Source organism: Konateibacter massiliensis (assembly GCF_900184995.1).
Taxonomy (GTDB): domain Bacteria; phylum Bacillota; class Clostridia; order Lachnospirales; family Lachnospiraceae; genus Lachnotalea; species Lachnotalea massiliensis.
On sequence record NZ_LT860099.1, the window covers coordinates 689,844 to 747,514 of the forward strand.

At 41.3% G+C, this 57,671-nt stretch carries 52 protein-coding genes, 1 pseudogene and 1 riboswitch (1 of these 54 only partly in view); of the genes and pseudogenes, 6 read left to right on the forward strand and 47 right to left on the reverse strand.

The genetic code is table 11. The features are described 5' to 3' along the window. Nucleotides 1-2 precede the first annotated feature (2 nt). The 13 genes from CTY48_RS19865 to CTY48_RS09045 form a co-directional block, all read right to left on the reverse strand. On the reverse strand, nt 3-833 hold the full coding sequence (locus tag CTY48_RS19865) for a GNAT family N-acetyltransferase (protein WP_236354844.1): 831 nt from the start codon (nt 831-833) through the stop codon (nt 3-5). Beyond that, nucleotides 830-1,603 (reverse strand): nucleotidyltransferase domain-containing protein, encoded by a 774-nt coding sequence (locus CTY48_RS08995; RefSeq protein ID WP_099468165.1) that lies wholly within the window; start codon nt 1,601-1,603, stop codon nt 830-832. Before CTY48_RS08995 ends, CTY48_RS19865 begins: the two co-directional genes overlap by 4 nt. Next, nucleotides 1,603-2,625: a nucleotidyltransferase domain-containing protein gene (locus CTY48_RS09000; RefSeq protein ID WP_099468166.1), complete on the reverse strand. Its 1,023-nt coding sequence runs from the start codon at nt 2,623-2,625 to the stop codon at nt 1,603-1,605. The genes CTY48_RS08995 and CTY48_RS09000 overlap by 1 nt, the downstream gene beginning before the upstream one ends. Nucleotides 2,626-2,629: 4 nt before the next feature. Then, on the reverse strand, nt 2,630-3,151 hold the full coding sequence (locus CTY48_RS09005; RefSeq protein ID WP_180272689.1) for a helix-turn-helix domain-containing protein: 522 nt from the start codon (nt 3,149-3,151) through the stop codon (nt 2,630-2,632). 128 nt (nt 3,152-3,279) lie between these two features. Beyond that, complete coding sequence (gene thiD / locus CTY48_RS19870) at nt 3,280-4,062, reverse strand: bifunctional hydroxymethylpyrimidine kinase/phosphomethylpyrimidine kinase (RefSeq protein WP_236354848.1); 783 nt, start codon at nt 4,060-4,062, stop codon at nt 3,280-3,282. A gap of 9 nt (nt 4,063-4,071) precedes the next feature. Continuing rightward, nucleotides 4,072-4,722 carry an HAD family hydrolase gene (locus tag CTY48_RS19875; protein ID WP_236354851.1) on the reverse strand — a complete coding sequence of 217 codons (651 nt, stop codon included), beginning with the start codon at nt 4,720-4,722 and terminating at the stop codon, nt 4,072-4,074. Further along, a complete protein-coding gene (gene thiE / locus CTY48_RS09015) occupies nt 4,715-5,356 on the reverse strand; it encodes a thiamine phosphate synthase (RefSeq protein ID WP_099468168.1) in 642 nt (213 codons plus the stop codon). The genes CTY48_RS19875 and thiE overlap by 8 nt, the downstream gene beginning before the upstream one ends. Next, nucleotides 5,343-6,167, reverse strand: a complete 825-nt coding sequence (gene thiM / locus CTY48_RS09020) for a hydroxyethylthiazole kinase (RefSeq protein WP_099468169.1) — start codon at nt 6,165-6,167, stop codon at nt 5,343-5,345. Before thiM ends, thiE begins: the two co-directional genes overlap by 14 nt. Nucleotides 6,168-6,257: 90 nt before the next feature. Beyond that, nucleotides 6,258-6,362: riboswitch (TPP riboswitch) on the reverse strand. Between the two features lie 49 nt (nt 6,363-6,411). After that, the gene (locus CTY48_RS09025) at nt 6,412-7,269 is read right to left on the reverse strand and encodes an aldo/keto reductase (RefSeq protein WP_099468170.1); all 858 of its coding nucleotides are present in this window, start codon (nt 7,267-7,269) and stop codon (nt 6,412-6,414) included. A 26-nt stretch (nt 7,270-7,295) separates the two neighbouring features. Then, a complete protein-coding gene (locus CTY48_RS09030; RefSeq protein WP_099468171.1) occupies nt 7,296-8,258 on the reverse strand; it encodes an aldo/keto reductase in 963 nt (320 codons plus the stop codon). A 28-nt stretch (nt 8,259-8,286) separates the two neighbouring features. After that, nucleotides 8,287-9,129: an aldo/keto reductase gene (locus tag CTY48_RS09035; RefSeq protein ID WP_099468172.1), complete on the reverse strand. Its 843-nt coding sequence runs from the start codon at nt 9,127-9,129 to the stop codon at nt 8,287-8,289. Between the two features lie 19 nt (nt 9,130-9,148). Further along, nucleotides 9,149-9,469 carry a carboxymuconolactone decarboxylase family protein gene (locus CTY48_RS09040; RefSeq protein WP_099468173.1) on the reverse strand — a complete coding sequence of 107 codons (321 nt, stop codon included), beginning with the start codon at nt 9,467-9,469 and terminating at the stop codon, nt 9,149-9,151. Nucleotides 9,470-9,486: 17 nt separating this feature from the next. Continuing rightward, complete coding sequence (locus tag CTY48_RS09045; RefSeq protein WP_099468174.1) at nt 9,487-9,984, reverse strand: flavodoxin; 498 nt, start codon at nt 9,982-9,984, stop codon at nt 9,487-9,489. A 128-nt stretch (nt 9,985-10,112) separates the two neighbouring features. On the opposite strand from CTY48_RS09045, the gene CTY48_RS09050 reads away from it, so the two are divergent. Continuing rightward, on the forward strand, nt 10,113-10,562 hold the full coding sequence (locus CTY48_RS09050) for a MerR family transcriptional regulator (protein ID WP_099468175.1): 450 nt from the start codon (nt 10,113-10,115) through the stop codon (nt 10,560-10,562). A gap of 400 nt (nt 10,563-10,962) precedes the next feature. Here the strand turns inward: CTY48_RS09050 and CTY48_RS09055 are convergent, their stop codons facing one another. From CTY48_RS09055 to ylxM, 8 genes are all read right to left on the reverse strand, one after another. Continuing rightward, nucleotides 10,963-11,325 carry a hypothetical protein gene (locus CTY48_RS09055; RefSeq protein WP_143452718.1) on the reverse strand — a complete coding sequence of 121 codons (363 nt, stop codon included), beginning with the start codon at nt 11,323-11,325 and terminating at the stop codon, nt 10,963-10,965. A 135-nt stretch (nt 11,326-11,460) separates the two neighbouring features. After that, entirely contained in the window at nt 11,461-12,039 is a 579-nt protein-coding gene (locus CTY48_RS09060) for a nitroreductase family protein (RefSeq protein ID WP_099468177.1), read from the reverse strand. Nucleotides 12,040-12,121: 82 nt separating this feature from the next. After that, entirely contained in the window at nt 12,122-12,841 is a 720-nt protein-coding gene (gene trmD, locus CTY48_RS09065; protein WP_099468178.1) for a tRNA (guanosine(37)-N1)-methyltransferase TrmD, read from the reverse strand. Further along, entirely contained in the window at nt 12,838-13,350 is a 513-nt protein-coding gene (gene rimM, locus CTY48_RS09070) for a ribosome maturation factor RimM (RefSeq protein WP_099468179.1), read from the reverse strand. The genes trmD and rimM overlap by 4 nt, the downstream gene beginning before the upstream one ends. Before the next feature lie 55 nt (nt 13,351-13,405). Next, on the reverse strand, nt 13,406-13,636 hold the full coding sequence (locus CTY48_RS09075) for a KH domain-containing protein (RefSeq protein ID WP_099468180.1): 231 nt from the start codon (nt 13,634-13,636) through the stop codon (nt 13,406-13,408). A gap of 79 nt (nt 13,637-13,715) precedes the next feature. Further along, nucleotides 13,716-13,961: a 30S ribosomal protein S16 gene (gene rpsP, locus CTY48_RS09080; RefSeq protein WP_099468181.1), complete on the reverse strand. Its 246-nt coding sequence runs from the start codon at nt 13,959-13,961 to the stop codon at nt 13,716-13,718. 37 nt (nt 13,962-13,998) lie between these two features. Continuing rightward, a complete protein-coding gene (ffh, locus tag CTY48_RS09085; protein ID WP_099468182.1) occupies nt 13,999-15,354 on the reverse strand; it encodes a signal recognition particle protein in 1,356 nt (451 codons plus the stop codon). Nucleotides 15,355-15,357: 3 nt separating this feature from the next. Then, the gene (gene ylxM / locus CTY48_RS09090) at nt 15,358-15,702 is read right to left on the reverse strand and encodes a YlxM family DNA-binding protein (RefSeq protein WP_099468183.1); all 345 of its coding nucleotides are present in this window, start codon (nt 15,700-15,702) and stop codon (nt 15,358-15,360) included. 183 nt (nt 15,703-15,885) lie between these two features. On the opposite strand from ylxM, the gene CTY48_RS09095 reads away from it, so the two are divergent. Together CTY48_RS09095 and CTY48_RS09100 are read left to right on the forward strand one after the other, a co-directional pair. Beyond that, the gene (locus CTY48_RS09095) at nt 15,886-17,622 is read left to right on the forward strand and encodes an ABC transporter ATP-binding protein (protein WP_099468184.1); all 1,737 of its coding nucleotides are present in this window, start codon (nt 15,886-15,888) and stop codon (nt 17,620-17,622) included. Then, on the forward strand, nt 17,622-19,361 hold the full coding sequence (locus tag CTY48_RS09100) for an ABC transporter ATP-binding protein (protein ID WP_099468185.1): 1,740 nt from the start codon (nt 17,622-17,624) through the stop codon (nt 19,359-19,361). Before CTY48_RS09095 ends, CTY48_RS09100 begins: the two co-directional genes overlap by 1 nt. A 128-nt stretch (nt 19,362-19,489) precedes the next feature. Here CTY48_RS09100 and CTY48_RS09105 read toward each other — a convergent pair whose 3' ends face one another. Beyond that, nucleotides 19,490-22,063, reverse strand: coding sequence for a glycoside hydrolase (locus CTY48_RS09105; protein ID WP_099468186.1), 2,574 nt, complete (start codon nt 22,061-22,063; stop codon nt 19,490-19,492). Between the two features lie 68 nt (nt 22,064-22,131). Further along, nucleotides 22,132-23,520, reverse strand: coding sequence for a PTS transporter subunit EIIC (locus CTY48_RS09110; RefSeq protein WP_099468187.1), 1,389 nt, complete (start codon nt 23,518-23,520; stop codon nt 22,132-22,134). Nucleotides 23,521-23,694: 174 nt separating this feature from the next. Between CTY48_RS09110 and CTY48_RS09115 the strand changes: the two genes are divergently transcribed. Continuing rightward, nucleotides 23,695-24,741: an AraC family transcriptional regulator gene (locus CTY48_RS09115; RefSeq protein WP_099468188.1), complete on the forward strand. Its 1,047-nt coding sequence runs from the start codon at nt 23,695-23,697 to the stop codon at nt 24,739-24,741. A 52-nt stretch (nt 24,742-24,793) separates the two neighbouring features. Here CTY48_RS09115 and CTY48_RS09120 read toward each other — a convergent pair whose 3' ends face one another. From CTY48_RS09120 to treP, 8 genes and pseudogenes are all read right to left on the reverse strand, one after another. Continuing rightward, complete coding sequence (locus CTY48_RS09120) at nt 24,794-25,510, reverse strand: hypothetical protein (protein ID WP_099468189.1); 717 nt, start codon at nt 25,508-25,510, stop codon at nt 24,794-24,796. A 64-nt stretch (nt 25,511-25,574) separates the two neighbouring features. Next, nucleotides 25,575-26,912: an MATE family efflux transporter gene (locus CTY48_RS09125; RefSeq protein ID WP_099468190.1), complete on the reverse strand. Its 1,338-nt coding sequence runs from the start codon at nt 26,910-26,912 to the stop codon at nt 25,575-25,577. 68 nt (nt 26,913-26,980) lie between these two features. Beyond that, nucleotides 26,981-28,189, reverse strand: coding sequence for an NADP-dependent isocitrate dehydrogenase (locus CTY48_RS09130; RefSeq protein WP_099468191.1), 1,209 nt, complete (start codon nt 28,187-28,189; stop codon nt 26,981-26,983). Between the two features lie 71 nt (nt 28,190-28,260). Next, nucleotides 28,261-29,655: a beta/alpha barrel domain-containing protein gene (locus tag CTY48_RS09135; RefSeq protein ID WP_099468192.1), complete on the reverse strand. Its 1,395-nt coding sequence runs from the start codon at nt 29,653-29,655 to the stop codon at nt 28,261-28,263. A 135-nt stretch (nt 29,656-29,790) separates the two neighbouring features. Next, nucleotides 29,791-32,676, reverse strand: coding sequence for an ATP-binding protein (locus CTY48_RS09140; protein ID WP_099468193.1), 2,886 nt, complete (start codon nt 32,674-32,676; stop codon nt 29,791-29,793). Nucleotides 32,677-32,941: 265 nt separating this feature from the next. Next, nucleotides 32,942-33,523, reverse strand: a complete 582-nt coding sequence (locus tag CTY48_RS09145; protein WP_099468194.1) for a manganese efflux pump MntP — start codon at nt 33,521-33,523, stop codon at nt 32,942-32,944. Nucleotides 33,524-33,801: 278 nt separating this feature from the next. Continuing rightward, the gene (gene treC, locus CTY48_RS09150; protein ID WP_099468195.1) at nt 33,802-35,445 is read right to left on the reverse strand and encodes an alpha,alpha-phosphotrehalase; all 1,644 of its coding nucleotides are present in this window, start codon (nt 35,443-35,445) and stop codon (nt 33,802-33,804) included. Between the two features lie 25 nt (nt 35,446-35,470). Beyond that, nucleotides 35,471-36,874, reverse strand: a pseudogene (treP, locus tag CTY48_RS09155) (PTS system trehalose-specific EIIBC component); the annotation flags it as partial. A gap of 191 nt (nt 36,875-37,065) precedes the next feature. Here treP and treR point away from each other — a divergent pair. Then, a complete protein-coding gene (gene treR, locus CTY48_RS09160) occupies nt 37,066-37,797 on the forward strand; it encodes a trehalose operon repressor (protein WP_099468197.1) in 732 nt (243 codons plus the stop codon). Nucleotides 37,798-37,846: 49 nt separating this feature from the next. Here the strand turns inward: treR and CTY48_RS09165 are convergent, their stop codons facing one another. Beyond that, nucleotides 37,847-38,182: a winged helix-turn-helix transcriptional regulator gene (locus tag CTY48_RS09165; RefSeq protein WP_099468198.1), complete on the reverse strand. Its 336-nt coding sequence runs from the start codon at nt 38,180-38,182 to the stop codon at nt 37,847-37,849. A 197-nt stretch (nt 38,183-38,379) separates the two neighbouring features. Between CTY48_RS09165 and CTY48_RS09170 the strand changes: the two genes are divergently transcribed. Beyond that, nucleotides 38,380-39,315, forward strand: coding sequence for an AEC family transporter (locus tag CTY48_RS09170; RefSeq protein ID WP_099468199.1), 936 nt, complete (start codon nt 38,380-38,382; stop codon nt 39,313-39,315). A gap of 65 nt (nt 39,316-39,380) precedes the next feature. On the opposite strand, the gene CTY48_RS09175 is transcribed toward CTY48_RS09170, so the two are convergent. The 15 genes from CTY48_RS09175 to CTY48_RS09245 form a co-directional block, all read right to left on the reverse strand. Beyond that, nucleotides 39,381-40,364 carry a zinc-binding dehydrogenase gene (locus tag CTY48_RS09175; protein ID WP_099468200.1) on the reverse strand — a complete coding sequence of 328 codons (984 nt, stop codon included), beginning with the start codon at nt 40,362-40,364 and terminating at the stop codon, nt 39,381-39,383. Between the two features lies 1 nt (nt 40,365). Then, on the reverse strand, nt 40,366-41,394 hold the full coding sequence (gene acgM, locus CTY48_RS09180) for a radical SAM/SPASM domain protein, ACGX system (RefSeq protein ID WP_099468201.1): 1,029 nt from the start codon (nt 41,392-41,394) through the stop codon (nt 40,366-40,368). Between the two features lie 104 nt (nt 41,395-41,498). Next, on the reverse strand, nt 41,499-41,714 hold the full coding sequence (acgA, locus tag CTY48_RS09185; protein WP_099468202.1) for an ACGX-repeat peptide: 216 nt from the start codon (nt 41,712-41,714) through the stop codon (nt 41,499-41,501). A gap of 275 nt (nt 41,715-41,989) precedes the next feature. After that, nucleotides 41,990-42,694, reverse strand: coding sequence for a DUF5710 domain-containing protein (locus tag CTY48_RS09190; protein WP_099468203.1), 705 nt, complete (start codon nt 42,692-42,694; stop codon nt 41,990-41,992). Between the two features lie 17 nt (nt 42,695-42,711). Then, entirely contained in the window at nt 42,712-43,146 is a 435-nt protein-coding gene (locus CTY48_RS09195) for a hypothetical protein (RefSeq protein ID WP_099468204.1), read from the reverse strand. Between the two features lie 13 nt (nt 43,147-43,159). Continuing rightward, a complete protein-coding gene (locus tag CTY48_RS09200; protein WP_099468205.1) occupies nt 43,160-43,999 on the reverse strand; it encodes an endonuclease/exonuclease/phosphatase family protein in 840 nt (279 codons plus the stop codon). A 188-nt stretch (nt 44,000-44,187) separates the two neighbouring features. Beyond that, nucleotides 44,188-45,966, reverse strand: coding sequence for an ABC transporter ATP-binding protein (locus CTY48_RS09205; RefSeq protein ID WP_099468206.1), 1,779 nt, complete (start codon nt 45,964-45,966; stop codon nt 44,188-44,190). A gap of 12 nt (nt 45,967-45,978) precedes the next feature. Next, nucleotides 45,979-47,700: an ABC transporter ATP-binding protein gene (locus tag CTY48_RS09210; RefSeq protein ID WP_099468207.1), complete on the reverse strand. Its 1,722-nt coding sequence runs from the start codon at nt 47,698-47,700 to the stop codon at nt 45,979-45,981. Nucleotides 47,701-47,973: 273 nt separating this feature from the next. Beyond that, nucleotides 47,974-49,473, reverse strand: a complete 1,500-nt coding sequence (locus CTY48_RS09215) for an alpha-N-arabinofuranosidase (RefSeq protein ID WP_099468208.1) — start codon at nt 49,471-49,473, stop codon at nt 47,974-47,976. A gap of 31 nt (nt 49,474-49,504) precedes the next feature. Next, nucleotides 49,505-50,458 (reverse strand): glycoside hydrolase family 43 protein, encoded by a 954-nt coding sequence (locus CTY48_RS09220; RefSeq protein WP_099468209.1) that lies wholly within the window; start codon nt 50,456-50,458, stop codon nt 49,505-49,507. Between the two features lie 290 nt (nt 50,459-50,748). Next, nucleotides 50,749-52,542, reverse strand: coding sequence for a methyl-accepting chemotaxis protein (locus CTY48_RS09225; protein WP_099468210.1), 1,794 nt, complete (start codon nt 52,540-52,542; stop codon nt 50,749-50,751). A gap of 127 nt (nt 52,543-52,669) precedes the next feature. Then, a complete protein-coding gene (locus CTY48_RS09230) occupies nt 52,670-54,955 on the reverse strand; it encodes a family 78 glycoside hydrolase catalytic domain (protein ID WP_099468211.1) in 2,286 nt (761 codons plus the stop codon). A gap of 112 nt (nt 54,956-55,067) precedes the next feature. Next, a complete protein-coding gene (locus CTY48_RS09235) occupies nt 55,068-56,072 on the reverse strand; it encodes an ABC transporter permease (protein WP_099468212.1) in 1,005 nt (334 codons plus the stop codon). A gap of 67 nt (nt 56,073-56,139) precedes the next feature. After that, the gene (locus CTY48_RS09240) at nt 56,140-57,372 is read right to left on the reverse strand and encodes a type 1 periplasmic-binding domain-containing protein (RefSeq protein WP_099468213.1); all 1,233 of its coding nucleotides are present in this window, start codon (nt 57,370-57,372) and stop codon (nt 56,140-56,142) included. A 36-nt stretch (nt 57,373-57,408) separates the two neighbouring features. Continuing rightward, nucleotides 57,409-57,671, reverse strand: the 3' portion of a protein-coding gene (locus CTY48_RS09245) for an ABC transporter permease (RefSeq protein WP_099468214.1). It continues 742 nt past the right edge of the window; only the last 263 of its 1,005 coding nucleotides appear in the window; the start codon falls outside the window, past its right edge; its stop codon occupies nt 57,409-57,411.

Sequence of the window (57,671 nt, forward strand, 5' to 3'; positions counted from 1 at the left end):
GATTAAAGCTTTTTCTGCATACAGAGTGACTCCGGTATATCTGCATATTGCCCATAGTTTGGAATCGCTTTGTAGCCCATTTTCTGATACAATCTTATCGCATCCTTAAGCACATTTCCTGTCTCCAGTATTCCATAACGAAAGCCTTGTATTCTTGCATCCGCTTCGAGGCGAAGCAGCAATTCCTTCCCAAGTCCCAACGCACGGTATTCCTTTCGCAAAAAAATACGCTTTAGCTCAACGGTTTCTTCGTCATAGAACTTATAGGCACCTCCGCCCACAATCTCCTCGCCCTTATAAATCAGAATGACATCGTGTATAGATTGAAGCTGGTTATACTTCACAAATTTCTCTCTGTCGAATCTGCCTGCCACCTGCTCGTCTATGCTTTCATCCAATTCCTCACAGAGCATCACAAAATCAGAATTCGTTCCGTCAGTCTTTACAAAACGGTAATCAGCGCGAAGCGGCAGCCTTTTCTGTTCCTTCTTCGTCAAATGTCCAACCACCTCATCATACGCCTCATCTATCATTTGGCATAGTGTATCAAAAGAGAATTCATTCAATTCAATGGTATTCCAATATGGCTGCTGCACCGGCGGGCAATGATAACCCCGCACGACCACACCCGGATACAAACTCCTGTAAAAATCAGCTGAATCAGGATTCGTCTTTAAGGTAATTTTAAACCAGTCCTCCCGCGGGGTAAGCTGGGCAAATATTTTGCCTGATACGCGGTAGCAGATGGGATATTCGCCAAATGGTCTTGATTCATAGGTACATGGTTTTTTCATACAATATTCGTGAATTTTGTTCCAGTCGTTAATTTTCATTCGCTATCGCTCCCAATCGTGTTTAAAAAGATTTCATTTAGTATATTCCAATCCTTATTTCTATCATCTTTCATTGCATTAACTAATTCCTTCTGTCTTTCTAATTCAGAGGAGATAAAATCAATCACAACCGGTATCTGAGGATTTAAATCTTTTTCATCGGTAACTTTCTTTTTTTCCAATAATTCCTCTATCCCGCTTCTCAGTTCATCCGGCATATCCAGCCTCATCAAATCATCAAACAATATCGGAGGCGGACACTTATATTCTTCAATGTATCTGCACGCTAATAACGGTCTTAACGCGTAAAAATACTTTTTATACTTTACCTGTTCGTCCTGCAGATATTGAGAATATGTACTCTGTGCCGTTCCGTAATAGTGATAAATTCCAGCCTTCATAGAAAAATAGCTCTTTGCAGCCTCATAAATTCGTTCCCACTCAGCCGTTTTCTTATATACAATGGTGGAATTGCTCCACTCAAACAGTGTCACATTTCCTTTCCTAAACTGTATCAGTGCCTTTTTTAAATCCCAGCCGTTTATGTCAAGCACGTCATCAAGCTGCCATTCAATCATATCCTTTTTCTCATCGAGTCTCAGATAATCTTCCGGTTTTCTTACATAAATGAATCTAACATCATAATCACTATCCGGTGAAGCGAAGCCCCATGCCCTGCTTCCCGACTCGATTGCCAGCAAAATTTTTACATTTTCTTTTTCTTCTATTTCTTTGAGCTTTTCTTTGATTTCTTTTAATACATCCCTCATCAATAGTCCCCCTCGATTGCCTTTCGATTTACATATTCCACAAACGCTTCTACCCTTTCCATATCAGGATTATCCGGTAAAACGCTCTCCTTTGTCACCTTTTCCAGCTTTGATTCATAGTCTGCAATCATATCATAAAACTCTCTGTCGAAGGTTCTATTTTCCTTTAAAAAACCTCCGCCTCTGATTTTAAGCAATAATTCCAAATCTTCTCTTCTATTTGTTCTAATTTGCCCCTTTTCCAGAATATCGATTGCCATCATAAACAGACGAATCAAATGCATTGCATGTTTATTAAGATGATTGTCATCTTTTTTCTTGTTTCGTTTGCCTATCTTGTCATACTCTTTTACAACGGTGTGCATTACTGACCACATATTTTCATAGTCTCTGAGCGGAAGATGCTTATAATCGGCGTCTACAAATATTTCTGTCTCTAATTCCGTATTCACCGCCTTATCAATATACAGCCGGATACTTCCGTTATCAAAAGAATTATATCTTCTCTGAAAATCCTCCAACGCATTTCTAACTGAGTTTAAAATATGCTGTTCCTTTTCTGTCTGGACTACTGCATCTCTTGCTATGGCATTTTGCAGCCTCCTAAGCTGCGCTCCTGCATAGCCGCCGAAAGATTTTGCGGCCCGCTTCGAAAGAAATAAACTGCTATTATCCAGCAGCTCCTGACCAAGAGCAGTCTTTATCAAATATTGTTCTTCGTCCAAGCCCAGTATTTCGCAAGTATTCGGGTTACATTCCAGCAGCAGCTTGATAATTTTATTAAACGAATAAATTACTGTATCTGTTTTGGTATCTTCATATTGCTCAAACTCTGTCAGCCCCAATAAATCAGACGGCATATTTAAGGTGACACCTCTGAAATCTATGTCGCTGCTGTCATTATTCGTTCCGTAGGCATGACTGCCTCCTAATCCCAGCAGTATGATTCTCTTTCCCAATCTCTCATTTGTACGCAAGAAATCATACTGCTCTGTTTTCATCAATTCCCTGAAATCTATCATTTTCTCACTCCTCGCATGGTGACGATATAAAGGTGATTCTTCTGACCTTTCGCTCCTCGTTCTTTTTGTTATTGATTACCTTTTGAATGGCAGCTGACATTTCCTCTGTAAATTCCATGAATTCCTCATCAGATAATAAAAGCGTCGAGGTAGTAAGAAACAATAAGTCCTTTCTCATGTCATTTTCCTCGTTGTCCAAATATCTTGCAAACTCGCTCATAATGCTTAAAAGCCCCGACTGCACAATCTGATTGATTGCCTTATTCGAGGTATCACCGTTCAAGGGACTTTCTTTGTTGAGCTGATATACTTTCTCCATCGTCCCTCTCACCTTGTTCTCTTTCACCACATGAATCAGCTTCGCTTCCTCCAGCATCTTGATATGACGGTAAAGGCTTGCAGGCGGAATATCTGTCAGCTCCTCCTTTATCTGCCCTGCGGTTGCAGTTTCGTGCAAGGTAAGATACTGAATAATTCTAAGTCGTGTGGCATTCATAACAACTCTCATCATATTTTGATTACTCATGTCACTTTCCTCTCTTAGTGTTCTTACTTTTAATAATATTCTTATTTTTGATAATAATAGGATACAAAGCATTTGTCAAGGGAATAAGGGAATAAAATACACCAAATGTGTAATTTATTCCCTTATTCCTAGCCCATCCGAAAACAATGATTGAGGGGTCCGTTTCCTTTTCCGACTTGAAGTCCCGCCCCCAATGCTCCCGAGATATATTCCTTTGCCTCTCTCACACTTTTTTCCAGTGAATACCCCTTTGCCAGTCCGCAGGCAATCGCGGAGGACAAGGTGCAGCCGGTTCCGTGGGTATTTTTCGTGTCAATTTTCTTTCCCTCAAACCACGCTATCTCACCCTGCATGTAAAGCAGATCATTGGCATCTTGTTGCCCATGACCTCCCTTAATCAAAATTGCACCTTGATAAGCTTTTGCAATTTCTTTTGCAGCATTTATCATATCGGCGGCAGAACGAATGCTTAAGCCGCTTAGTACCTCCGCTTCCGGAATATTCGGTGTAATCATATAAGCACATGGGATAAGCTTCTTCATAAGAGCTTGTGCCGCTTCCTCCTCTAAAAGGCGGCTCCCGCTTGTAGACACCATCACAGGATCAAGCACGATAAATTTCGCCTCATATTCCGTAAGCTTATCTGCAATTACTTCAACAAGCTCCTTGCCAGATACCATTCCTATTTTCACAGCATCCGGTATAATATCTGTAAAAATACAGTCTATTTGCTTTGCCACAAATTCTTTCGGCGTCTCTGCAATACCGTAAACCCCTGTTGTATTTTGAGCCGTCAGCGCGGTAATCACGCTCATCCCATATACATTCATTGCCGTCATCGTTTTTAAATCCGCCTGAATACCGGCTCCTCCACTGCAATCAGAGCCAGCAATTGACAATACCTTCTTCATTTTATCCTCCTATAATAGCTCGGCCATTGTTGTAATATAAAAATCCGACCTTTGTCTTATTCTCTCTTCCTCATCTCCGGAGGCCTCATCATATACTCCTACTACCTTAAATCCCGCATTTTTTGCCGTCTCCAAAGCATGAAGGGAATCTTCAAATACATAAGTGTTTTCCTTTTGCGTCCCAAGCTCACGAAGTGCATGCTCAAAAATTGCCGGTTCATCTTTTCCTGCCCCGATATGGTCACAGGTATAAACTCCCTTTAAATAGTTGAAAACTCCAATCCGCTCCAAGCAAAGTTTTGCAACTTCATAATCGGAGGCCGTTGCAACACACATGGCAACCTTTTTCTCAGCAAGCCGTCTGATAAGCTCCACAACTCCCTCCTTTGCCGGAAGCTCCTTTTCATATTTCTCTATCACAAGTTTATTGATGCCCTCTATAATTTTCTCTGTCGTTTCCTTGATACAATACGTGTCAATCACATATTCCGTTCCCTGCCTGAGACTCATCTTTTTTAATATTGCTCCTAAATTCTCTTCCGGCGTAAATCCCTTTATCTTCAAATACTCGGACGCAATATTTTCCCACATCGGCATCGAATCGATAAGTGTTCCATCCATATCAAATATGATGCCCTGTACATTTTTCAATTTATTCATTTACAATATCCTTAACCTTTTTCACTAATTCTTTTGTAGCTCCTGCGATGTCCTTCTCTGCAAAAATTGCAGAGATTACCGCTATGCCTTGTATTCCTGTATCTTTCAGTTTTACTATGTTCTCTGCCTGAATGCCGCCGATGGCAATAACCGGGATGGTGACAGATTCACATATTTCTTTTAATGTTTCCAATGTAACTTCCTGCGCATCTTTCTTTGTCAGTGTATTAAAAACGCTTCCTACTCCGAGATAATCTGCACCCTGATTTTCTGCCATCCTTGCCTGCTCAGGGGTCTGCACAGATACGCCGATGATTTTATCATCACCAAGCAGCCTTCTCGCCTCAAACCCTGACATATCCTCCTGTCCGACATGAACTCCGTCCGCGCCGCATTTTAGAGCAATTTCCACGTTATCATTGATGACAAAGGGAATGTTGTATTTTTTGGCTATTTCTTTTATCCGAACGGCTTGCAAAAGCATTTTATCTTCCGACATTTCCTTTTCCCGAAACTGCAGAAAGGTGACACCTGCTTTCAGTGCTTCCTCTACCTGTTCCTCCAGTGTATTTTCTTTTGCCCAGCTTGAATCTGTCACCGCATATAGTAAAAGTGATTTTTTATCGAACTTCAACCTTTTTTCCCTCCTTTATGTTCTCATCCGTCATTTGGCTTACTGCATCAATGAAAAACATGCGAAAGGACGAAGTTCCTCCATCTACTGACTTTGTTTTTTCATATGCCAGCTCTCCCGCTATCCCCTCACATAGCAGGGCAGCCGCTGTTGCCTCCAATATCCTGCCTGGATTTGCGGCGCAATAGGCAGCAACCAAACCAGTCAGCATGCATCCTGTTCCTGTGATCTGCGACATCATCGGATGACCGTTTCGTATAATATATACAGTGTTACCGTCTGTCACAATATCTATCACGCCTGTTATGGCAATTACTGCTCCTGTCTGCTTGTTTAACTCTTTTGCAAGGGCAATGACCTCGTCGAGATTGTTCTCTGTTATCCTGTCTGAAACACTTGCATCCACGCCGGAGGTTGTACCGCTTCCCTGATATAAGGTTTTCATCTCCGATATATTTCCCCGAATAACGGAAAATGAAATTTCCTTCAGCAAGGAAAATGCCGTATCGGTCCGAAGCGTTGAGGCTCCTGCACCTACCGGGTCCAGTACCGTTATATGTCCCAGCTCATTTGCCCTCTTTCCGGCAAGCTTCATGGCTTCAATTGTCCTTACATTTAAGGTTCCTATGTTGATTGCCAGTCCCTTACAGATTGACGTAATCTCCGCTGCCTCGCTTACATCATCTGCCATAATCGGAGATGCCCCGCATGCCAAAAGGATATTTGCCACATCGTTTACTGTCACATAGTTTGTAATGCAGTGAACGAGCGGTGTCTCACTTTTTACTGTTTCGATTATTTTTTCAAACATCTTTTTTCCTCCACTTTTGCTTTTTTGTGGGAGTGCGCATATTTCTCCGTATATAAAAACAAGCCACTCCAAACTAGGAATGACTTGCATGAAATCTGCTTAATCTTTCCCTACGTTGGCATTATCCAAATCAGGTTATAGGTCGAAGTTCACAACTTCCTCTCAGCCTGTTTACAAGCTCCCTTTTGTTTATTCTATCATTTGAGGGATGGTTCGTCAATGTGTTTTCCACTTGACCAGTTCACTATTTTCCACTGAAAACAGGAAAGAAACTGTATTCTCCATAATCTTTGAGCGGATTCATATTTTTTAGAAGCTTCATATCCTCGTCAGAAATCACGAAATCAATTTGTGCATTACTGCGCATATGCTCCGGATTTGCCGTCTTTGGCAACGGCAAAGTGCCAAGCTGTATGGTATAACGAATGCAGAGCTGCGGAATGGTCACATTATATTTGACAGCAATATCTGCAATCTCCTGATTTTTCAGTATTTCCCCATGGGCAATCGGCGAGTAAGCTTCTACAAGGATATCCTTGGCTTGGCAATATTCAATCAGTCCTGTGGGAGTATTGCCGACATGAACAAGCAGCTGATTCACCATTGGAGCGACAGTACAGGCGGAAAGGATATTTTCCACATCCTGCTCGGTGAAATTGGAAATACCGATTGTGCGGAGTTTTCCGGCTTTGTATGCATCCTCCAGCGCACGCCATGCTTCACGATTTCCATCTACATAATCCCCACCTCGAAAATCCGACCATGGCTGCGGGCTATGAATCAGCATCAGGTCGATGTACTCCAGCCCAAGTTTAGCAAGTGAAGCATCGATGGAACGTACAGCATCCTGATAGTTTTTTATCTCTGCGGCAAGCTTTGTGGTGACAAAAATATCCTTGCGAGAAGTGCCGCAGCTGCGAACACCCTCGCCAACACCACGCTCGTTCCCATATGCTTGTGCCGTATCAATATGACGATAGCCCATTTGAACAGCTGCCCTGACAGCATCGGCAGCCTTGTCATCGTCAATAAACCATGTCCCCAAACCCAGCTCGGGGATTTTTACGCCGTTTGACAGCGTGTAGTTTTCATTTAAAATCATTGTAATTCTCCTCGTTTATTATGTGCCTAAAGTGCACCGACAATTTTATGCGGAATATAAGGTTCTTCCAGATACACAATATCTTCCTCTGTCAATTTGATATTCAACGCACCCACAGCATCGTCAAAATACTCTGCCTTAGTTGCGCCGATAATAGAAGACGTTACTCCCTTTGCAAACTGCCATGCAAGACTAATCTGCGTCATTGTGGCATTGTACTTCCCCGCAAGCTCATTTACTCGCAATACGATATTATAGTCAGCCTCCTGTGTGCTGTCGTATTTGGAAACAGCGGTCGTATCTGTCTGGCTTCGCTTGGTGTCTGTCGTCCAATTCATACGGGAAAGCCTGCCCGCCGCAAGCGGGCTGTACGGCGTAAGTGCCACATTCTGCTGCTTGCAAACAGGAATCAACTCCCGCTCATCCTCGCGATAGAGTAAATTATAGTGGTTTTGCATGGAAACAAAAGGCGTCCAACCGTTTTTTTCGGCGGCGAGCTGCATGTTATAAAACTGATATCCGTACATAGCCGATGCGCCTAGCGCCCGAACCTTTCCCGCTCTCACGAGACTATCCAGTGCCTCCATAGTTTCTTCAATCGGCGTGTTATAATCAAAGCGGTGGATTATATATAAATCCACATAATCAGTACCCAGTCGTTTCAATGAGTCGTCAATTTCTCTGGTGATGGCTTCACGCGAAAGATTTCCTTCATTAAAATAAACCTTTGTCGCAAGAACTACCTTATCTCGCGCCACGTTGTTCTTGATGGCACGGCCAAGATACTCTTCGCTTGTGCCTGCTGAATAGGTATTGGCGGTATCAAAAAAGTTGATGCCGAGTTCGAGCGCATGCCCTATTATAGCTTCGCTTTCCTCAGGATTCAGCGTCCATGCATGCATCTTGCTTGCAGGATCTCCAAAACTCATGCAGCCAACACAAAAACGAGATACCTCAATATTAGAATTTCCAAGCTTTCTATATTCCATTTCGTTCCTCCGTAAAAATTAATTATTGTTATTTGAAACGACTCATAAACCACTCTACGGTTTGCGGGTCTTGATGGGAGAAAAATAAACTTTCTCCGGTATCCAAAGCAGAGATTTTTTCCATATCCCCGGCGTCGAGAGAAAAATCAAACACGTTGAAGTTTTCGACCATACGCTCCTTATGAGTAGATTTAGGGATAACCACCACACCGCTTTGAATCAGGAAACGGAGCGCAGTTTGCGGGACGGTCTTATTGTATTTCGCACCGATTTCTTTCAGAGTGGCGTTGTTGAAGTAATCATTTTTGCCCTCCGCAAACGGGCCCCATGACATAATCTGCGTCTCATACTTCTCCATATATTCACACGCCTGCTTTTGTTGCCAGAATACATGAGTTTCCAGCTGATTGACAGCAGGTTTCACCTCGCTGAAGGTGGTGAGGTCAATGAAACGGTCGGGGTAAAAATTGCTGACGCCGATGGCCTTAACCTTGCCGTTTTTATATGCCTCCTCCATTGCACGATATGTGCCGTAGTAATCGCCAAACGGCTGGTGTATGAGCAACAGATCGATATACTCCGTTTGCAGCTTTTGCAACGATTCTTCTATGGATATCTTCGCTTTATCATAGCCGGCATTTGAAATCCATACCTTGGTAGTAATAAAAAATTCCTCGCGGGCAAGCCCACTTTTTTTGATGGCATTCCCCACACCTTCCTCATTGCCGTATGCCTGTGCAGTATCAATGGAGCGATAGCCCACCTTGATCGCGTCCGACACGCAGCGTTCACACTCGTCCGATGTTACCTGATAAACACCATATCCCAAAATCGGCATCTTTATGCCATTATTCAGTGTTACATATTCCATGCTTATATCCTCCTTATAATCAGTCTGTCCAAATTTCTTTTGCCATCCAAAATGCTGCCCACGCTTTCGGCCATCCGACATAGAAAGCCGCGTGGGTCAGGATCTCCGCAATTTCATCCTTAGTAATCCCGTTTTCTTTTGCCGTTTGCAGATGATACTGGAGGGAACTGTCCAATATCCCACCCGCCATCAGCGCCGTTACCGTAACTAAGCTGCGGTCACGCGGAGAAAGTTCTTTTTCCCGTGCCCATACCTCACCAAACAGCACATCGTCGTTAATCTGTGCAAACTTAGGTGCAAATTCTCCTAAGCTGTCTCTACCTGCGGTTACTTTTTTCATTGTATCGTCCTCCAATCTCACTCAACCAAGTTTAGGCTCTCTATCCATGCAAGCGCCTCGCCTTGTGATATCCTGCTTCTGAGCAGCTTACCCGGTCTCCAATTAGTGGAATCAGGGCAACTCACACGAAGATTTTCTTCAGTTTTGCCAAAGCCGCTGCCACCGGAGGTCGCAAATGGAATAACTGTCTTTTCTGAAAAGTCATAGCTTTCTAAGAATGTATTGATGATGGTGGGCGCTACATACCACCAGATGGGAAATCCCACAAAGACAACATCATATTTGTCCATGTCCAAAACCGTACCGGCAATTACAGGACGAGATGCTTTATCCTTCATCTCAACCGTACTGCGGCTTTTTTGATTGTTCCAGTCCAAATCCACTGCGGTGTAAGGAGTTTCCGGTTCAATCTCATGCAGGTCAGCTCCGATTGTCTCCGCCAGCGTTTTTGCAACATTTGCGGTTACACCGCTTGCCGAAAAATATGTTATGAGAATATTCTTTTTGCTGTTCATATTGTCCTCCTGTTTTGTTTCGGTAGTTTGATTGACAAATCACATAAGCTGTGATAGTATAATCATACTACTTAAAGTTAACTTTAAGTCAATAGGAAAATCAAAAAAATTTTATGAGGTAATTTACTATGCTATATACGATTAGAGACGCTGCGGCTCATGTTGGGATTGCAGCTTCGACCCTACGTTATTATGATAAAGAGGGACTGCTTCCCTTTGTTGAACGTTCCAGTGGTGGCATTCGTATGTTTGGGGAAGCTGATATAGACTGGCTTCAATTGATAGAATGTTTAAAGGCGACCGGGATGTCCATTAAAGATATTAAAAAATTTATCGATTTATATATGGAGGGCGACTCAACACTAGAACCTCGCCGGGACATGTTTTATGAGAGGAAGCAAGCGGTAGAAAAGCAAATGGAGGCATTGCAGAAAACTCTTGATTTTATCAAGTATAAATGCTGGTTTTATGATACTTCCGTTGCCGCTGGCTCTTCCGATATTCATAAAAGCATGAAGCAGGAGGATATACCAGAGGAAATACAGGAAATGAAATTAAACGCGGGAATTGCAAAATAATATTCCTAAAACCAGCATCAGGCCTCCCCGCTGTGTCCTATGTAAACACCTGCACACAAAAACTCGCGAACCTTGGTAAAAATCAAGGCTTTGCGAGTTTTATATTTTATATTAATTAGATTGCTCGCAGGTATGGCTCGAAATGTCTATAAGACCTCTATCCAGATAGCTTTGCGCTGCAATCTTAAAAGTCTCTACATTAGTGTATGCAGCTACAATTTCATCTATCGTAACTTTCTTCAATCCGTAGGTCACATAGTTTTCCCTTTATCTGCTCTTTTTCAAGCTCACTAAACCGTGGCATAATAATTATCCTCGTCTTTCCGATTCCAAATGTATAATCTGGCTTCTGTTTCCGGTTGAAGGAAAAATATTTAATAGTCTAAAAATAATCTTCACTTTACTTCCCACTATTTTGAAACAAGATACCACAAATACTGCAATTTTTGTCCTCTGCTTTTACTGCTCTGTTTCCGCAAGATTGGCATTCATATAATCCATCTTCCAAAGTAAGTTTTACATTTTTTTGAGTCTCATAATACAAATTCTGTTTTTTGTCTTGATGAAATTCAATTGCAAGCAATACACTAAAGAAAAATATAATTGTAATACCAAATCCAAAAGACACCTTTGCCCAAATAACAAGCATAGCATTTTTATAAACAAGCATAACCAAGCTTATAATCCCGGGTAAAAGGAATGTAAAAAACGCAGCGAAACTTAGAATTCTTCCGCCATACCCAATTGAGTTTATTTTTTTCACTCTCATCACACCCCTATATGAACTAAATAATTATTTTAGTATGTATAATATATAACGGTATAGTCGGATTGTCAAACATATGCAAAAAAGCAAGAGACAGTCACTTACTTCACTATCTCTCGCTTATTCACACAATTAATCGATTGTCTCCACCAATATTTCCTCAAAGCTTCTCTTTGGAACATGGTGCACATCATTTTCGTCTCGATAATACTTGATATCCCCGTCAGCAGGAAGCGGCTCCAAGACAACTTCTTCCTTCGGATAACCTAGTGCGATGACGAGTGCAATTTCGTATTTTTCTTCCAGCTTAAGAATCTCAGTCAGCTTGCTTCTGTTTACCGCTCCAAGAAAGCAGCCTCCAAAGCCTAACTCTGACGCTCCAAGAAAAATACTCTGCGCACAGATCCCCTCGTCAACCGATGTCGCCTTTGAAATGGTAGTATCCCGTAACATAATAATATAGGCACTCGGTCTTTCCCCCTCTGTAGGACCGTTCCAATCCTTTAAATACCCTGCCCACGCAAGTGTACCAAATATCTCTTCATTTTTCGCTCTGGAGGAAGAAATAATATATTTTAAGGGCTGTTTGTTTGCCGCGCTTGGTGAAAATCTTGCAAGCTCGACCAATTGCTCCAGCTCTTTTCTTGTGATTTCCTTCTCCTCATAAAATCTACGATAAGAACGACTTTTTAAAACCAATTCCTTCATCATATTATAATCCTCCTTTATGTGTGCTCATTATTTTAACCTTATCAAGTAAGCAGCGTAGCGAATTACGAATATCCGCTTTGACTTACCTCCCCAAAAACTCCCTGTCCTTCTTTGTCAACTCCGCTTTTTCAAGCAAATCTGGTCTTCTTTCAGCGGTGCGAAGCAACGACTGCTCGTGTCTCCATTGTTCTACATTGCCGTGATGTCCAGACATAAGCACCTCGGGCACCTTTTTTCCCATCCACTCAACAGGTCTGCTGTACTGCGGATATTCCAGTAGATTATCCTGAAACGATTCAAACTCCGCAGATACCTCATTGTTCAACACACCCGGAACAAGCCTCGAGATAGCATCTATCATAACCATCGCCGGTAGCTCTCCGCCTGTCAGCACGTAATCGCCGATAGAAATATTGTCTGTCACAATTTCCTCCAGAACTCTTTCATCAATTCCCTCATAATGTCCGCAGAGAAAAACCAAATCCTCCTCCGCTGCAAGCTCCTGGGCAATCTCCTGATTAAATACACGGCCCTGTGGTGTTAAAAATACAACTCTCGGCTTTCGCCCTATTTTTTCTGCAACAGCTTCATAAGCACCGTACACCGGCTCTGCCTGCATCACCATGCCTGCTCCGCCGCCATACGGATAATCATCTACTTTTTTATGCTTATTTGTCGAAAAGTCTCTTATATCAACGGTATTTAAAGAAATCAATCCATTCTCTATTGCCCTTCCGATAATACTCGTATTCAAGCCATCCACAATCATCTGCGGAAATAAAGTCAATACATGGTAATTCATTCGTCCAGTAATCCCTTCATAATATGCACTTTCATAATCTGATTCTCAATATCTACGTCCAAAATACACTGCTTGATTGCAGGCAGAAGCACTTCCTTGCCCTCTGTTGTCGTAACAACATAGACATCGTTTGCTCCCGTCACAAGAACCTCTTTCAAAGTTCCAAAGTCTCTTTCTTCGTCCGTTACGACCTTCATGCCAATCATATCTGCAATAAAATACTCATTTTTCTTTAATTTTACCGCATTTTCCCTTGTCACCAAGAGATTTTTCCCTTTATATTTCTCAACATCATTTATATTATCAATTCCCTTGAATTTTAAAATAACGTACTGTTTAAAAAACTTTACGCCCTCTATTTCAAGTTCAATATTCTCTTTTCCGGTATCCAACAATACATTTTTTAATTTTTTAAAACGGTTCACATCATCCGTCGTAGGGAATACCTTGACTTCACCTTTAATCCCATGTGTCTGTGTAATGACACCAACCTGCAATAAATTCTCCATAAACAGTCTTATCCCTTTCTATACTAAAAAGGCGACCTTCGTCGCCTTCCAACTATTATTGTACAATATCAACTATAACTTTCTTCTCGTCTTTGGAGGCTGCTGCTTTCACAACAGAACGGATTGCTTTTGCGATACGACCTTGCTTTCCAATTACTTTTCCCATATCCTCTTGTGCTACACGTAGCTCAATAACTATGGAATCGTCTTTTTCTGTCTCCGTTACAACAACTTCATCCGGACTATCAACAAGTGACTTTGCAATGACTTCTACCAATTCTTTCATTATGAAACCTCCTTATCTGCCAATTGAATAGTCAAGTTGAAAGCTAACTGGTAGCTTTCAACTATATGAATTACTCTTATTATTTTGTAATTCCTGCTATTTTGAATAATTTTCCTACTACTTCTGTAGGCTGAGCACCGTTTGCTAACCATTTCTTTGCTAATTCTTCATTAATATGGAATTCGCTAGGATTTTTAGTAGCATCATAAGTACCGATTTCTTCAACAAATCTTCCGTCTCTTGGAGATCTGGAATCAGCAACAATTATTCTATAGAAAGGAGCCTTTTTCTGTCCCATTCTTCTCAATCTGATTTTAACTGCCATTGTATTTTCACCTCCTAAATTTTTTTAAATATATATGTTAAAAAGGAAGTTTAAACTTACCCTTTTTACCCATTAGACCGCCCATACCGCCGCCTCCCATGAGGCCTGGCATCTGCTTCATCATCTTTTTCGCCTGTTCAAACTGCTTCACAAGCTTGTTCACTTCACTGATATCGACTCCTGCTCCGTTTGCAATTCTTCGCTTTCTGGAAGGATTTAAAATATCCGGATTACTTCTCTCCGCAGGGGTCATTGATAAAATAATTGCCTCTGTTTTGCCGAGTGCTTTTTCATCTATCATATCGAGATTGACCTGACCGCCCATCCCCGGAAGCATCTTCATGATTTCTCCAAAGCCGCCCATTTTCTTCATCTGATTCATACTATCTAAGTAATCATCAAAACCAAACTGAGCTTTTTTTAATTTCTTTTCCATTTCCTTGGCTTTGTCTTCATCGATATCTACCTGAGCCTTCTCAATTAAGGTGAGAATATCGCCCATTCCAAGTATTCTGGAAGCCATTCTGTCCGGGTAAAACTGCTCTAAATCTGAGAGCTTTTCTCCCATACCAACATATAAAATCGGGCGTCCTGTCACGGCTCTGATGGAAAGTGCCGCACCGCCTCTTGTATCGCCGTCAAGCTTTGTCAGCACGACGCCGTCAATACCAATCTTTTCCTCGAACATTCCCGCAACATTTACAGCGTCCTGTCCGGTCATGGCATCCACCACCAATAAGGTCTGGTGAACATCCACGTTTTCTTTGATTTCTACCAGCTCGTTCATCATATCCTCATCTACATGAAGACGTCCGGCTGTATCTAAAATCACGACATTGAAGCCATTTTTTGATGCGTGCTCAACTGCCGCTTTTGCTATGTTAACAGGCTTGTGTCCGTCTCCCATTGAGAATACTTCCACGCCCTGCTTTTCGCCGTTAATCTGTAACTGCTTGATTGCCGCCGGTCTGTATATATCACAGGCTACAAGCAGCGGATTTTTGCCCTTGCTCTTTAGCTTTCCTGCAATCTTGGCTGTTGTGGTCGTCTTACCGGCACCCTGAAGACCTGCCATCATAATGACCGTAATTTCACCGCCTGATTTCAAGCTAATCTCGGTGGTCTCGGAACCCATGAGGTTAATCATCTCTTCATTTACAATCTTGATAACCATCTGTCCCGGTGTAAGGCTTTGTAAGACATCCTGTCCGATAGCACGTTCCTGAACCGTCTTGACAAACTGCTTTACTACCTTAAAGCTTACATCCGCCTCAAGCAGTGCCATTTTTACCTCTTTCAGAGCGGCTTTTACATCTTCCTCCGTCAAACGGCCTTTGCTTCTTAAATTTTTAAATACATTTTGTAATTTATCTGTCAAGCTTTCAAAAGCCATATGCTAAAACTCCTCCAATATTTGGTTCGATATTTTCTGGATTTCATTTATCTTCTCAGTCTGCTTTGTACTCTCGAACTCTTTTGCCAACTGGTTAATACGGTTAATATTTTCCTTTGTACGAATGAATTTATCAACTAGATGGAGCTTTTCCTCATAGTCTGCCAGTATCTTGTTGCACCTCTTTATCAAATCATGCACACCCTGACGGCTAATCCCCTGCTCCTCGGCAATTTCACTCAAGGATAAATCATTTAAAACAAAATCTTCATATATATGTTTTTGATGGTCTGTCAGCAGTTCCCCATAAAAATCATATAGCAACGCCTGTTCCACAATTTTTTCCATTCTTAATCACCTCTGTTATCATATACGAAAACAAAATGTCTGTCAAGTATTTTTTCTTTACATACAATATTTTTCTTTACACATACTTTACACATAGAAATTTTATTTTTTCTTATACTATTCTATGGCTAAAAATGGTATGATAATTTCTGGATAGACTTATACAAAGAAAGGACTTGCATTATGTTTAAACTGGCACATTATTTAAAACACTATAAAAAGGAAGTGATTTTCGGTCCGTTTTTCAAACTACTGGAAGCTATTTTCGAGCTTATCGTTCCGCTCGTTATGGCTTCGATTATCGACGTCGGCATTAAAAATCAGGATATTTACTATATATATAGGATGGGAGGTCTCATGGTCTTTTTAGGCTTTATGGGACTGATTTTTGCGCTCATCTGCCAATACAATGCATCCGTGGCTTCCCAAGGGGTCGGCACTATGCTTCGAAATGATCTGTTTCGACATATCAACTCCCTGACCTTTTCGGAACTCGACCACATCGGAACCAATTCACTTATCACGCGTATTACCAATGATGTAAACCAGATGCAGCTTGCGGTTGCCATGCTGATTCGCCTTGTCATAAGAGCCCCGTTTCTCGTGATTGGTTCAATTGTCATGGCAATGATGCTTGATTTAAAGCTGTCACTTATCTTTATTGTTGTTGCACCGCTTGTTTCCGTTATTTTGTATTATGTGATGAGCCGTTCCGTTCCTTATTATAAGGTAAGGCAATCAAAGGTGGATAAAATATCACTTATTACAAGGGAAAATTTGGAGGGTGCAAGGGTAATCCGCGCTTTTTCAAAGCAAAAGCATGAAATGGACCGTTTTGAGGAGGCAAATCAGGAGGTTACAGACATTGTAATTCGTGTCGGAAAGCTTTCTGCCATTCTAAATCCTGCGACCTTTGTCATCTTAAACGGGGCTATCATTGCAATTATCTGGTTTGGCGGAAAACAGGTTGATTTAGGTTTTCTGGCGCAGGGACAAATTATCGCCTTCGTCAATTATATGACACAAATTTCACTCGCACTCGTTGTTGTTGCAAATCTTGTTGTTATTTTTACAAAGGCAAGCGCCTCCGCCGCGCGAATTAATGAAATTTTGGAGACAGCACCTTCTTTTTCTGAAGGAAGCAAGACGGCATCTTCTGATGGAAAAAATGATATTCCTAAAATTTCTTTTCAAAATGTCTCCTTCTCCTATTCCGGATCAGAGGAATATTCCCTCACTGATTTGACCTTTGATGTCTTTTCCGGTCAGACCATCGGCATTATCGGCGGTACAGGCTCAGGTAAGTCTACCCTTGTAAATCTCCTGCCCCGCTTTTATGATGTCACAAAGGGAGAAATTTTGATCGACGGCGTGTCGATTAAGGATTACAATTTTGAGGCACTGAGAGGGAAATTTGGTATTGTTCCCCAAAAGGCTGTTTTATTTAAAGGAACCATCGCGGATAATCTGCGCTGGCGAAAGGCGGATGCGACAGAGCTTGAAATAGAAAAAGCCTTAAAAACTGCGCAGGCATTTGACTTCGTAAACAGCTCCAGAGATAAATGCAACACCATGATTTTACAGGGAGGAAAAAACCTGTCAGGTGGACAAAAACAGCGTCTCACTATTGCAAGAGCGCTTGTCGGTAATCCTGAGATACTGATTCTCGATGACAGCTCGAGTGCATTAGACTATGCCACAGACGCTGCTCTTCGAACCGCCCTCAAAAAGGACAGCAAAAACGCAACTGTTTTTCTTGTATCCCAGCGTGCAAACAGCATCAAGCATGCGGATAAAATACTTGTTTTGGACGATGGGCACCTTGTCGGTGCAGGCACTCACGACCAGCTCTTTGAGAACTGTGAGACTTATCGGGAAATTTGTCTTTCCCAGCTTAGCAGTGAGGAGGTAAATAAATAATGAATAAAAAGCAACTATTGATATTAAAAAAATTATTGTCCTACATCCGTCCTCATAAAATACATGTCGCTTTTATTTTAATCAGCGCCTTAATCAGCGTTATTTTCACTCTTGTTACACCGATTTTAATTGGTAACGCGATTGACTACGTGATTGGTCCGTCAAATGTAGACTTTGGAAACATTCTGCGTATTTTAAGCTACCTTGCCGTTTCCATTGTCATCAGCGCTATTTTCCAGTGGTTTATGAGCTATCTCTCCACAAGGCTCACCTCCCTTACGGTCAGCGATTTAAGGACCGCCTCATTCCAGAAGCTGAACAAGGTTCCGTTAAAATATATCGACACCAATTCCCACGGAAACCTGATTAACAGTGTTGTAAATGATATCGACCAAATATCTGACGGACTTTTGCAGGGCTTTACCCAGATTTTCAGCGGTGTCATCACAATATTTGGAACACTGGCATTTATGGTTTTTATCAACTATAAAATTGCTCTGGTGGTCGTACTTTTAACACCTCTCTCCTTTTTTATAGCTTCCTTTATCTCCAAGCATACCTTTCTTAAAATGAAGGAGCAGGCGGACATCCGAGGCGAATTGAGCGGCTATATTGAGGAAATGATTGGAAATGAAAAGACCGTGAAGTCTTTTGGCTATGAAAAAAATGCGATTGCACATTTTGAAGAAATCAATGCCAGATTGTATGACTGCGGCTATAAAGCACAGTTTTATTCTGCACTTACAAACCCAAGCACCCGTTTTTTAAATGGGTTGGTATACGCCGCTGTCGGAATATTTGGTGCTGTCAATGTCGTAAATGGTGGTTTGAGCATCGGACAGCTCTCCGCCTTTTTATCCTACGCAAACCAATATACAAAGCCTTTTAATGAAATTTCCGGCGTATTTACGGAGCTGCAGTCAGCTCTTGCCTCCGCTGCAAGAATTTTTTCCATCATCGAAGCGGACAGCGAGATTTCGGATGAAAATCTGTTGGAGACTGTAGAATGTGACGGAGAAATTAAGATTAACCATGTAAGCTTTTCCTACACGCCGGACGTTCCTCTTATAGAGGATTTTAACCTTCATGTGAAGCCCGGACAGCGTATTGCTATTGTAGGACCTACCGGCTGCGGAAAAACTACCTTTATCAACTTATTAATGAGGTTTTATGATATTAATTCGGGTGAAATTCTTATTCACAACACCGATATCCGCGATATGAAACGGGAGGTTCTCCGGAAACAGTTTGGAATGGTATTACAGGAAAGCTGGCTGTTTCAAGGCACCATTTTTGAAAATATCGCTTACGGAAAGCCAGACGCCACCTTGGATGAGGTCATGGATGCTGCCAAAGCCGCACATGCTCACAGCTTTATCAAAAGACTTCCAAAGGGCTATAACACGGTTATCTCAGAGGACGGAAATGTATCTCAGGGTCAGAAACAGCTTCTTTGTATCGCCCGCATCATGCTCACAAAGCCTCCTATGCTTATCTTGGATGAGGCAACAAGCAATATTGATACAAGAACAGAAATACGGATACAAAAGGCATTTTTAGAGCTTATGGAGGGACGCACCAGCTTTATTGTCGCACACAGACTTTCGACGATTAAGGAAGCTGATATTATCTTGGTTATGAATAAGGGACATATTATCGAGCAGGGAAGCCATGACGAACTGCTGGCACAGAATGGATTTTATGCGAACCTGTATAACAGCCAGTTTGCAGCATCTTAACAGTAGAAATATTAAAAGCAGCCAAATCCCTCATTCATGAGTGACTTGGCTGCTTTTTTTGCGCCGGATGCAGTCACGTAGTGACGCTTTCCTCCTGCATTCGTGTGCATTTTGGCACGAAGTGTCTTCTACTCCTTTGTAAACAACCTCACTTCTCCAGTAATGCCAAACGGCTCTATCACAAGATATTGTGAAATTGCGTCTCTTTGCTGATTTCCCAGCGTATTTGTCACCTCGATGCGGATTTCATTTTTTTCCTGCAAAAGCCCTGTCAGATCAAAGCGGTACGGTTCGCAAATTCTCACACCGGCAGACTTGCCGTTGATGAATACCTCTGCAACCTCCCATGCTTTTTCAAGCTCCAATAGTGCTTTGGCATCCGGATTGACGCATGCAAATTGTGCCGCATAGCTTGCGGTTCCTGTCCTTCTATCCATACCGGGAAGATTTCTCAAATCACATAATTGCGAAACCTCACCAATCGGTTTGAACTCAGGGTATTCCAAAGCTTCTGCAAAGTTCACCTTCCATGTCAGGTCGAGTATCTCTGACTTCATCTCCTCCGTCCTATATTTCTTTTCTGCCTCCTGCTTCTCGTCAGTCGCCACAATGACGGTCGATTCATACGGTGACAAGCTAAGTGTCAAATCCGTTTCATATAATCGATTGGAAAACGCATCATATTCATAGTAGTAAGCCGCCTTTGGCAAACTTACCTTACAAGTTAAGCAATCCGACACATTTTCATTAAAAAACATATAATAATGCATTTTTTCCTGCACATAGTGATAATAAACGCAGTCCTTAAACTCGCTTTCCAGCTTTATCTCCCGCACATTCTCACAGGCAGCCGAAAGCTCCAAAAGCGGAATAGTTTCACATAATGCCTTCACCTCTTCAAGCAAGCTTTCATCCGCAGGAAGTGCACTTCTTGGGTAATTGTCAACAAAAATCACTCTAACACCTTCTCGTGCAATCTTTGCCAATTTTTGCATAATTTCCTGCAAAATATATTCTCCATAAGGGATGATAAGCACCTTGAAGCTCTCTTTACCAATCACAAGCTCCTTATCCTTTACCATTGCTTCTCTTAGGTAATCCACCGAAACAATATCGCAGTCAATCTGCGCCTCCGTAAGCTCTCTGATTGGCTTTTCAACCGGCATATACTCTCCCGCCCATTCCTGTTCAGCCGGATACAATACGGCAGCCGGTGCCTGATGAACGCCATCGTTAAACAATTCCAAAAGTCGGTTTGTATAATTTGTAAATACCGGAAAATAACGAAACTGTGGATTATGACCATGTGCATAAAAGTGTGGCGGGCAGTCCCAATCGGGGAATTCCTTCGGGCTAAAGGCATGCGGCACAATATAGTTGATACCGCGAACCACAAGATGATCCGTAATCCATTTCATCAGCTTCAGCCCCTCATTCCAGCCATAAGCACCATAAGCCTCACACATTGCTCTGCCTTTTTTCTTCTCATCCAGATGTGCTGCGGAGGAGCCTAATTTAGCCAGCGCATAGTGATAAAACTCTCCGTTGCTGCCCCCTGTTGAAAAGGCATCGTGATGGTAAGGCTGCCCCGGCACCAATTGTCCTCCAATCACATCGATTCCTGAAAAATCCTGTGCCTCCTGTCCTCTGAAAAAATGTCCGGTTCCGTAGCCAAGTCGTGCATGTGCCCCATTATCCTCAATGTTGTGTCCCAAATAATAAACATCGTGCGCATGGCACCAGTCAGCCAGCACCTTCGTAAAATTCTCATTATACATTTTCGTGATGACATCCATATATAAATGGCGAATTTCCACTTCTTTCCCATAGGCCGGTGCAAACAAAAGCGGCAGGTATTTAGGCTCGAAGCCCAGTTCTTTTTCCAGTCCCATTCGCCACGGAAGAACCATCTCCATCCGCCCGATGGACGCCTCCGTACCCTTTACATTTCCAAATCTGGGTTCATCGGAGAAAAATCCCAATATCGTTTTTCCGAATTCTTCCTTAAGATGCTCATAATGTGGCTCATAGACAGTCTTTAGGAGCACCTTAGTCGCTTCCTTTACAAGCGGATTTAAATAATCCTCCGTTGCCTCCTCGCCGCGCTTTCTCGTCGCAAGCATTACAAATATACTCCAGTTTCCCTTCGGAATATCCCAAGTCAAAATTCCATCACCATAACAGTTTGTAATCTCCACAATGCTGTCCGTCAAAATGGGGTCTCCCGCCTCTGTCCGATTCGTTCCTCTTTTGGCTGCGTAAATACCAAGAATCGGCTCGTTTTCCGGTGCTTCAGGCTTATCCCACGGTCTGCCCTTCAGCAGTGTCATGTTGATTTTTCCGTTTGGTATCGGTCCTGCCACATCAAAGCGGCGCATATCCAAGTACCATTTTGCAAGTTCCGGATATTCGTTTTTGATTGCTCCGTTTGCATATCCGGTTGGAAAATGGGAGTCGTCCAAAATCCAGAGCTTCATGTCATGCTCCTTTGCCTTTTCGATGATAACAGACAAATCCTCCCACCATTTTTTTTCGACAAAATCAGGATGAGGGCGTGCCTCAATACATGCTGCCTTCATTCCGCTTTCCGCGATTTTATCCATATATGTTTCTAATACTTCCCTCGTCTCGCCGTGCTGCCAGAAAAAAGGAAAGAGATAATTTTCAAATTTATTTTCTAACACCTTTTGTAGTTTGTTCATAGTTCAGTATACCTCCATATTGCCAAGGGCGGTAGCACATTTCATCTACCGCCCACTTTATAAGTAGTCTATTCCTCTGCCTTATTCACAATAAACGCTCCGACTGCGGAAACAACGAATGCAATCAGTGCACATATAATAAATCCATAGAAACTGATATCCAATCCTTCCGGATTAATCATTGCCGGAATACGGAATAATCCGTCTCCTACGAAAGAATACATTTTTCCTCCAAGTCCGGCTAATATACCGCCGCCGATTCCGCCGCCGATGAAAGCACAGATAAAGTTTTTCATATTCGGAAGAGCGATGGAGTAAATCGTAGGCTCTGTCACACCACACAAACAGGAAGCAAGGTTACCAAAGCCCAACGCCTTCTTTTCTTTGTTTCTCACCTTTAAGCCATATCCAAGCGAAACTCCGGCAAGTGCCCAAACGGTAATACCAAGCACTGCATTCACCGGATCGCTTCCCAATGTAAACAGGTTATTCATCAATACCGGGATAAACGCTCCGTGAAGTCCTGTCAATACAATCACCTGCCAAAATGCCCCCAAAAGGATACCCGCCAGAACCGGAAACGCGTTAAACACCAACATAACACCGCTTGCAAGCAGACTTGATACAATGTTCATAAGCGGTCCGATTACAAGAAAGGTCACCGGAACCGTAATTGCGATTGTGACTGCCGGAACAAACATCAACTGAAGCATTTGCGGTATCCATTTCTTTGATAATTTTTCTACCTTGGAGCCAAAGTAGCATGCAAGCATAATCGGCAGGATTGTCTGTGAATAATTAATCAACTGAACCGGAATGTGTAAAAATGTGATACTTGTCTCTCCGCCTACCAAAGCAAGCAAATCCGGATACAACAGTGCCGCTCCGATGCAGGCACCTACATACTGGTTCATGCCAAATACCTTTGCCGCACTAAATCCGATGATAATCGGCAGGAAGTAAAGAATTGCGTTTGCTGCGGCATACATAACAAGATAGGTTCCGTCTGTTGCTGCAAGCACGCCCGCTGTTGTCAAAATAGTGAGAATACCTTTTATGATACCGCTTGCCACCAACGGTCCGATAATCGGCATAATACATCCCTGAATGGTTTTAACAAAAGCATGAAACAGACTGTCCTTTTTCACGAGCCTCATGGAGTCTGCCTTTGCTTTTCCTTCCTCCATTACATCACCTTCAGAAATTCCCGCTTCCTTTTGCACAAATTTGATTACATCACTTACATGAGTTCCAATGATGACCTGATATTGTCCGCCCTGATTCATAACTCCCATAACACCCTTAATTGCTTTTACCTCATCCATATTCGGAATGGTATCGTCCTTTAAAATAAAACGAAGCCGTGTCATGCAGTTTGCAACACTAACAATATTATCCCTTCCGCCGACTTTTGCCACAACTTCTCTAGCGAGTTCCGTGTAATTTTTCTCTGCCATTTCAAACCCTCTCCTTTAAACAAATCTTCTATTTTCGTTGACGTTACACAAAATACATTGTATAATCTGTCTAATTTATGTATTTATTGTATCAAAAGAAAAACACGAATAGAATCACAAAAGCAAACTTAAAAACTGACAAAACTTAACTTTATATAAGAAAGGTTGTGCATAATGTACAGAAATGAGTTTGAAAAATTAGTAACTCCGCTGACAGACAAGGAATTGAACTATCGTTCCAACCCGGTCCCCAACAATAAAATTTATAACCGGCTTCTCGGCGGAATGGAGGCAGATGGCACTTATCATTTTAAGATGCCTGCCATCAGCTCTTCCCTTGCGGCGCTGCAATTTCGTGATTACCACTCTGTACCGTCGGCAAAGCCGTATAAACTAAACAACAATATTGTGTTCAACCGCCAGAACCGCTACTCTATCGTTCCGCTTCACAGCCATGATTATATCGAAATGAATTTTATCTATTCCGGTAATGCGACGGCTGTTATCAACGGCAAAGAGCTGCAGCTTGGTGCAGGCGATGTCTGTATTATGGACAGCCGGGTTGTCCATACATTGTATACCACCCATGACGATGATATTATTCTGAACGCGATTATGAATTTTCAGTATTTCACAAATTCATTTTTATTGAAGCTGGCAGACAGCGGACCGATTGCACGTTTTCTTTCCAATGCACTCAATACTTCCAACGAGCACAATCAATACATTTTATTTCACACCGCCCAGAATCCTCTTGTAAAAGAGTTGTTTGAAAATGCCTACTGTGAATTTTTAGAGCCGGGAATCTGCGCCGAGGAGGTAATTGACAATTACATGCGGCTGCTCTTTATTGAGCTGGTACGCTGCTATCAAACTGAAAAGGAAAACGAATACAAATCTTCCAATAAAAATTACATTACGGAAATCCTTCTTTATATGGAAGAACATTGCGTGGACTGTACCTTAGAAAGCGTTGCCGAAAAATACCACTTTCATCCAAATTACTTATCACGTGCCATAAAGAAAGCAACCGGAAGCACCTTTAAGGATTTGGTAAGTGAATACCGGCTGAAGCTCGCTTCTTTTTATTTAATCAACAGTGATTTCCCGATTCATAAAATTGCTGCAGACTGCGGTTATAAAAATCAGAATTTTTTTTATAAGAAATTTTATGCAGAATACGGCATGTCACCCAAAGTGTACCGCGACAGCCATAAATAAAAAAAGCAGCCAAGTCTCTCACCTCTCACCGATGAGGAACTTGGCTGTTTTTTTACACACTCTCATCCACCACGTTACCCGCAGCTTCTATTACTTTTTCATTGACCTGCTTGTCAATGTTCTTCATCTCTTCCTCAATCATTTCCTGATATTTTTCAATAATCAGTGCATCCTCCTGTGAGATTGATTCATCCCGCTCTTCCTTCAAAGCACTCAACAGCTGTTTCGAGCTGTCGTCAATTCTGTCATTAAACACACTAATCATCTTGTCAAATTCTATCATTCTGCTTTGATATTCGCTTGGCGCACCCAATGACTGATAAGCCTCCCAGTCCTCCGCTGAAATTGATTTACCGCTTTTTATCGCTTCGCTTACCTTCCTGCGCAAATTCAATTCCTGTTCTTCCGGACTGTCATCTTCCACCCCGTAGAGCTTTTTGAGATTGTCCTGCTTGCCTATTATATCATTGATAAGCCCCTGATTGAATTCGATATCTTCACGGTAGCCCGCGATATCTTCCTCACGCTTTTCTTTAATCGCATCAAGCTTCGCCTGTATCTCAAGCTGATCGCTTTTCTTTGTTAATTCCGTTTTTCTGTCCAGTAAATCCTTAATGGAACTGTCCTTTGGCTGCATCAGGTTAATCTCGCTTGCCTGAATATTTCCGCTTAACTCTGCTTTCTGTTCGTCCTTACCGCTTTTTTCTACTCCGTTAGACTTATTCGCGGCATTGTTTGCTGATGCAATGATACTGTTTTGAATTTTCATAAAAACCTCCCTGTTATTTATTTTCATAACTCCTATTTATATATCGGCAAAATCCAGAAAAGTTTTACTCCTTTTGCAATTTTTTCCTTTTTTGAAACCGCAAATATACCGGAACCTCATATAAGAGCATGGCAACCCAGCCCAAACCACAGGCATATGCAATGCCGTTAAAGCCCACAACAGGAATCAACAGGTACACAAAGATTACTCGAAATACCATCTGTATTGTGGTGGAATAAAAAGTTACTTCCATTTTTCCCATCCCTCTGAAATATCCTTGTATCCAGTTCGTAAATGCAGGCATGATATAGAGAACGCCCATGATGGTCAGATAACCTCCGCCAAGCCCCACGATATTGCTCGCCCCGTCGCTGACAAAAAGCCTCATAATCGATCTTGCCGCAATTATTGTGACGATAAGCAGGATTACCCAATAGGCAAGCTCAATAAACAGCGTCTTTCGGAAAGCCTCCTGAATGCGGTTTTCTTTTTTGGCTCCTCTGTTTTGAGCGATAAATACAGTCATGGACTGCGCAATACTCTGCTGGGGAATAAATGCAAAGTCATCCACACGGTTTACTGCGTTAAATGCTGCAATGCTGTCTACACCGAGCGGATTCACGCCTCCCTGCACAAGCACCTTTCCTATCTGTAAAACCGTCTGCTGCATCGCCGTCGCCCAACTATAATTTAAAGTTCTGCCAATTAATGTTTTATCAAAAACAAATTCTTTTCGTTTTATTTGAACAATTGGAACTTTCTTGTAAATATAGACATAACATAAAATGCAGGAAAGCGCCTCCGCAATTGCGGTTGCAAGTCCCGCTCCAACTACACCCATTTCAAACTTTGCCACAAACACCATATCTAAACCTGCATTTACAATGGAAGAGATAATCAGGAAATAAATCGGTGTCTTTGAATCCCCGATACTTCGAAGCGCTGAGGCATATATATTATAAAAAAAGATAAAAATCAATCCGATAAAGCTAATTCGAAGATAACTCACTGCCATCGGAAGCACTTCCTCGGGTGTTTGAATAAGTCGAAGGATAAAAGGTGCTGCAAGCACTCCGATTATAATCATCACAACGGTGAAAATGCTGCCTGCAATCATCGAGGTGGATATTTCCCGCTTCAGCTTGTCCATATCTCCCGCGCCAAAAAATTCGCTCATCAAAATAGAGGCTCCAAGGCAAATTCCGATAATAAAAAATATCATAATATTCAAAATCGGATTTGAAGTTCCAAGCGCCGCCAGCGCCTCTTCCCCTGCGTATCTGCCTACAATAATAGAGTCTACTGCATTATAGGTTAACTGGAAAATATTCCCCAAAATCATCGGTATCGCAAAGCCTACGATGTGCTTTGGAATATTTCCTTCTGTCATGTTCTTACTCATATTGCCTCCTCGTGAAGTCATACACGAAAACGCTTGCACCTTACGGCACAAGCGTTAGTTGTTTCACTTTATAGTATCTCTTCTAATGTCGTTCGTACTGCTTTTATAAAACCTTCACTGCTTAAGGTAACTGTGTTTTCATTGGATGTAATCAGAGCTAAGTCCTTTGTCATCTTACCTGCTTCTATTGTTTGAACACAAGCTCGCTCCAGCTTATCTGCAAAATGCATCAATTCTTTATTTCCGTCTAATTCGCCTCTTTTTCTGAGTGCGCCTGTCCATGCGAAAATAGTTGCAACAGAGTTTGTGGATGTCTCTTCGCCCTTTAAGTGCTTGTAATAATGTCTTTGAACCGTTCCGTGAGCTGCCTCATACTCGTAGTAGCCTTCCGGAGAAACAAGCACGGAAGTCATCATCGCAAGAGAACCAAATGCGGAGGAAACCATATCGCTCATTACGTCGCCGTCATAGTTTTTACAAGCCCAGATAAAGCCGCCCTCTGCCTTCATAATTCTCGCTACCGCATCGTCAATGAGTGTATAGAAATACTCAATTCTTGCCTCTTTGAACTGTTCCTCATATTCCTTCTCAAATATCTCCTGAAAAATATCCTTGAAAGTATGGTCATACTTTTTGGAAATGGTATCCTTTGTCGCAAACCATAAGTCCTGCTTTGTATCAAGCGCAAAGGAAAAGCAGCTTCTTGCAAAACTTTCAATGGAGTCGTTTAAGTTGTGCATTCCCTGAATGATACCCTCGCCCTTAAACGTATGGATAAGCTCTCTTGTCTCTGTTCCATCCTCTGCTGTAAAGACAAGCTCAGCCTTTCCGGCTGACGGAATCTTCATCTCAGATGCTTTATATACATCACCATAAGCATGTCTTGCTATGGTAATTGGTTTTTTCCAGTTGCGAACACATGGCTCAATGCCCTTTACAATAATCGGTGCACGAAATACGGTTCCGTCTAAAATTGCACGGATTGTGCCGTTTGGACTCTTCCACATTTCTTTCAATGTATATTCCTTCATTCTCGCACCATTCGGTGTAATGGTCGCACATTTTACAGCAACGCCATATTTCTTTGTAGCTTCTGCGGAATCTACCGTTACCTGATCGTTTGTCTCGTTTCTATATTCCAGTCCCAAATCATAATATTCGGTATTCAGCTCGATAAACGGATGTAGCAATTCATCTTTGATCATCGTCCAAAGAATTCTTGTCATTTCATCTCCGTCCATTTCAACAAGCGGTGTTGCCATTTTAATTTTTTCCACGCCAATGTCCTCCTAAACCAGTTATAATAAAATTTCCTCTAAGGTACATCTACTATAATAAAAGATTTTACCTATTTTTTCAACGATATTCCTAATTTATTGCAAGTTTCTTCAATCACGGTGACTAATTCCTTATCGGTTATGACCGTAACTCTGCCGCTTTCATACTCTTCGTCAACCCAATCCTTCACAACCTGGACAAGTGCCGAGCTCTTATCAACCTGGCTCTCCTCAGACAATTCATAGTATGTATTAATCCAGTGTGCAATACCTGCCAGCCCTGATGTGTTGGAGACAGCCACAAGTACCGGTCTGTTTAAAAACTTCTTGGTATCAAAAATATTGTAAATCTCCTCATTTTTCAGCAGGCCGTCCGCATGGATGCCCGCACGGGTCACGTTGAAGTTCTTTCCCACAAACGGAGTTCTCTCCGGAATCGTATAACCGATTTCCTTCTCAAAATACTCGGCAAGCTCGGTGATTACCGTTGTATCCATTCCGTCAAGAGTGCCTTTGAGCTGTGCATACTCAAACACCATAGCCTCAATCGGTGTATTTCCGGTACGCTCCCCAATTCCAAATAAAGAGCAGTTTACGCCGCACGCACCATAGAGCCATGCTGTCGTGGAATTCGTAACCGCCTTGTAAAAGTCATTATGTCCGTGCCATTCAATCAGCTCGGACGGAACGCCCCCGTGTATGGTCAAGCCGTAAATAATTCCCTGCACGGAACGCGGAATTACAGAGCCGGCAAAATTAACGCCGTAGCCCATTGTATCACATGCCCTTATCTTGACAGGAATTTTGTATTCTTCTTTAAGCTTCATAAGCTCTAAACAAAACGGAATGACAAAGCCGAATATATCGGAGCGCGTGATATCCTCCAAGTGACAGCGAGGGCTAACTCCGGTTTCAAGACACTCTCTGACAATGCTTAGGTAATGGTTCATTGCCTCTTTTCTTGTCATCTTCATCTTATAGAAAATATGGTAGTCGGAGCAGCTCACCAAAATACCGGTCTCCTTCATTCCGATTTCCTTTACTAATTCAAAATCCTTTTTGTTCGCACGAATCCAGCTTGTTATTTCAGGAAACTGATAACCCCTCTCCATGCATTTATATACAGCATCTCTGTCCTTTTTGCTGTATAAGAAAAATTCACTCTGTCTGATGATTCCCTTCGGTCCGCCTAGTCTGTGTAAATCATCATATATTTTTACAATCTGTTCAGTAGAATATGGTGCTCTTGATTGCTGTCCGTCACGGAAGGTTGTATCGGTAATCCAGATTTCCTCCGGCATATTATGAGGTACAATTCTGTCATTAAACGCAATCTTAGGTACTTCTTCATACGGAAATAGATTTCTGTATACGTTAGGAGTCTCCACATCTACCAAATTATAAATATGTTCCTCTAACTGAAGCAGATTTGTATGATGGTTCATCTTTACTTCTCTGTTTTCCATTGCTTCATCTCCTCTTGCTACCCCTGCTAAAGCAGAAGCCTTAATCTTAATTGTATCCAATAATAGATTAAGCGTCAAGTGATTTTTATACAGATAAGTAAGTTTTTATACCACAAAATAAATATTTATGCACGATTAAACAGTCTCATTTTTTATCTTTTTCTGAATTTTCTCGACCAGCCGGTCATACTCTTGGATGAAAACAGGAAAATCCTCCTTGATAAAGTCCGTATCATTATTCTTGGATGCAGTCTCATGTCTTTTGGCATACTCGGAAAAAGCAGAGGCACCGATGCTTGCCGCTACACCCTTTAATCCATGCACCTGGATTTCATAGCCCTTCCAGTCATCGTTTCGCTTGCATGTAATAATTCTCTTTTTACAGTTCTTCGCATCCTCACACACATGTCCTAAAATTTCGAGATAAATCTCTCCATTTCCGTTGAAATATTTTCTTGCCATCTCCATATCAATGCCTTCTATATGAAGCGCTGAGAAAATATCCGAATCTGCTTCCTGCGTTTCTTTCCTTTTTCGCATTTCCTCTTCCCGCTTTTCTGCCTCTCTTCTGTCTGCCTCCCTCTTTTCCCTAATTGCTGCCATAATAATCTGGCTGTCTCGGTAGGTCGGAAAACATTGACGCTCCATCAGCAGGTTAACAGGTTTTGATACCCCAGCATTGTTTCTCATTGCCCGGCTTACTACCTCATAGAGGTGTTTGATTTCAATCGGTTTGCTAAGATGCCCATCCATACCGCTCTCCAGTGATTTTTTTGCGTCCGCATCAAACGCATTGGCGGTTGTTGCAATAATCGGTACAGTCTTTGCATCCTCCCTCTCGGAATTTCGAATCCGCTTTGTCGCCTCCAAACCATCCATAACAGGCATCCGAATGTCCATCAGGATAATGTCATAGTAATATGCCGGATTACTCTCAAAGCTCTTGACTGCCTCTCTCCCGTTTTTTGCACCTTCCACGATACAGCCCGCCATTTCAAGAAGAGATCTCTGGATTTCCATATTCAGGCTGTTATCCTCCACAACAAGAACACGTTTTCCGTCAAAATGATAGTCTTCCGAAACCGAATATTTTTCCTTCTCAGACGCTTCGTCTGCATGTCCCATTTGAAAACGAATGGTGAAAAAGAACTCCGAACCCTTCTTATATTTGCTTTTTACCTCAAGCGTTCCTCCCATTTTCTGCACAAGATTCGCTGAAATGGAAAGTCCCAGTCCCGTTCCCCCATAATCTCTTGACGTATTATCCTCTGCCTGCTCAAAGGAGTTGAAAATCCGCTTTATATTTTCCTTACTGATACCAATTCCCGAGTCTTTTACACTGAAACGTATCGTAGCGCTGTCTTTTTCCTGCTCCGTCTGCTCAATTTTAAAAATGATTTCTCCCTTTTCCTCCGTAAACTTTACCGCATTTCCAAGGATATTCAGCAATATCTGACTCAAGCGCAGTTCATCACCCATCAGAATATATCCGTTATAATTTTCCTCTATGAGAAAATTAATCTGCTTATCGTCTACCTGAGGTTTTATCATCGCTTCGATTTCCCGAACTAACTTTCTCAAATCAAAACTTTGATTTAAAATCACCATTTTCCCACTCTCTATTTTAGACATGTCCAAAATATCATTGACAATTGATATTAAATACTTTGTGGATTTTTCAATTTTGTCGAGACAGTCCTCCACCTTTTCTCTGTCATTGATGGCACTCTTTGCTATGCTTGTCATGCCGATAATCGCATTCATCGGTGTCCGTATCTCGTGCGACATGCGCGATAAAAAATCCGCCTTTGCCCGACTTTCACTGTCTGCCTTTATTTTTAATATGTAGGTTGAGATAATCTGAGCAATTTCCTTCAAGAAACGTTTGATCTCATCGGACCAAGCATAATCCTTCTTGTTTTTCTCAAAACACACGCTGCCGCAGTAAACACCCATATCATAAATCGGTGCATGCAGACAGGAATTCAAGGAATAAAACTCATTCGATTCCTCACAGATACTTTTCATCTCATATTTGTTTTCCATCTGGCGATATCTTTCTTTGCCGAGATAGTAGGAATTGCCCACAGATAAATTCTTTATCTCCTTCGCCCATTGATAGGTATATTGGATATTAAAAAAATCCATGTCAATTTCCATGACGGATACCCGTTCCAAATCATATACTTTTCCAATCCGTGACAGCAGCATATTGATACCGCTTGGCAAGTCCTTTGATTTCTCAAGCAATGAAAAAGCAAAGTTAATCATGTTATCCTCAGACTCATCCTGATTGTTTTTGATTGCCCGCACCAGATGCCTGTTTAAATAGTCCTGCTTGATTCGTATCTGCATATCCTTTAATTTATCATCATAGCTAATGTAGCCGCCTTTGTTCGCCTGCTTTGCATATTCAAGAGCGATTATTGCATTGTTATACAATTCACTGAAGCTTTTTACATGCAGCGACTGCGCAATGCCGATGCTGCAGGACATTGTGATTTCTTTCTTCTCACCGGAATAAATCCGCTCTACCTTGTCACATAGTCTCTTTGCAAACCGAATGCCGTTTTCATAGCTGCTGTCCGTTAAAAATACGAGTATCTCATCGCCGCCAAGTCTTACGAGTATGTCCTCAGACTTTGATATTTTTTGGACAATCTCGGTCACTTCTTTTAACAGGATATCCCCAAACATAACACCGTAGGTGTCATTAATCAGAGCAAAATTATCCATATCAATAACAAATAAGGAACAATCTTGGACCTGCTTCTTACTTAAATACTTCCTAATCAGACCTTCTCCATAGGAATTACTGTAGAGATTTGTCAGTGCGTCCCTCTCTTCCTTATTTTTTCCTGTTGCCCCCCAATAATCCTTTGCTTCAAAGGACATCATTATTTCTGTATTCCTATTACTTAATTCACATAGTTCTAAATACTCCAAATACTCGGCGTCCATCTCCCTGTTTCTCTCAGGTTCTGAGGTTGCCAGCCCCGCTCTGTTTTTTAGATTTTCCACTCGTGCATCCCCCAAATCGTTATAAACCCTGTTAATTAAGTTAATTGTTATTCCTATTTTAACTTTGTTTATACAATTTGTAAATATTTTTATTTAATTTAATGAATATTTTTACATTTTTAACAAATTTATATGTTTTTACGCCAAAAAACTATTTTATTAGTTTTAGTTTTATTTTTTTACGAATATATTACGATATTATTACACGTTTTTTTACTTTTATGTACAAATACATACAAAGAAGGCATTTGTAAATTCACCTCTGCTATGCTAAAAAGCCCAAATGCTCCAATAAAATTTTAACTCCGATCAAAATAAGAATCACACCTCCTGCAAGCTCTGCCTTTGACTTATATTTTGAGCCAAACACATTTCCTACTTTTACGCCCACCATAGAAAGAACGAATGTCACACCTCCGATAAAGCTGATAGCAGGTAAAATATCAACCTTTAGAAAAGCAAAGGTAATGCCGACTGCCAATGCATCGATACTCGTTGCAACCGCAAGAACAAACATGGATTTAAAGTTCAAAGAAGCATCTGTATCACAGTGGTCATCCTCACAGCCGCAGCCTCCACGGAAAGACTCTCTTATCATATTAATGCCGATAATTCCGAGCAAAACAAACGCAATCCAATGGTCGACGGATGTAATTTTACTCTGAAAGCTCACACCGAGCAGATATCCAATCAGCGGCATAACCGCCTGAAACACACCAAAGTAAAGACCTACAATTCCTGCTTTCTTCAAGTCCGCCTTTCGCATCGCCAAGCCCTTACAGACTGCCACCGCAAAAGCATCCATTGATAACCCTACTGCCAAAATAAATAATTCGATTAAACCCATCACTTTTCTCCTTTTCTAAACAAAGAATGTATTTTCCTATGATATAAAAAAAGACCCATCTGTGGCGTATACCACAGATAAGTCTCATTATTTAAAGTAAAACCAGATAAATAATTTATCATTATGTTGATTTTACTACACAAGCGTGCCAACTACTCCCTTATCAAAGCGCTTCTATATTCATTCGGCTGAAAAACTATGCTGTCTTTCAATCTTCATGCATTATATCCAAGGAAATACGTGTTTGTCAACGCTTAACTCAAGTTTCACGTAACTAACTATATTCTTTCCAATACAATTGTCTCAAACGGACGCAGTACCAGATTCTTACTGTCAGATTGGTGCTTTTCATAATTGCCTAATATTACCTTATATTCCGCTAATGCAAAGTCCGGCTCTAAAACCACTATTTTTTCCGAAAAATGGTTGATAACGATAAACTCCTCTTTCTCTGACATTCTTCTGTAAGCAAAAATATCCGGCTTTTCCTTATACAAAAACTCTATCATACCTTCAGATATTGCCTTTTTTTCCTTTCGCAGACGAATGAGCTTCCTATAATATTCTAATATGGAATCCGGTTTATTGAGCTGAGCCTCCACGCTGACCTGCCTTTCACTCTCAGGAATGGAAATCCAAGGCTTTGCCTCTGAAAATCCCGCGTTTTTGTCCTCATTCCAAAGCATTGGTGTTCTGGCATTATCCCGTGAACGCTTGGCTAGAATGGCAAGCGCTTCTTCCTTGCTCTTCCCCTGCTCAAGCATTATTTCATAGTAATTTAAGCTCTCCACGTCCCGATACTGCTCAATTGAGGAAAAATAGGCATTTGTCATTCCAATTTCCTCGCCTTGGTAGATATATGGGGTTCCGCGAAGCAGGTGAATGGCAGTCGCAAGCATCTTTGCCGATTCCTGCCAGTATTCTTTATCATCGCCGAGTCTCGAAACAATTCTGGGCTGGTCATGGTTGCACCAGAATACTGCATTCCAGCCATTTTCCTCCTGCATTCCAAGCTGCCACTGCACAAAGAGATTTTTCAGTTCCTCGATGTCCGGCTCCATAATCTCCCATTTATCGCCGTTCTTATAATCGACCTTTAAATGGTGGAAGTTAAAGCACATAGACAGTTCCTTTTCCTCCGGCTTTGAATAGCGGATACAGCTCTCCATGGAGGTCGAGGACATCTCCCCGACCGTTATGAGTGAGTCAATTCCCGTATCCTGCACAAGTTCTTTTAAAAACTCGTGCACTCTTCGTCCGTCCGTATAAAACTTTCTTCCGTCGCCTTCACTGTCGTTTTCAAACACCTCCGGCTTTGAAATCAGATTGATGACATCAAAGCGAAAGCCTTTGATACCTTTGTTCTTCCAAAAAAGAAGCACATTTTTCAGCTCTTCGCGTACCTTTGGATTCTCCCAGTTTAAATCCGCCTGCGTCACATCAAACAAATGCAGATACCACTTTTTCAAATGCGGCACATATTCCCAAGTCGGACCGCCGAATTTGGATACCCAGTTAGTTGGAATTTTGTCAGGCTCTCCATCCTGAAAGATGTAATAATCCTGGTATTCCTTCTCTCCCTTCAGAGCACGCTGAAACCATTCGTGCTCTGTGGATGTATGATTGAATACCATATCGAGCATCAGCCCGATCCCCCTTTTTTCTGCCTCATCAATAAGCTGATCCAAATCCTCCATCGTTCCGAATAACGGGTCAATATTGAAATAATCGGCAATATCATACCCATTATCGCGAAGCGGGGAAACAAAAAACGGCGTCGTCCAAATATAATCAATTCCAAGCTCTTTCAAATAATCTAATTTTTCTATAATTCCTCTGATATCTCCGACTCCGTCCTGATCTGAGTCCCGGAAGGATTTCGGATATATCTGGTATATTACCTTATCTTTGAAATCTGCCATTTTTCTCCTTATCTCCTTAAACTCTCTTTTTCTTTCCAATCACTACAGTAAGTAAAAACGGTATACAGATAGCAATCAGCATGCAAAGTGCAAACATCAGCATATACTTCGGCTGAATGGAAAGGATACCCGGAATTCCGCCTACACCGATGGCATTTGCAGTTACACCGGTTGCTACGCAAAGGATTGCCGCACTGGCAGAACCAATCATACCGCATACAAACGGAAATGCATATTTTAAGTTTACACCAAACATAGCAGGCTCTGTAACACCTAAATAACAGGAAATAGATGCCGGAATATTAATCTCCTGAGCCGGTGCATTTTTCTTCTGCAAGAAAATCATTCCTAAAACTGCAGAGCCTTGTGCAATATTGGAAAGTGCAATCATAGGCCACAGCATTGTTCCGCCGTAGTCTGCAATCAACTGTAAATCGATGGCGTTTGTCATATGGTGAAGTCCTGTAATAACAAGCGGCGCATAGACAAATCCAAACACTGCCGCAAATAGTATTTTCAAAGGTCCTGTAATACCTGCAAATACAACACTTGATATAACCGAGCCGATTTTCCAGCCGATAGGTCCGAGCACAAAGTGTGCTGCTATAACTGCAAGAAGTAAGCTGCAGAACGGAACAACTATCATGGATACAACCTGTGGTGTAATCTTTCTAAAGAATTTTTCCAGATACACAAGGGTAAATGCCGCCAAGATTGCCGGGATAACCTGTGCCTGATATCCAATCATATTGATTTTGAAAAATCCGAAGTCCCAAGCCGGAATATCCGCTGCCGCTGTGGAAGCTACGCCGTAAGCGTTTAATAACTGACCGGACACTAAGGTCAAACCAAGCACGATACCAAGCATCTGTGTCGTACCCATCTTCTTTGTAACGGACCAGCAGATGCCGACCGGAAGCATATGGAATACCGCTTCACCAATCAGCCATAAGAAGCTGTCAATTCCCGCCCAAAACTGGCTGATGTTACAAAGTGTCTTTGTTCCGTTGTCAAACAGATATAAACTGTCAATACAGTTTCGAAAACCTAAAATCAAACCTCCTACGATAATCGCAGGAATTAACGGTGCAAATATCTCTGCGATAACCGCCACGATACGCTGAAGCAAATTCTGGTTCTGCTTTGCCGCCTGCTTTACCTCATCCTTGGAAACACCTTCCACTCCCGCAACTTCCACAAAGTCATTGTAAAATTCTCCGACGTTATTTCCTATAATAACCTGAAACTGCCCTGCCTGTGTAAAGGTTCCCTTTACGACCTTCATCGCTTCAATCGCCTTTATGTCCGCTGCGGATGGGTCATTTAAGACAAACCTCATTCTTGTCATACAATGCGATACTGCCGCGATATTGGATTTCCCTCCAATTTGCTTTAGCAGCTCTTTTGCGTCATCTGCATACTTACCCATAGTATTTCTCCTCCTTTTACTTGTTTAAACAAGTTATATTTATTTTATATCATACTTGTTTAAACAAGTCAACTTTTATTTTTAACATCTCAAATTTTTGTCCGCAATCGGCACGTTGAAGCATTGACTATCCGCTGTTTCCCCGCTATAATAAATAAAGATTGTTGTAATAAATACAGTGAGGACTGATTATGCCAAAGACTAAATTTGAAACGATATACATTGATTTAAAACGAAAAATTGAAGCCCAAGAATATAATTACCAGGATCTTCTGCCTTCCGAAAACACTATGGCAGGCATTTATGAATGCACGCGAAATACGATACGCCGTGCCATTCAATCACTGGCGGGGGAGGGCTATGTCCAAAGCATGCATGGCATCGGTGTTCAGGTTATTTATCAGCCGGTTGATCAGGCAGCCTTTACCATCGGCGGTATCGAATCCTTTAAGGAATCGGCGGAGCGAAATCACAGAAAATCGAACACAAAAGTTATACAGTTTACAGAGTTGGTCGCAGATGAGCGCATGGAAAAGCACAGCGGCTTTTCTGCCGGCAGTGAACTTTATTATATACAGCGTGTCCGATATCTCGATGAAAAACCGCTTATTTTGGATATTAATATGTTTTTAAAGGAAGCTGCTCCGGGTCTTACGAAGGAGATTGCAGAGCAGTCCATCTATGAGTATTTAGAAAATGATTTAGGTATGTCCATTCTTACAAGCAAGCGCATGGTTACGGTGGAGCGGATTACCGAGATTGATGAGAAATATTTGGAACTGAATGACTACAACTGTCTTGCCGTCATCAGCAACCAGACCTATAACTCAGACGGTATTCTTTTTGAATACACACAGTCTCGTCATCGCCCCGATTATTTTTGTTTTCAGGATACAGCAACGAGGAAGCGAACTCTGTTTTGATTTCGCTTCCTCGTTTTTTGTATCATAGGATTAGGGTGTAAATTTCTTTCTACTGACCTTCATTCACCATCTTCTGATAACCTAATCCCCATGTCTCCATCGAAGCAATAATCGGCCACATAGACTCTCCCAATTCACTTAATGCATATTCTACTCGCGGAGGTACTTCTGGATATACCGTCCGTGTAACAATACCATCCTCTTCCAAGGAACGCAAACTATCCGTCAACACCTTTTGACTAATGCCTTCCAAATCTTTCTTCAGCTCATTAAAACGCCAAGGTCTGACCCTTAAATTTCGCATAATCAGAAGCTTCCATTTGCTTCCAATCAATGCAACTGTGGTCGCTACAGGACAAGCCGGCATTTCTTCTTTTGTCAGCATATATTCACCTCCATTCGTTCCTATTAGAGTGTTATATTCAAATTATATTCTAACAAACTAAATTGCGCAAGGTAGTTACAAAAAGGTGACTGGGTAATAGATTTGTGCGTACTGTTTTTCTGATGAAGCTTAAATTATAATGAATTTACGAATAGAAAACAGCTTCTGGACAAAAGAGTGCCAGAGAGAGGATCACAATGAATATATTAGCGACAATATTACCGGTATTTTTTATGATAGGTCTTGGCATTTTATCGAAAAAGAAAAAAATTGTTACACAAGAACAGGCATTGGGAATGAACAGTGTTGTATGCAATATCCTATTTCCGATTATGGTGTTTAATGCCTTATTCATCACCAGCTTGGAAGCCTCGGCACTGCTTGTAGTCGGGTATGTGTTTGTACTTCACATTGCAGCCATTTTAGTCGGAACACTCACAGGAAAAATTGTCGGAGGAAAATTTGCACATATCTCCAAATATCTGATGTGCTCCGTGGACGGCGGAAATGTCTGCTTCCCTCTTTATGCAACTATCGTGGGAGCTTCCTATATCGGAAATATTGTTTTATTGGATATTGCAGGTATTTTTATTATCTTTCTCGTTATTCCGCTGATTGTGTCTGCCAAGGAGTCAAATGCTTCGAATATTAAAGCCTTATTGAAACATATTATTTGTACTCCTCTTGTCATTTCACTTATATCAGGCTTCTTACTAAATCGTGTGGGATTATATCAACTGTTGCAGACAACCGGCTGGGATGTAGTCTACACAAATGTAGCTTCCATGGCAACTGCACCGATTGTAGCAATGATTTTGTTTATGATCGGATATCAGTTTAAGATTGAGAAAAGCAGCATCAAACCATTACTTCTCTGCGTTGTATGCCGCATGGCAATTATGGGTGTCGGAGCGGCAATATTTACACAACTTTTCTCTCATCTCGTTGCGGACAAAACATTTTTCATTGCCATTCTACTGTTCTTTATGTGTCCTCCGGCACTGGTACTCATTAATCAGGTTTCACCGTTGTTTAAAGATGAAGATGATGCAAGCTTTATGTCTGCTTTCGTCTCATTGTATATGATAGTAACTTTAGCTGCCTTTACAGGTATCGTGGTATTTGTGGCATAATAAAAATATTAGAAAGAAGAATGAACAGTGAGTGATTTCACTGCTCATTCTTCTTTTTATAGTTATTACAAATCTTTATGGCTATTTACCGATATTACAATTTTTCCGCCTGCCTCACCGTTCTCCAATAGCTCATGAGCTTTCTTGATTTCATCGAAAGGCAATATCTTACCTATTTCTGGCTCTATGCATTTTTCTTCTATGATGGAGAATATTTCATCCATAATATCCTGCGTTGGATAATTGCTGTAAAAGGAGCTTAAATACACACCATTCGGCAGAGCTTTTATCGGATCAAAGCTCTGGTAGGCGCTGCCTCCAAGCTGCCCCGTACTACATATAATTCCATGCTTTTGTAAGAGCTTTGACGTAACTTCGATTGCCGATGGTCCTATCAGTTCCAAAACCTTTGTTATTCCTTGCGGATACTCCTTTTTTACCTGATCCTCCAAAGTTCCATCATCCATCATTGCCATATCTGCACCTATTTTTTTCAGATAGGAAAGTCTCTCTTCTTTTCTCGAAGTGGCAATCACTTTGCTCCCCATCGCCTTACCAAGCTGAATGGCCGCCTGTCCCAAAGCACTAGTTCCGCCATGTACCAAAAGAGTGTCCTCTGCTTTTAATTGCAGACAATCTATCAAAGAGCCATATGCTGTGAAGAAAGTTTCCGGTATTGCCGCTGCCTTTACCCAGTCTAGCTTTGTTCTCATACGAAATACATGACTGATTGGCAACAGCGCGTATTCCGCATAGCTTCCGTTAAAACTGCGTCCCATTCCACCCATTAAGGCTATGACTTTATCTCCTTTTTCAAACCTGCTGTCAGATGGATCTTCAATCACTCCTGCACATTCAATTCCTGGAATAATCGGCTTTTTAATATAAGGTGCATTTACCTCATATTTTCTTAAAACCAACTCTGAATGATTTAAACCAAACGCTATGATTTTTACCAGTACCCAGCCATCTCTTACACTTGGTATCGGTACCTCTGTTATTTCCATCTCTTCAGCTTTACAGCTTCTTATCAATTGTACCGCTTTCATCTTAGCTCACCTCTTTCCAGCATTGCGGGTCCGCAGCATACATATTATGGGTATATCCATAAGAAACTGCCGGACAGCCTCTGCAAAATCTTAACAGCTCACACTTCGCGCACTTTTCAAATTGATCATACTTGCGGTAAGCATTCATCGCGTCTCCTAAAAACAGGTCATACATCTTCCCCTGCAAAGCATTTCCAATTTTGCTCTCCATTCTGCGACAGGCATAAACCTCTCCAGTCGGCAGAATTGTCATATGGCAGTTTGCGCAGTTGCAACCATCATACATAATATTTCTATCAAGCCCCTCCGGTATTTTATAAAGTCCTTTTTCATATAGGAATAAGTTCCAGAGATGATCTTTCAAATTAAAAGTGGTGCCACAGTCTTTATAGGTTTCAAATTTTTCCCATAGCCGTTCCAGCAATGCCTTGTATTCCTCTGGCTCAATATGAGTTTCTTTTTCTATGCTCGTCGGGCAATATCTGGCAAATGCAAAAATATCTACATGATTTTCTACCGCCAAGTCCACAATGTCTTCTATTTCTTTGATATTCGTGCCGGAAACTGTGGTCATAATCGCACAGTGGATTCCAGCTTTTCGAATATATGGAATTGCCTCAAGCGTCGCATCAAAAGAACCCGGCTTGCGAAACCAGTCATGTGTCTTTTTCATGCCGTCAATCGAAAGTTGGTATTTCCGGCATCCATGGTCGTAGAGCCTCTTGCAGACTTCATCATTTAAGTGGAATGGGTTTCCAAGAATTCCAAACGGAATGTTCTTCTCTTTTAGGTATTTGGCAATCAACCAGAAGTCCTTATGTAAAATAGGATCACCTCCGGTGATATAAAAATATGGCAAGCGCTTCATTTTCCTGCACATATCCTCGCAATTATCTATTACTTTCTTTACATCTGGAAGCGTCATTTCATTTAAACACTTGTTATTATCCTCTGAAAAAATATAGCAGTGTTCGCATCTCTGGTCACACTGGTCGGTTATATGAAACTGATATGCAAAATATTCCATCATTTTATAATCTCCTTTATCTTGAAAAAGAATGTACTCATAGGCATTTCTATAATAGGAAGAGGACCGACACCGATTGAGTGTCAGTCCTAGCTGTAACATACCGCTTATTTATCACCTGCTCCACAAGCTGAACCACATGCACTTGGGCTCTGCTCCGCTTCTTTATCGCCTGCTCCGCAAGCCGAACCACATGCGCTTGGCTTCTGCTCCGACTCCTTGTCCCCTGCTCCGCAAGCTGAGCCACATGCACTGGTTGCTTTCTCGTCCGGCTGTACTTTAAAATAAGCTTGAGCACTGAGTTTTTTTGTAAATACTGACATATTCATTTCCTCCTTAAATCGAATGATTTCTGCTACGCTTTTATTATAAAATAGGCGGTCTTATTAAAAAAGTAGGCACATTTTTATTACATAAGAGCAAAAAGAACTATAAGTTACTTTTTTATAACAAACCTCAGTATGCAAATAAATAGCCTGTAACAAGATGAGGCTGTAAGCAGCTTTACTTGTCATAAATTAAAGCCAGCCTCTTAGGATTCTTTACTCCTATGAGGCTAGCTTGGTTTTCTCATTTTTATTCCCATTTATTCCCGTTCCTATACACCGTTTATACTAATGTCTGGCTGTGGGTTACTAACACTGAATAACTTATTTATCAGTCCTTGAGTAATATTAAGGCTCGCCCTATTCTCAATTTCAGTTTCCATATGTAACATCATCATTTCCATTGAACTGCTGACTTCGTCATAATATGGCAAATCAGCTTGAATAGGAATACTAAATTGATTTTTAAGCTTGGCATAGTTTATTCTTTCACTATTTTTATAACAAAGCTTCCCATAAAATGCTTCAGCAGGAACTTCATGTAAAAAATTATCCCCCTGAATACTGTTACAATGCTTACAGTGATTAATATAATAAGTGCTATTAATTGTTCTTGAGTACGATGGAAAATAAGAGAATTGTTCTTTCATATAATTTGCCAGTAAATCAGGCATTTCAAGCACATATGAGAGCAACTGAATATCCGAATTAATTTTATAGCCACTTTCTGTCGAATAGCTTTTATCCGTAGCTAAACATACAACATCGGAGCTTTTTTTACATTTCCAGCATATACGTTCCATCTTTAGAATATAGATATTTTCACAAACAATATTATAAGAGTTGACCCACTTTGCCAATCCTGCCAAATTTGCAATATCATCCACATACCAAGTTTTTATATCTGGATTCCATTTTGCCCCTTTTGACTTTGCCATGTCTTTTTCCTGATATGGGACATTAAGCCGTATCATCATTATTTACTCACTTCCTTCTAAAAGCTTGCTTTTGAATACAAAATCTCTATATTTTTGTTTACTTCATCAGAAGATAAAATACTTTTTAAAGACTCAATAAATTCCTTTTGATTACTACACTCATATTGTGGGTTAAAATCTTCTGCATCATCAACCACATTGCTTCCAACTGTTATTGCAATAGGATAATCGCTTTCCGGTTTTGAATACAGTATTAATAAATTATAAGAATAGTTGTCAAGTAATGGTACTACAACATTAAATTCTGTTGCAAGATTGTACTGTATATCAGTATCCTTCGGCTTAAATTTCCTATTTGATATTTTCCCATAAATAATTCCTCCTGTTTTATCCGAAAGAATATCTGCCTGCTCTCGTAAAATATTATTAGGCAACTCTGCCGCTCTATTTTTTAAAGTTTTTTCATTAAAATTCCATAGATCTAATGACATTACATCTCCTCCTCTATCTTATTGCAAATTGAATTGGCAAATGGTCTGAAAAACTCTTACCATCAATTTTATTGTTTTTTATTAATACTTTATTTCCTATCCTATCTATTATTTTAAAATCCTCCCAAACAAAATTATCTATTAAATCTGGTCTCAATAATACCTGATCAAAAGTGTACCAAAAAAATGATCTATTACTTTGATCGGAATCATAATAATATGTGCCTAATGTACTATCCCGTTTCCCCATTACATGCCACATAGGATTATAATAAAACTTTCTTTCAACCCCATCCACTGTTCTTTTTCCAGTCTTGGCTTTTGCTGTATCCATGGTAGCATTAAAACCGTAGGCGCTGACAACCCCATCTGAAAATGGTTGTAGATTAAAATCACCAACTACCAGCATGCTATATTCGCTCTCATGTAATTGCATTTCTTCGTTATTACAATTTTGCTCTAATATTTCAATACTTTTCGATAATTCATAGGCATTCTGACTCCTCGCCCATTCATCTTTAAACATTGCACTTGGAAAATGCGTTACAATCAAAAGATATTTTTTCTTATGCTCATGTATCTTATATGCATTATAATACGCTTCTTCCTTGTATGGTATAACCTTTAAATTATTTTTAGAAAACAAAACAATTCCTTTATTCTTAGGAAGTATTTGCTGTTCCTCAATTTTCATTCCATTTCTAGATAGTTGTTCTATAAAATACTGTTTGTCCAAATTGTCAGACTCTGCCAACGCGATTATATCTATATTATTCTCTATGCAAGCCTCTGCCAATTCAATTACAAGATTTTTCTTCTTTATATTCCAAAATAGTCCCCTAATATATTTCACCTCCCCTCAAATAATAGTTCCCTTTATTCCTCAAATATACCTTAAATTATACCAAATCCCATTATACTATTCTACAATTATTTTACTAAAGTCAATAACACATTCGCTATGCTTAAGATAAGCGAAACACGGAAAATGGAAGAGCTTGGTTCATCCCTCAGCTCTTCCATTTTACATACTTATATATTTTACACCACATTTGCAAACTGCGCCATATAAAGGTCGTAGTAGGCGCCCTTCTTCTCCATAAGCTCCTTCGCATTACCCTGCTCCACAATTCCGCCATTGTCAATGACAAAAATTCTGTCCGCATTTTGAATTGTTGATAAGCGGTGAGCGATAACAAAGGACGTTCTGCCCTTTAGCAATGCCTCAATTCCCTCCTGAACAAGCAGCTCTGTATGTGTATCGATACTGGACGTTGCTTCATCCAAAATAAGTATTTTCGGCTCGGATATCATCGTCCTCGCAAATGCAAGTAACTGCTTTTGTCCGACGGAGAGTCCCGCACCCCTTTCTTTTAGGACGGTGTCATAGCCCTGCTCCATCTCCATAATAAATTCATGTGCATTTACCGCCTTTGCAGCCTTTACAACTTCTTCCTCCGTAGCATCAAGCTTTCCGTATTTGATATTTTCCCTGACGGTTCCGGCAAACAAGAAGTTATCCTGTGTCATAATGCCCATCTGCTGTCTCAGACTCTCGATTGATATCTTTTTGACATCATAGCCGTCTATGGCGATAACGCCCTTTTGAATATCATAGAAACGACTTATCAGGTTTACTATTGTGGATTTCCCTGCCCCGGTCGGGCCAACAAGCGCTATTGTTTCACCCGGCTTTACAAGAAAGCTCACGTCGTCTAACACCTTGCTGTTCTCATCGTATTCAAAGGATACCTCCCGAAATTCCACCTCTCCCTTGACAGGCGGAAGTGTCTCAACCTCTGCGTCATCAATAATATCTGCCTTTGTATCCATAATCTCAAAAATTCGCTCAGCACCTGCTATATTTGTGATAAGCTGGTTGTAAAAATTACTGAGGTTTAAAACCGGATGCCAGAACATCGAGATATAAGTTGCAAACGCAATCAGCGTTCCAACCGGCACCGTGTCGCTTCCGATAAGCATAACGCCAACATAGAAGAGCATCAGTGTGCCGATGCCCCAGCAAAAATCGACCACAGGTCCAAACGCATCGGCAAATTTTACCGCTGACATAAAGGAGGAACGATGCTCCTCCAAAAGAGTCTCAAAGGTCTCCTGCGTCTCCTCCTCTGCACTGAAGCTTTGAATGATATACATTCCCGAAATATCCTCATGCACAAAAGCATTGACATTGGAACCTTTTTTTCGATGTATCTGCCATCTGACATGTGCCTTTGTCTGAATAATCCATACGCCAATCACCATAAGCGGCAGACTGCTCAGTGCCGCCAGTGCAAGCTGCCAGTTTTTAATAAACATAATAACGACAACAGACGAAATCGTAATAAAATCCGGTATCAGTGTCGTAACGCTGTTTGAAAGCACGTCCTTTAAGGAGTTTACATCACCGATGATTCTTGCCAGTATTTTTCCTGTCGGTCTGCTGTCAAAAAAATGAAAGCTGAGCGTCTGGATATGAGCATACAGCTCTTTTCGTATGGTCAGCAGCACCTTGTTTGACACCTCTGCCATCATATACATTCTGAATTTAATCAAAATAACAAGTATAATGTTTAGAACTGCCGCTAATGCGCCCAGCCTTAACAGCCCCTCCATATCCTTTTGTTTGATATAAACATCAATTGCCTTTTCTATGATGAGGGGATTAATCAGCGTAATGGTGACGCAGCCAAGCATAATAAAAAGCACAATGATAATTTTTGCTTTATATGCCAGCAAATACCGAAACAGGCGAATTAGCGTCACTTTTCTGGCGCCGGCTTCGAGTTGTTCATCTTCTTTTACTGAATTGATTGCCATCTGTCCCTCCTTCTATGCACCAAGCTTTTCGCCGTATTGTGCATGGTATGTCTTATAATATAAGCCTTTCTTTTCCAGTAAATCTTCATGTTTGCCCCGCTCCGCAATCTTTCCTTTTTCCAGAACGATAATTTCGTCTGCGTTTCGTACCGCTGAGATTCGGTGGGCAATAATGATTTTGGTAATACCCTCAAGCTCCTTTAGGTTGTTTTGAATGGTAAATTCCGTCTCCATATCAAGTGCCGAGGTCGAATCATCTAAAACAAGTATCGGCATTTTCTTTGCAATCGCCCTCGCAATGCTGATTCTTTGCTTCTGACCGCCGGATAAGCCGACTCCTCTCTCTCCGATGAGCGTTTCATATTCGTTTTCCATTTTTTTGATGAAGGAGGCTGCATCTGCTTTCTCAAGTGCTTCCTTTACCTCATCGTTTCTAACAATCTTATTTTTTCCCAGCTTGACATTGGAATTGATTGTGTCGGAAAACAAAAATACATCCTGCATAACAAGAGAAATATTTGTTCTCAGTTCCTTCAGGCTCAACTGTTTGATGTCAACCCCATCCAGAAGTATTCTTCCTTCCGCCACGTCATAAAAACGCTGTAGCAGGTTGATAATGGAGGTCTTTCCGGTTCCTGTCGCTCCCATGATACCGATGGTCTTTCCTGCCATAACCTCAAAGGAAATATCCTCTAATATGTATTTGTCATCCACCTGAAAGGACACATTCTCAAATTTGATATCACCCTTTACATCACCTAATAGAATAGGCTGTTCGATTTCCGTGATTTGAGGCTGCTCCTCGTATATTTTTTTAATCTTATTGTTTGAAGCGATTGCGGAAGCAAGGTCGTTAAACAGCCAGCCAAGCATCTCCATCGGCCATACGATATTGCTGCCATATTCCACTGCCGCTCCAAGCGTTCCAAGCGTAATTTCTCCGTTGATTACCAAGGTTCCGCCGTACACAATCGTAATAATCGGAAGAAGCTTTGTAATCAGCTGAAACATAGGCTGATATTTTACGAGCACCTTGGATTGGCGCATATTCAGCTCATAATAACGCTTGTTGTGAGAGAGAAATTTGCTGATTTCAAACTTTTCTCTTGCAAATGCTTTTACAGTTCTCACACCGGCAAGGTTTTCCTGCGCCACGGTGTTTAGCACGGCATTTTCCTCACTGATTTCCTCATACACACCACCGAGCTTGCGCTCCATCATCATAGCAAGTATCGCCACGATCGGCATCGCAATGACAGGAATCAGAAACAGCTTAAAATTGAGGTGGAACATGCAGAACAAAATAATTGTCGTATGTATCGTAACCTCGATGAGAAGCATACTGATATAGCCGAGTGCTGCCCAAATTTTGTCCACGTCATCCTTCACCCTTGCCATCACTTCGCCCGTGTTGGTGTTGTTGAAAAAGTTGATTGAGAGCCCCTGAATATGACGAAACAGTCTCCTTCTCATATCCGTTGCAACCCTTGCACTTATCTTGTCAAAGGTGTATTCCTTTAAATATCCAAATACACAGCGTCCCGCACCGATGAGAAATATCATCATCAGCAGCTGTGTTAAAATCCCGATTTGTCCGTTCCCGATTACATCATCAATAATACGCTTTGTAATCTGGGGCGAGAGCATATCTAAGCTAACCTGTATAACCATGCAGATGATGGCAAACAAATAGAAGTACCAGTTATCCAGTACATAGCTAGAAATTTTTTTCATATTATCCCCTTTCTTTTCCTCTAAGCTCACAAAAAAGCCATGGCAAGACATGCCATGGCTAAAAATACACTGGATTAAAACAGAAAACTGTTATAAATCAATGATGAGCAATAGAGGTAATCTTACATTTAGAAATTGTTATTAAATTTTTTCTTCGCATATCAATTGTAAACATATTTTTTACCTCTCTTTCTTTTTATTTTGATTTTTGCTTTTGTTATTATATCCTCTCGGACAATACTTTGTCAACACATTTTATTGTTTTATAGAAAATTATTCCACGCAGATTTTCATTACGCTGCAAGGCGGAATCTGAAAGCTGATTTCTCTTTTGTTTATTTCTACCTTATCAAAACTCTCCGTATGCACGCGGTTTGGCTCTGCAAAGGTGTTGTGCGCTGTCATATCATTTGTCAGTATCTCTGCCTTTACCGATTTTATCTCTCTCTCAGTCAAAACAGTCTGAATATCATAAGCCTCTGTAAGAGAAAGATTGTTGAGGGTAATATGAATTCTTCCTTCCTCGTCCATCGAAACTGATTCATGGAGGTTTGGAACTTTGTTTTCCTCAGTTCCTACTTCCTCTGTCTTGATATAACTTTCGAGAAGCGTTGCATCCTGATGACATTTATACATATTGAAGATATGATAGGTCGGCGTTAGAACCATCTTCTCGCCCTCTGTCAGTATAACGGATTGCAATACATTGACCATCTGCGCAATGTTTGCCATTTTAACACGGTTGCAATGCTTATTGAAAATATTCAGGGTAATTCCCGCTACAAGCGCGTCTCTCATTGTACTCTGCTGATATAAAAATCCCGGATTTGTGCCTGGCTCCACGTCAAACCAGCAGCCCCATTCGTCTACAATCATCGAGATATTTCTATCCGGGTCATATTTATCCATAATCGCTTCATGTCTGCTCACTAAGGTCTCCATATGCAGTGCCTTCTTCATTGTCTGATACCACATCTCTGCCTTGAAGTCGGTTGCGCTTCCCTTTGTCTGCCAGTTAATTGGAACAACATAGTAGTGAAGGGAAAGTCCGTCCATAAAGCCGTGAAGATGCTCCGGTGCGCTCTCATGTGTTATCTTTAACACTTTTTCCGTCCAGTCATAATCGCCTGCATTTGCTCCGCAGCATACCTTATGAATCTTCTCGTCTGCCTTGTAATTTCTCACATAGGTCTGGTATCTTCTGTACTCATCCGCGTAGTATTCCGGACGCATATTTCCACCGCATCCCCAATTTTCGTTGCCGACACCGAAATAGTCAATTTTCCAAGACTCTTCCTGACCGTTTTCCTTCCTCAAATCCGCCATCGGAGAAACACCGTCAAAAGTCATATATTCCACCCATTCAGACATTTCCTGAACCGTACCGCTTCCGAGATTTCCGTTGATATATGTCTTACAGCCAAGCTGCTTGCAAAGCTCCATAAATTCATGTGTACCGAAGCTGTTGTCTTCCACCACACCGCCCCAGTGGGTGTTAATCATCTTTTTGCGTTTTTCCTTTGGACCGATTCCGTCCTTCCAATGATATTCATCTGCAAAACAGCCTCCCGGCCAGCGAAGCACCGGAATTTTTAACTCCTTCAAGGCTTCAACCACATCATTTCTCATTCCGTTTGTGTTCGGTATGTCGGAATTCTCCCCCACATAGATGCCGCCGTAGATACAGCGTCCCAAATGCTCTGCGAAATGTCCGTACAGCTCAGGGTTGATATGTCCTTCTTTTTTGCTCTCGTTGATAAATAATTTTGCCATAATGCCCTCCATCTGTGCTTTTGCACTTAATTTAAAATTGAAAAACCGGCTTGTTATCGCTGTTCCACTCCAGTTTCATAATCATCGCATGTCTGTTTGGATTATTTAACGGGTCACCGACAATCTCCTCTGTCATCCTCGCATGGTATACCATAATATTCTTTCCGTCTTCATCCACGGTAAAACAATTGTGTCCCGGCCCGTAAATACCCTTTGATACATCTGTCGTCAAGACCGGCTCCTCATATTTAAACCATGAATTAGGGTTAAGCAAATCCGCATCTGCATCTGCCTCCAGCATTCCCATGCAATAGCAAGCACCCGTCGCACTCGCCGAAAAAGTCAAGAAAATTTTATTGCCTCTCTTTATCACAAACGGTCCTTCATTTACCCAGAAACCGACTCTTTCCCAGTCATAGTCCGGTGTTGTCAAAAGAGCCCCTTTTGTCTTTAGCTTCCAAGGCGTCTCCATTTTCGCAATGTAGAGATTGGACGGTGTATGCTCCTCCTCCACCTTCTGGGCCCATACAAAATAGTGCTCGCCCTTATGTTCAAACACCGTCGCATCAAGGGAAAAGTTTGTGAAGGAAACTAAATCATCCTCGGCAATCTGCATCATACCAAGCTCTTTCCATTCTCCTGTCGCAGGATTTTTATCCTCGCATTCGAGGACATAGGGACGAATTTTCCAAACATCCTCCACGTCTCCTGCCGCAAAATAAATGTACCATTTCCCATTAAAAAAATGAAGCTCCGGTGCCCAGATATGGCTTCCCATCACTCCGGTTTTATGTTTCATCCATACCGTGTACTCTTTGGCATTCGTAAGCTCTGCGAGAGCCTTGGCATAGCGGATTATAATTCTGTCATATTCCGGCACAGTTGCCGTAAAATAATAATAACCGTCTGTGTGCTTGATCACATAAGGGTCAGCCCTTTGTAAAATCCACGGCTCATTATAGCGTAAATGTTTCAGTTCACCCATTTGCTCCTCCTTGAAAAAAGGTTTTATTTTATATTTTATTAAACTATTTTATTTACAACTAAATTATAGTATATTTTAGAGCAAATAGCAAATGTTTCTTAAATATATTTAAAATATTTTAGATTTTAAAATAATAAATAAGAAACTGCGAGGTGCGCATAAAAAAACCTGATGCTTACTTATTTTCACAAGTAACCATCAGGTTTTTCTATCTATCACATATATATTTTAAATTCGTAACTGTTTAGATCCAATCTCGAAAACACTACGTGTTTCCTCTGAACAGTTACTTAAATTCTATACTTACTCAAATCCTCTTGGAAGTTCTTAATCATCTGGTCAAATACAACAATCTGCTGTGTCAGCTCTGTAATCTGATCCACATAGATTGCAACATTGGAGCTTGCCTCCTCGGTTGCAGCAGAGTTTTCTTCTGCGATTGCTGCCAAATTCTGAATTCCGTCAAATACTTCTGTAATATTATCTGCCTCTGATTTTAAGTTCTGGGATGTCTGAATCATCAGGTCAGATACTAGCTTTAAGCGGTCATTTGAAACCATGGAAGTTCCGACTGCATCGGTAAGGTTCGCATTCTGCTGGTCAAGCACCTCATACTGAACGTCAATTGCCTCTACCACATCACCGATACTTGAGATAAAGTTGGTCAGGCTGCTGTTAATCTGTTCAACTGCCTGATTGGTCTCTTCGGAAAGCTTCTTAACTTCCTCTGCAACAACGGCAAAGCCTTTTCCTGATTCTCCCGCTCTTGCCGCCTCAATGGAAGCATTCAGCGCCAACAGGTTAATCTGATGTGCAATCGCCGAAACAATGGAAACAATCTTTGTAATGTTTGTCGCATTGTCCTTCAGCTCATTGCCGCTCTTTCTGATATCGTTAAATTTATGCAGCACGGAATCTATCTCGGTTGCTGTCTTCTTTACATTGCTAAAGCTCTCTTCAATTCCCACAACCGCATCTTCGATTTTGTCCTTGTTATCCTGACTCTGGTTGGAAATTCCTGTTACATTTTCAATACTTACGCTTAATACAGAAATTGCTTTTCCGGTATCCTCCGCCTGGCTTGTCGCTGCCATTGCAACCTCATCCAGTACATCGGTAATGTCATTGGAAGCATTCTGCATCGTCATGGCAATATTCTCAATTGCGTTATTGAACATATTCATCTCATCGACAATCGCATTAAAGCCCATGAAATCCTTCTGAACGCCGCCCTTTAACTCATTAATCTCGCCCATGATATCTTCGTAGATATCCTTGGACTTCAAAATAACCGCTTCCGTATATTTTCGTTCCTTCAGCTTTTTAATCTCTTCCAAAACAAGCTTCATCGGACGGTTAAACAGCTTGCCGCCGACCGCCGTTGCCGCAAAGGATATTGCACCAAGTATAACCGCATGCAGGTTATTCACCGGCATAATCAGTCCTGCCACAATAACTAAAATCGCGTTAAACAGTGCTGTTTTCACAGATACATCCTTTATCACACCAACTGAGAAAAGGAGATTTAAGCGAAACTTTTTCTTTACCTGTATTTCTTTTTCAAAGGTCAGCTTAAGCTGTAATTCACCCTCCTGTTGGCTGATGAATACAACATCTATCTTTTCCTTAAAATAGGTTGATATACCACTAATCAAGCCGGTTAAGTAATCTCCCATTCCACGCTTAGAGCGATAGGTAAAAATGATTTCATGTGAGGATATTGGTGTTACATCAAGGATTGGCGGAACCGCTCCCTTGATACGTTTCATAACAATTACATGAACATCATTCATGGATTTTAAAAATTCATACGCTGTATCATGTCTGAAAAATCCCGGATAGTTGGTGCTGAACGTCTTAATGTTCTGCTCACCTACTATTTTCCAAATTTCCTTCGGTCCTTTTCCCGCATTGCTTCCTATTTTCAAAACAACGCCCTTCGCTATTTCATCTTTTACATCTTCCAATGGTGAGAAAATATGGTCTTTTGCCAAACCATTCGCAATTAGTGCATCATCTACCACTTTATCTCCGAACAACTGTCTGCTGGATTGCACCCATGTTGAAACTACTGTACCTTTCATAATTCTTGCTCCTTATCCAAATAGTAATAGTGAATAACAATAATAGTTATTATATCGCAATTATCTTTGATTAGCAACATATTTCGCTATGGGTATCCAGCGTATTTTCACAAGTTTTAACTGTACTTTAGGACACGATTACAATGTCTTTTCCTCTGCTCTCCAAATTACTTGTATCAATGGAGAATTCTATGTTCTTTGGCACGTTCACTTCCAGTAAAATTCTCTCCTGCTCCTCCTTTACACAAACGGATATCAAACCGTTTACTGACTCGAAGCTGCACTGAAAATTCGTCATTGTTTTTGGCAGATGCGGCATAATCTTTACTGCCTGAAACCCTGCCTTCTGCGGAATAATTCCTGCAATTCCGTTATAATACCACTCTGCGATATGCCCCATCATATCATGGCAGTGGCTTCGGGGGTTGTTTTCCCAATACTCACCAAGCGTCGTTTCCCCATCCAGAACAAAGGCATAGTAGCTTGGGTGCTCCTCCTTTAGAATGAACTCTGAAATCAGCTCGTTCATTCCATATCTGGAAGCACTTTGAATGACATAAGGAAGTCCGACCTCCCCGCTGATAAAGGCTCCCTCTCTCTCTAGGGTAAAGCGAAGTGCTTTCGCCAAATCTGCCTCATATTTCTCCGGCACCATCCCCCAATAAAGCGGCAGTGCCTGACTTGCCTGCGTTAAGAAAACCTCTCCCGGATGGTCCCATGCCTTATAGCAATAAAACCCTTCTGTCGGGTGCTTAACAAGCAGCTTTTGATTGTAGTTATCTTTCACCTGCTTGGCGTAGGCTCTGAGTGCATTTGCGTCTTCCGTCTGCTTTAATATTTCCGCAAACTTCATGAGGACAATCGCATCTGCATATAAAAATGCTGTCTCAATATTTTCCCTGACCAAGTAATTTTTCGGATTCCCCCAATCGCCTATGCCATGATTTAAGAAACCGTCTGCATTTACTTTTGTTTTCAAATAATTCAGATACCGCATTCCCGAATCGTAATTATCTTCCAGCACCTTTTTATCCCCATAAAACAGGTAATGCCAGTACACGCCGAGTATCGAGGTGCTTCCCCAAGGGATAATATCATAAAAGCTTCCCATCCCCGGAACCGGCAGCACATTTGGTATATAGCAAGGACACTGCGAAGGCATCAGCCCCTCGCCCAAGAAAACCTTATTTCCTTCAAAGTCTAAAAAATAATCATCTTTCGTATGCTGGTCCGCGCGCATATCCAGGAAAAACTTTTCCCATAGCTTTTGCCCGTCCTTCATATACATAATCGATGGCGCCATCAGATGATTCGGTTCCTGCCATGCAAAACGCTCAATGGTTGGGCAATCTGTATGTACACTTACCATGTTGGCTTCCACTGCCTTTTCGATGATGTTGTAAATCTTCTCATATCGCTTATCGTCACATGTAAAACTTCCTGTTGTCACATAGGCGCTTGTTATTGCGTCGCCTTGGAGTTTTTGTATATCGCCTCCTTCAACCGCGACATAACGTCCTGCAAAGTAGGTAAATGCCATTCTGAATTTTTCCCATTTTTCCTCTTCGCCCACAATATATGTAATGCAAGAATCAATTTCCATCCAGCCCTTTGCCATCTGATCGACGTCACCGTCTGGCGTCAGCTTCTCCGCCGGATAAAATTTAATTTCTTCACCTTTTTTTCCAAATACCTCTGCTTCTAAAATACCGGACATATTCTGACCCAAATCATAAATCTTGCGGTTTTTGAAATCGTGGATATGTTTTCCTTCATAGCTTTGAAGCACCTTGATTGCCGGTTGAAACTGCTCGGTAAGCTCTCCCTTTGGTTCCTTTTCTGCCTCGACAAGACTTGCATTCTCCCATTCAGAGTCATCAAACTCCACTGTGTTCCAGCCGGTTTGCACCAGCCCTCCTTCTATTGTCTCGGAGCCATACACATTTGACATTGTTACACAATGTCTTTTTACCTTAAAGCTCTCATCTGCCGTTATAATATCTGTTGTTCCGTCTTCATAATTTAGCTCCAAACTCAGCGCCAGCACCAGATTTTCCCCAAACGGACGGTAAGGGTTTGGATTCGGCGGCATAAACTCCGGAAATTCAAAAGTATAATGTTCATCGCATTTGATAAACCAGCCGTTTCCAACCTCTGCTCCAAGTACATTTTGCCCTTTTCCTAAATATTCTTTGACATCAAATCTGACATACTGGATATATTTGTTATAATTCGTCCAGCCTGGGTCGAGCTCATGGTCTCCTACCTTTTTCCCGTTTATATAAAAGTGAAACTGTCCAAGTCCACAAACGTTTGCATGTGCTGACTTTACTTTCTTTTCAATCTTGATTACCTTTCTGCTGTAGAAAGGTGATTTTGTGTTGTTCGTAATCCATTGTCCTAATTTCCCCATGCCGTCTCTATCCTTTCTGCATGTTTTTTAAAAAGAATGTGCAAAAACACATTCTTTGTTATATATTGGGAAATTTCTACGAATTTCCTAATATATAACAAGTATTCCTCTTTTATTTTGCATCTGCCAATGCCCGCTCAAGCTTTGCCTTATGCATACGCTTGATTACAAACTTATAGCTGTTAGATGTATAAATCAGGAACACCATAACGCATAATCCATTCATCACTGTCTGCATGGAGCTTCCGAAGCCAAGCTTTACAAAGCCGGAGGAAATCATGGCAGAGGTGAATGCACCGACAATAACGCCAATTGTCGAATTGGAGAATTTTCCGATAGCACCTCCGATAAAAAGCGGAAGGAACGCACCCATAAAATAGGATGAGCTGGAAAGCCCTGCCTCCGGTGATACGGTTCCGTACTTCGAAAGATAAATTACTCCTGCAATTCCCAAAAGCGCACCCGCTGCCACATAGCAGCCAACGGCATTTCTCTTTTCGCGTATTCCGATATCAACCGCTATTTTTTGCCCTGTGGCAAGAGCCTTCTGGTTATAGCCAAACCGTGTATACTCAAAGAGGAATATACTGACTGCCGCCACAGCAAAAAGCAGTATCCATAAGTACTTTTGCTGTGAAAAAATAAGCAGCTTTGTCTTTCCGATCAGGCGAACTCCCTTCGAGCTGTTGTACATCAGACCGATTGACTCATAAATCATCGCAACTCCCAGTGAAGTAACCATAGGCGGAAGTCCTAATGTCACATAGGTAAGACCTGCAATCAATCCCAATACCATACCTGTTAAAATAATAACAGCCAGCAGCCCCCACGGTCCCATACCAAAATCTTTTGCGATGTTTCCTGCCAAAATAGCGGACAGAGAAATGGTCGCACCGATGGCAAAGTCAAATCTTCCTGAAAAGATATGGTAGGACATTGCCAGAGAAATCATAGATGTATAAATAGCCGTGTAGCAGATTGTTTCCAAGTCCGTTCCCATTGCAAAGGAAGGGTCCCCAAATAATACACATAATAGTTTTATTACGACATAGGTTACAACCGGTATACTCAGAGTGATTAATATGTTTTTTCCTATTTTTTTTATTTGACTGCTCATAGTTTCACCCTCTAAATGCTTTCTTTCAGGCTTTGGGAGGAAAACCTCCCAAAACCGATGTTTTATTTTATTTTTTCATTGCTGCATCAATATCCAACGTGCTGTAAGTATTTACCAAAGTACTGTAATCCGCATTCGGATTGTACTCTACAAGACAATTTGCAATATCTTCTGCTGTTACAAACCAATTATTTTCTTCATGTGCATCATAAATTGTGTTGTAAATCTCTGCACTGTCGATTGTCCATCTCGGTGCTGCAAAATTCGCTGCTGTTCCCTCTTCATTTCGATTTGCTTCCATATGTCCTGTTACTGCATTTAAAATCATTGGAATTGCATTTCCAAATACAACCTCTTCGCATTCATAGATAATTGCGGAAACAGAACCGTCGTTCATCGCATCATAGTAAACATCACTCACGTTTCCTACTGTCGCAATCTTAATGGAGCCGTCCAGTTTGCCGGCACTTGCCAGCGGCTGAAACCATACCGCTGCTGAGAAAGAGCTTGCAAGCGCATCAAAATCCATGTCAAGCACTGCTGTCTGCTCTGCGGTAAAGGAATCGGTTCCCGGCCAGCCCGGTACCTTATGAATAAGCTGTACGTCTTTTGCTTCTGTAATTGCCTGCTGGAAGCCCATGTAACGGTTGATAAACATCTCAATACCCATCTCGTCTCCGCCGGAAGCGTATACAATCTTCTTTGCTCCCTGCTCAATCAATACGTTTGCAAGTGCATATCCGTTTTCATAATCAGCATCTCCGTTTGCCTGAGAGCCAAGATAATACTCATTGCTTCCAAGCTTGCCATACACCGATTTTTTCTCGGCGGAACCATAGTAATACATTCCAACATCTGCACAAAGCTGTGCAACCTCTGCCTCTGTTACGTTATAATAACCTATCACGGCTTTACAGCCTGCCGCTGAGCAGTTCTCGATGAATTTCAGCTCATCCTCCGCTGAAGCAATACTCTCCGAATACATAAACTCAATATTAAAATAGTTTGTCATATCCTCATAATATTTTTGCAGTGCCAAAAACTGCTCATCGGTAACGTCAAATGCAACAACACCAATTTTTACAGTCTCAGCCGGCCATGTGCCGTCCAATGCAAAAGCTCCTGTACTCGCAGCACTCTCTTCTTTGACATCTGCATTTGCGGTGTCATTTGTCGCTGCCTCTGTACCCGTTGACTCGTTTGTTGTCTCTGTTGTGCTTGATGCACCTCCACCTGAACACGCTACCATGGACAATGCCATTGTTGCAGCCAGAACAATTGATAATAATTTCTTCTTCATACCTTTTTTCCTCCTAATTGAATAAATTCATTGTTATTATCTTGGTAAAAGCTTTGTTCGATAGCTAAAGCTAGATACCAGTACAACCACCAAAAATACAATTCCTCTGCACAACTGAATCATACCCGTGGACAGCCCCATAATTGCAAGTCCACTATTTAACACTGTAATCGTTGTTGCGCCGATTATTCCGGCACTGATCTTGGAACGCGGTCCCCCCGATATCGGCATACCGCCCAATACAAGTGCAATCATCACATCATTTCCCGTTGAGGATGCTGTTGTAGAACCGACGGTTC

Excerpts from the sequence above, each read along its gene's own strand:
- CTY48_RS19865 (WP_236354844.1), bottom strand. The coding sequence starts at position 833 with ATGAAAATTAACGACTGGAACAAAATTCACGAATATTGTATGAAAAAA.
- CTY48_RS08995 (WP_099468165.1), bottom strand. The coding sequence starts at position 1,603 with ATGAGGGATGTATTAAAAGAAATCAAAGAAAAGCTCAAAGAAATAGAA.
- CTY48_RS09000 (WP_099468166.1), bottom strand. The coding sequence starts at position 2,625 with ATGATAGATTTCAGGGAATTGATGAAAACAGAGCAGTATGATTTCTTG.
- CTY48_RS09005 (WP_180272689.1), bottom strand. The coding sequence starts at position 3,151 with ATGAGTAATCAAAATATGATGAGAGTTGTTATGAATGCCACACGACTT.
- thiD (WP_236354848.1), bottom strand. The coding sequence starts at position 4,062 with ATGAAGAAGGTATTGTCAATTGCTGGCTCTGATTGCAGTGGAGGAGCC.
- CTY48_RS19875 (WP_236354851.1), bottom strand. The coding sequence starts at position 4,722 with ATGAATAAATTGAAAAATGTACAGGGCATCATATTTGATATGGATGGA.
- thiM (WP_099468169.1), bottom strand. The coding sequence starts at position 6,167 with ATGTTTGAAAAAATAATCGAAACAGTAAAAAGTGAGACACCGCTCGTT.
- CTY48_RS09025 (WP_099468170.1), bottom strand. The coding sequence starts at position 7,269 with ATGATTTTAAATGAAAACTACACGCTGTCAAACGGCGTAAAAATCCCC.
- CTY48_RS09030 (WP_099468171.1), bottom strand. The coding sequence starts at position 8,258 with ATGGAATATAGAAAGCTTGGAAATTCTAATATTGAGGTATCTCGTTTT.
- CTY48_RS09035 (WP_099468172.1), bottom strand. The coding sequence starts at position 9,129 with ATGGAATATGTAACACTGAATAATGGCATAAAGATGCCGATTTTGGGA.
- CTY48_RS09040 (WP_099468173.1), bottom strand. The coding sequence starts at position 9,469 with ATGAAAAAAGTAACCGCAGGTAGAGACAGCTTAGGAGAATTTGCACCT.
- CTY48_RS09045 (WP_099468174.1), bottom strand. The coding sequence starts at position 9,984 with ATGAACAGCAAAAAGAATATTCTCATAACATATTTTTCGGCAAGCGGT.
- CTY48_RS09050 (WP_099468175.1), top strand. The coding sequence starts at position 10,113 with ATGCTATATACGATTAGAGACGCTGCGGCTCATGTTGGGATTGCAGCT.
- CTY48_RS09060 (WP_099468177.1), bottom strand. The coding sequence starts at position 12,039 with ATGATGAAGGAATTGGTTTTAAAAAGTCGTTCTTATCGTAGATTTTAT.
- trmD (WP_099468178.1), bottom strand. The coding sequence starts at position 12,841 with ATGAATTACCATGTATTGACTTTATTTCCGCAGATGATTGTGGATGGC.
- rimM (WP_099468179.1), bottom strand. The coding sequence starts at position 13,350 with ATGGAGAATTTATTGCAGGTTGGTGTCATTACACAGACACATGGGATT.
- CTY48_RS09075 (WP_099468180.1), bottom strand. The coding sequence starts at position 13,636 with ATGAAAGAATTGGTAGAAGTCATTGCAAAGTCACTTGTTGATAGTCCG.
- rpsP (WP_099468181.1), bottom strand. The coding sequence starts at position 13,961 with ATGGCAGTTAAAATCAGATTGAGAAGAATGGGACAGAAAAAGGCTCCT.
- ffh (WP_099468182.1), bottom strand. The coding sequence starts at position 15,354 with ATGGCTTTTGAAAGCTTGACAGATAAATTACAAAATGTATTTAAAAAT.
- ylxM (WP_099468183.1), bottom strand. The coding sequence starts at position 15,702 with ATGGAAAAAATTGTGGAACAGGCGTTGCTATATGATTTTTATGGGGAA.
- CTY48_RS09095 (WP_099468184.1), top strand. The coding sequence starts at position 15,886 with ATGTTTAAACTGGCACATTATTTAAAACACTATAAAAAGGAAGTGATT.
- CTY48_RS09100 (WP_099468185.1), top strand. The coding sequence starts at position 17,622 with ATGAATAAAAAGCAACTATTGATATTAAAAAAATTATTGTCCTACATC.
- CTY48_RS09105 (WP_099468186.1), bottom strand. The coding sequence starts at position 22,063 with ATGAACAAACTACAAAAGGTGTTAGAAAATAAATTTGAAAATTATCTC.
- CTY48_RS09110 (WP_099468187.1), bottom strand. The coding sequence starts at position 23,520 with ATGGCAGAGAAAAATTACACGGAACTCGCTAGAGAAGTTGTGGCAAAA.
- CTY48_RS09115 (WP_099468188.1), top strand. The coding sequence starts at position 23,695 with ATGTACAGAAATGAGTTTGAAAAATTAGTAACTCCGCTGACAGACAAG.
- CTY48_RS09120 (WP_099468189.1), bottom strand. The coding sequence starts at position 25,510 with ATGAAAATTCAAAACAGTATCATTGCATCAGCAAACAATGCCGCGAAT.
- CTY48_RS09125 (WP_099468190.1), bottom strand. The coding sequence starts at position 26,912 with ATGAGTAAGAACATGACAGAAGGAAATATTCCAAAGCACATCGTAGGC.
- CTY48_RS09135 (WP_099468192.1), bottom strand. The coding sequence starts at position 29,655 with ATGGAAAACAGAGAAGTAAAGATGAACCATCATACAAATCTGCTTCAG.
- CTY48_RS09145 (WP_099468194.1), bottom strand. The coding sequence starts at position 33,523 with ATGGGTTTAATCGAATTATTTATTTTGGCAGTAGGGTTATCAATGGAT.
- treC (WP_099468195.1), bottom strand. The coding sequence starts at position 35,445 with ATGGCAGATTTCAAAGATAAGGTAATATACCAGATATATCCGAAATCC.
- treR (WP_099468197.1), top strand. The coding sequence starts at position 37,066 with ATGCCAAAGACTAAATTTGAAACGATATACATTGATTTAAAACGAAAA.
- CTY48_RS09165 (WP_099468198.1), bottom strand. The coding sequence starts at position 38,182 with ATGCTGACAAAAGAAGAAATGCCGGCTTGTCCTGTAGCGACCACAGTT.
- CTY48_RS09170 (WP_099468199.1), top strand. The coding sequence starts at position 38,380 with ATGAATATATTAGCGACAATATTACCGGTATTTTTTATGATAGGTCTT.
- CTY48_RS09175 (WP_099468200.1), bottom strand. The coding sequence starts at position 40,364 with ATGAAAGCGGTACAATTGATAAGAAGCTGTAAAGCTGAAGAGATGGAA.
- acgM (WP_099468201.1), bottom strand. The coding sequence starts at position 41,394 with ATGATGGAATATTTTGCATATCAGTTTCATATAACCGACCAGTGTGAC.
- acgA (WP_099468202.1), bottom strand. The coding sequence starts at position 41,714 with ATGTCAGTATTTACAAAAAAACTCAGTGCTCAAGCTTATTTTAAAGTA.
- CTY48_RS09190 (WP_099468203.1), bottom strand. The coding sequence starts at position 42,694 with ATGATGATACGGCTTAATGTCCCATATCAGGAAAAAGACATGGCAAAG.
- CTY48_RS09195 (WP_099468204.1), bottom strand. The coding sequence starts at position 43,146 with ATGTCATTAGATCTATGGAATTTTAATGAAAAAACTTTAAAAAATAGA.
- CTY48_RS09205 (WP_099468206.1), bottom strand. The coding sequence starts at position 45,966 with ATGGCAATCAATTCAGTAAAAGAAGATGAACAACTCGAAGCCGGCGCC.
- CTY48_RS09210 (WP_099468207.1), bottom strand. The coding sequence starts at position 47,700 with ATGAAAAAAATTTCTAGCTATGTACTGGATAACTGGTACTTCTATTTG.
- CTY48_RS09215 (WP_099468208.1), bottom strand. The coding sequence starts at position 49,473 with ATGGCAAAATTATTTATCAACGAGAGCAAAAAAGAAGGACATATCAAC.
- CTY48_RS09220 (WP_099468209.1), bottom strand. The coding sequence starts at position 50,458 with ATGGGTGAACTGAAACATTTACGCTATAATGAGCCGTGGATTTTACAA.
- CTY48_RS09225 (WP_099468210.1), bottom strand. The coding sequence starts at position 52,542 with ATGAAAGGTACAGTAGTTTCAACATGGGTGCAATCCAGCAGACAGTTG.
- CTY48_RS09230 (WP_099468211.1), bottom strand. The coding sequence starts at position 54,955 with ATGGGGAAATTAGGACAATGGATTACGAACAACACAAAATCACCTTTC.
- CTY48_RS09235 (WP_099468212.1), bottom strand. The coding sequence starts at position 56,072 with ATGAGCAGTCAAATAAAAAAAATAGGAAAAAACATATTAATCACTCTG.
- CTY48_RS09240 (WP_099468213.1), bottom strand. The coding sequence starts at position 57,372 with ATGAAGAAGAAATTATTATCAATTGTTCTGGCTGCAACAATGGCATTG.